49 protein-coding genes, 2 pseudogenes and 2 other annotated features (1 of these 53 running past the window's edge) are annotated in these 57,671 nt (G+C 56.0%); of the genes and pseudogenes, 12 read left to right on the top strand and 39 right to left on the bottom strand.

All coding sequences use genetic code 11. The features are described 5' to 3' along the window. Nucleotides 1–154, bottom strand: partial view of a hypothetical protein gene (locus A4E19_12710; protein ID OQW37536.1) — the start only. It extends 752 nt beyond the left edge of the window; only the first 154 of its 906 coding nucleotides appear in the window; the start codon lies at nucleotides 152–154; the stop codon falls past the left edge of the window. Between the two features lie 113 nt (nucleotides 155–267). Here A4E19_12710 and A4E19_12705 point away from each other — a divergent pair, with 113 nt between their 5' ends. From A4E19_12705 to A4E19_12695, 3 genes are all read left to right on the top strand, one after another. Next, complete coding sequence (locus tag A4E19_12705; protein ID OQW37535.1) at nucleotides 268–483, top strand: hypothetical protein; 216 nt, start codon at nucleotides 268–270, stop codon at nucleotides 481–483. A gap of 742 nt (nucleotides 484–1,225) precedes the next feature. After that, entirely contained in the window at nucleotides 1,226–1,624 is a 399-nt protein-coding gene (locus A4E19_12700; protein OQW37660.1) for a transposase, read from the top strand. Nucleotides 1,625–1,672: 48 nt separating this feature from the next. Further along, entirely contained in the window at nucleotides 1,673–1,978 is a 306-nt protein-coding gene (locus tag A4E19_12695) for a hypothetical protein (GenBank protein OQW37534.1), read from the top strand. A gap of 198 nt (nucleotides 1,979–2,176) precedes the next feature. Here A4E19_12695 and A4E19_12690 read toward each other — a convergent pair whose 3' ends face one another. After that, on the bottom strand, nucleotides 2,177–3,490 hold the full coding sequence (locus A4E19_12690) for a C4-dicarboxylate ABC transporter (GenBank protein OQW37533.1): 1,314 nt from the start codon (nucleotides 3,488–3,490) through the stop codon (nucleotides 2,177–2,179). A 171-nt stretch (nucleotides 3,491–3,661) separates the two neighbouring features. On the opposite strand from A4E19_12690, the gene A4E19_12685 reads away from it, so the two are divergent. Beyond that, complete coding sequence (locus A4E19_12685; protein OQW37532.1) at nucleotides 3,662–4,837, top strand: hypothetical protein; 1,176 nt, start codon at nucleotides 3,662–3,664, stop codon at nucleotides 4,835–4,837. Nucleotides 4,838–4,910: 73 nt separating this feature from the next. Here the strand turns inward: A4E19_12685 and A4E19_12680 are convergent, their stop codons facing one another. The 4 genes from A4E19_12680 to A4E19_12665 form a co-directional block, all read right to left on the bottom strand. Then, a complete protein-coding gene (locus tag A4E19_12680; GenBank protein OQW37531.1) occupies nucleotides 4,911–5,720 on the bottom strand; it encodes a hypothetical protein in 810 nt (269 codons plus the stop codon). 171 nt (nucleotides 5,721–5,891) lie between these two features. Beyond that, nucleotides 5,892–6,950, bottom strand: a complete 1,059-nt coding sequence (locus tag A4E19_12675; GenBank protein ID OQW37530.1) for a hypothetical protein — start codon at nucleotides 6,948–6,950, stop codon at nucleotides 5,892–5,894. A 108-nt stretch (nucleotides 6,951–7,058) separates the two neighbouring features. Beyond that, nucleotides 7,059–7,337 (bottom strand): hypothetical protein, encoded by a 279-nt coding sequence (locus tag A4E19_12670; GenBank protein ID OQW37529.1) that lies wholly within the window; start codon nucleotides 7,335–7,337, stop codon nucleotides 7,059–7,061. A gap of 74 nt (nucleotides 7,338–7,411) precedes the next feature. Further along, entirely contained in the window at nucleotides 7,412–10,249 is a 2,838-nt protein-coding gene (locus A4E19_12665) for a hypothetical protein (GenBank protein OQW37528.1), read from the bottom strand. A 74-nt stretch (nucleotides 10,250–10,323) separates the two neighbouring features. On the opposite strand from A4E19_12665, the gene A4E19_12660 reads away from it, so the two are divergent. Then, nucleotides 10,324–11,292 (top strand): D-glycerate dehydrogenase, encoded by a 969-nt coding sequence (locus tag A4E19_12660; GenBank protein OQW37527.1) that lies wholly within the window; start codon nucleotides 10,324–10,326, stop codon nucleotides 11,290–11,292. Nucleotides 11,293–11,329: 37 nt separating this feature from the next. Here the strand turns inward: A4E19_12660 and A4E19_12655 are convergent, their stop codons facing one another. Both A4E19_12655 and A4E19_12650 read right to left on the bottom strand, forming a co-directional pair. Next, nucleotides 11,330–13,396, bottom strand: a complete 2,067-nt coding sequence (locus A4E19_12655) for a hypothetical protein (protein OQW37526.1) — start codon at nucleotides 13,394–13,396, stop codon at nucleotides 11,330–11,332. 154 nt (nucleotides 13,397–13,550) lie between these two features. Further along, nucleotides 13,551–13,769, bottom strand: a complete 219-nt coding sequence (locus A4E19_12650; protein ID OQW37525.1) for a cold-shock protein — start codon at nucleotides 13,767–13,769, stop codon at nucleotides 13,551–13,553. Between the two features lie 291 nt (nucleotides 13,770–14,060). On the opposite strand from A4E19_12650, the gene A4E19_12645 reads away from it, so the two are divergent. The 5 genes from A4E19_12645 to A4E19_12625 all read left to right on the top strand — a co-directional run bounded on the left by A4E19_12645 (nucleotide 14,061) and on the right by A4E19_12625 (nucleotide 19,224). Further along, nucleotides 14,061–15,158, top strand: coding sequence for a hypothetical protein (locus tag A4E19_12645; GenBank protein ID OQW37524.1), 1,098 nt, complete (start codon nucleotides 14,061–14,063; stop codon nucleotides 15,156–15,158). A 4-nt stretch (nucleotides 15,159–15,162) separates the two neighbouring features. Further along, nucleotides 15,163–16,254 (top strand): hypothetical protein, encoded by a 1,092-nt coding sequence (locus A4E19_12640; protein OQW37523.1) that lies wholly within the window; start codon nucleotides 15,163–15,165, stop codon nucleotides 16,252–16,254. 85 nt (nucleotides 16,255–16,339) lie between these two features. Next, complete coding sequence (locus A4E19_12635; protein OQW37522.1) at nucleotides 16,340–17,596, top strand: hypothetical protein; 1,257 nt, start codon at nucleotides 16,340–16,342, stop codon at nucleotides 17,594–17,596. A 78-nt stretch (nucleotides 17,597–17,674) separates the two neighbouring features. Continuing rightward, nucleotides 17,675–18,127, top strand: a complete 453-nt coding sequence (locus A4E19_12630; protein OQW37521.1) for a hypothetical protein — start codon at nucleotides 17,675–17,677, stop codon at nucleotides 18,125–18,127. Continuing rightward, nucleotides 18,124–19,224: a hypothetical protein gene (locus A4E19_12625; GenBank protein OQW37520.1), complete on the top strand. Its 1,101-nt coding sequence runs from the start codon at nucleotides 18,124–18,126 to the stop codon at nucleotides 19,222–19,224. Before A4E19_12630 ends, A4E19_12625 begins: the two co-directional genes overlap by 4 nt. A gap of 4 nt (nucleotides 19,225–19,228) precedes the next feature. On the opposite strand, the gene A4E19_12620 is transcribed toward A4E19_12625, so the two are convergent. The 30 genes and pseudogenes from A4E19_12620 to A4E19_12475 all read right to left on the bottom strand — a co-directional run bounded on the left by A4E19_12620 (nucleotide 19,229) and on the right by A4E19_12475 (nucleotide 53,255). Continuing rightward, nucleotides 19,229–19,768, bottom strand: a complete 540-nt coding sequence (locus A4E19_12620) for a hypothetical protein (protein OQW37519.1) — start codon at nucleotides 19,766–19,768, stop codon at nucleotides 19,229–19,231. 431 nt (nucleotides 19,769–20,199) lie between these two features. Beyond that, complete coding sequence (locus A4E19_12615) at nucleotides 20,200–21,294, bottom strand: hypothetical protein (GenBank protein OQW37518.1); 1,095 nt, start codon at nucleotides 21,292–21,294, stop codon at nucleotides 20,200–20,202. Next, nucleotides 21,291–22,169, bottom strand: a complete 879-nt coding sequence (locus A4E19_12610; GenBank protein ID OQW37517.1) for a hypothetical protein — start codon at nucleotides 22,167–22,169, stop codon at nucleotides 21,291–21,293. The genes A4E19_12615 and A4E19_12610 overlap by 4 nt, the downstream gene beginning before the upstream one ends. A gap of 62 nt (nucleotides 22,170–22,231) precedes the next feature. Continuing rightward, the gene (locus tag A4E19_12605; GenBank protein OQW37516.1) at nucleotides 22,232–23,170 is read right to left on the bottom strand and encodes a hypothetical protein; all 939 of its coding nucleotides are present in this window, start codon (nucleotides 23,168–23,170) and stop codon (nucleotides 22,232–22,234) included. Between the two features lie 48 nt (nucleotides 23,171–23,218). Further along, nucleotides 23,219–24,415, bottom strand: coding sequence for a hypothetical protein (locus A4E19_12600; protein OQW37515.1), 1,197 nt, complete (start codon nucleotides 24,413–24,415; stop codon nucleotides 23,219–23,221). Between the two features lie 36 nt (nucleotides 24,416–24,451). Further along, the gene (locus A4E19_12595) at nucleotides 24,452–24,637 is read right to left on the bottom strand and encodes a hypothetical protein (GenBank protein ID OQW37514.1); all 186 of its coding nucleotides are present in this window, start codon (nucleotides 24,635–24,637) and stop codon (nucleotides 24,452–24,454) included. A gap of 289 nt (nucleotides 24,638–24,926) precedes the next feature. Next, nucleotides 24,927–25,526 carry a hypothetical protein gene (locus A4E19_12590; protein OQW37513.1) on the bottom strand — a complete coding sequence of 200 codons (600 nt, stop codon included), beginning with the start codon at nucleotides 25,524–25,526 and terminating at the stop codon, nucleotides 24,927–24,929. After that, nucleotides 25,493–28,810, bottom strand: coding sequence for a hypothetical protein (locus A4E19_12585; protein OQW37512.1), 3,318 nt, complete (start codon nucleotides 28,808–28,810; stop codon nucleotides 25,493–25,495). Before A4E19_12585 ends, A4E19_12590 begins: the two co-directional genes overlap by 34 nt. A 53-nt stretch (nucleotides 28,811–28,863) precedes the next feature. After that, a complete protein-coding gene (locus tag A4E19_12580) occupies nucleotides 28,864–30,753 on the bottom strand; it encodes a hypothetical protein (protein OQW37511.1) in 1,890 nt (629 codons plus the stop codon). Nucleotides 30,754–30,821: 68 nt separating this feature from the next. Continuing rightward, on the bottom strand, nucleotides 30,822–31,331 hold the full coding sequence (locus A4E19_12575; protein OQW37510.1) for a hypothetical protein: 510 nt from the start codon (nucleotides 31,329–31,331) through the stop codon (nucleotides 30,822–30,824). 29 nt (nucleotides 31,332–31,360) lie between these two features. Further along, complete coding sequence (locus A4E19_12570; GenBank protein OQW37509.1) at nucleotides 31,361–31,723, bottom strand: two-component system response regulator; 363 nt, start codon at nucleotides 31,721–31,723, stop codon at nucleotides 31,361–31,363. Between the two features lie 176 nt (nucleotides 31,724–31,899). Beyond that, the gene (locus tag A4E19_12565; protein OQW37508.1) at nucleotides 31,900–33,429 is read right to left on the bottom strand and encodes a cobalamin biosynthesis protein CobQ; all 1,530 of its coding nucleotides are present in this window, start codon (nucleotides 33,427–33,429) and stop codon (nucleotides 31,900–31,902) included. Next, complete coding sequence (locus A4E19_12560; protein ID OQW37507.1) at nucleotides 33,426–34,112, bottom strand: hypothetical protein; 687 nt, start codon at nucleotides 34,110–34,112, stop codon at nucleotides 33,426–33,428. The genes A4E19_12565 and A4E19_12560 overlap by 4 nt, the downstream gene beginning before the upstream one ends. Before the next feature lie 51 nt (nucleotides 34,113–34,163). Beyond that, the gene (locus A4E19_12555) at nucleotides 34,164–35,264 is read right to left on the bottom strand and encodes a hypothetical protein (GenBank protein ID OQW37506.1); all 1,101 of its coding nucleotides are present in this window, start codon (nucleotides 35,262–35,264) and stop codon (nucleotides 34,164–34,166) included. Further along, the gene (locus tag A4E19_12550) at nucleotides 35,252–36,208 is read right to left on the bottom strand and encodes a hypothetical protein (GenBank protein ID OQW37505.1); all 957 of its coding nucleotides are present in this window, start codon (nucleotides 36,206–36,208) and stop codon (nucleotides 35,252–35,254) included. Before A4E19_12550 ends, A4E19_12555 begins: the two co-directional genes overlap by 13 nt. Continuing rightward, the gene (locus A4E19_12545; GenBank protein OQW37504.1) at nucleotides 36,205–36,969 is read right to left on the bottom strand and encodes a hypothetical protein; all 765 of its coding nucleotides are present in this window, start codon (nucleotides 36,967–36,969) and stop codon (nucleotides 36,205–36,207) included. The genes A4E19_12550 and A4E19_12545 overlap by 4 nt, the downstream gene beginning before the upstream one ends. A 2-nt stretch (nucleotides 36,970–36,971) precedes the next feature. Next, entirely contained in the window at nucleotides 36,972–38,024 is a 1,053-nt protein-coding gene (locus A4E19_12540; protein OQW37503.1) for a nicotinate-nucleotide--dimethylbenzimidazole phosphoribosyltransferase, read from the bottom strand. A 14-nt stretch (nucleotides 38,025–38,038) separates the two neighbouring features. Then, nucleotides 38,039–38,599 (bottom strand): hypothetical protein, encoded by a 561-nt coding sequence (locus A4E19_12535; GenBank protein OQW37502.1) that lies wholly within the window; start codon nucleotides 38,597–38,599, stop codon nucleotides 38,039–38,041. Beyond that, nucleotides 38,577–39,173 (bottom strand): cobalamin adenosyltransferase, encoded by a 597-nt coding sequence (locus A4E19_12530; GenBank protein ID OQW37501.1) that lies wholly within the window; start codon nucleotides 39,171–39,173, stop codon nucleotides 38,577–38,579. Before A4E19_12530 ends, A4E19_12535 begins: the two co-directional genes overlap by 23 nt. Before the next feature lie 31 nt (nucleotides 39,174–39,204). Next, nucleotides 39,205–39,858, bottom strand: a pseudogene (locus A4E19_12525) (5,6-dimethylbenzimidazole synthase). Between the two features lie 292 nt (nucleotides 39,859–40,150). Next, nucleotides 40,151–41,497, bottom strand: a pseudogene (locus A4E19_12520) (hypothetical protein). A 3-nt stretch (nucleotides 41,498–41,500) separates the two neighbouring features. Beyond that, nucleotides 41,501–43,528 carry a Vitamin B12 transporter BtuB gene (locus A4E19_12515; GenBank protein OQW37500.1) on the bottom strand — a complete coding sequence of 676 codons (2,028 nt, stop codon included), beginning with the start codon at nucleotides 43,526–43,528 and terminating at the stop codon, nucleotides 41,501–41,503. A 45-nt stretch (nucleotides 43,529–43,573) separates the two neighbouring features. Then, nucleotides 43,574–43,702: a binding site (cobalamin riboswitch), on the bottom strand. Between the two features lie 174 nt (nucleotides 43,703–43,876). After that, nucleotides 43,877–44,647: a hypothetical protein gene (locus A4E19_12510; protein OQW37499.1), complete on the bottom strand. Its 771-nt coding sequence runs from the start codon at nucleotides 44,645–44,647 to the stop codon at nucleotides 43,877–43,879. Nucleotide 44,648: 1 nt separating this feature from the next. Further along, nucleotides 44,649–45,491 carry an iron ABC transporter ATP-binding protein gene (locus A4E19_12505; GenBank protein ID OQW37659.1) on the bottom strand — a complete coding sequence of 281 codons (843 nt, stop codon included), beginning with the start codon at nucleotides 45,489–45,491 and terminating at the stop codon, nucleotides 44,649–44,651. A 56-nt stretch (nucleotides 45,492–45,547) separates the two neighbouring features. Further along, nucleotides 45,548–46,702 (bottom strand): heme ABC transporter permease, encoded by a 1,155-nt coding sequence (locus A4E19_12500; GenBank protein OQW37498.1) that lies wholly within the window; start codon nucleotides 46,700–46,702, stop codon nucleotides 45,548–45,550. Then, a complete protein-coding gene (locus A4E19_12495; protein ID OQW37497.1) occupies nucleotides 46,699–47,754 on the bottom strand; it encodes a cobalamin-binding protein in 1,056 nt (351 codons plus the stop codon). Before A4E19_12495 ends, A4E19_12500 begins: the two co-directional genes overlap by 4 nt. A gap of 28 nt (nucleotides 47,755–47,782) precedes the next feature. Beyond that, nucleotides 47,783–48,028, bottom strand: a binding site (cobalamin riboswitch). A gap of 434 nt (nucleotides 48,029–48,462) precedes the next feature. Beyond that, a complete protein-coding gene (locus tag A4E19_12490) occupies nucleotides 48,463–48,774 on the bottom strand; it encodes a hypothetical protein (protein ID OQW37496.1) in 312 nt (103 codons plus the stop codon). Nucleotides 48,775–48,986: 212 nt separating this feature from the next. After that, nucleotides 48,987–49,751: a hypothetical protein gene (locus A4E19_12485; protein ID OQW37495.1), complete on the bottom strand. Its 765-nt coding sequence runs from the start codon at nucleotides 49,749–49,751 to the stop codon at nucleotides 48,987–48,989. Nucleotides 49,752–50,236: 485 nt separating this feature from the next. Next, entirely contained in the window at nucleotides 50,237–51,748 is a 1,512-nt protein-coding gene (locus A4E19_12480) for a hypothetical protein (protein OQW37494.1), read from the bottom strand. Nucleotides 51,749–51,782: 34 nt separating this feature from the next. Beyond that, nucleotides 51,783–53,255, bottom strand: coding sequence for a hypothetical protein (locus A4E19_12475; protein ID OQW37493.1), 1,473 nt, complete (start codon nucleotides 53,253–53,255; stop codon nucleotides 51,783–51,785). 475 nt (nucleotides 53,256–53,730) lie between these two features. Between A4E19_12475 and A4E19_12470 the strand changes: the two genes are divergently transcribed. Next, nucleotides 53,731–54,162, top strand: coding sequence for a hypothetical protein (locus A4E19_12470; GenBank protein ID OQW37492.1), 432 nt, complete (start codon nucleotides 53,731–53,733; stop codon nucleotides 54,160–54,162). Nucleotides 54,163–54,363: 201 nt separating this feature from the next. On the opposite strand, the gene A4E19_12465 is transcribed toward A4E19_12470, so the two are convergent. Continuing rightward, complete coding sequence (locus A4E19_12465; GenBank protein OQW37491.1) at nucleotides 54,364–55,815, bottom strand: hypothetical protein; 1,452 nt, start codon at nucleotides 55,813–55,815, stop codon at nucleotides 54,364–54,366. A gap of 223 nt (nucleotides 55,816–56,038) precedes the next feature. Here A4E19_12465 and A4E19_12460 point away from each other — a divergent pair, with 223 nt between their 5' ends. Next, nucleotides 56,039–56,269 (top strand): hypothetical protein, encoded by a 231-nt coding sequence (locus tag A4E19_12460; GenBank protein OQW37490.1) that lies wholly within the window; start codon nucleotides 56,039–56,041, stop codon nucleotides 56,267–56,269. Nucleotides 56,270–57,671 lie beyond the last annotated feature (1,402 nt).

The following is a 57,671-nucleotide window of genomic DNA, read 5'->3' as shown; positions in this document are numbered from 1 at the left end:
TGCCGGCAGAATCCTGTCGCGCATCCAGCTTGCCGGTTATTCTAGCTTTATGCATGTTGGCCGCGCGACCCACATTCGCTTCCCGTTGTTTTTCACGGCGAAGCTGGCGGCGGGCACGACGTGCCGTAGCAGTGAGGACAGGCTCATCAGGCATATATCACCGGCTCCAATTGCAAAGGATGGTTTCCGTTCCAGCGGCTTAATAGATCGATCGCGAAGGCATGCGCTTCGTTAGACGAACTGCACAAGGCATCCTGAGCCAAGAACATGAAGAATAGTGGCAAGCACACAAACCTCCGTTTCCCATATGTTATCAGATGCATTGACCCTCTGTTTCTGCAGACGCTGATGAAAATCATTTCAATCGGGGGCGACCGATTGCTGAATCAATATATTCACTATCTCCAGACGTTCTTGCCTTCCCTCATTGTGTGGAGTGAAGGAATAGAATTGCAGCCTTCCATGGAAGAGCCTAATTTATAAAAGGTCAAATACACCTCATAGAACTTCTCGTCCGCCATCACGAGAACTCCGATCCCTGCTGCCCCGCCTCGGGACTCAGGCGCTTGCGGGGATAACCCGCTTGCGCATCTCCATTTGCATCGGAGCGACAGGTTCCTACGTTCCTCATCCTGCCTGAACCAAGATCACGTCGCCTTGCATTCGTCTACTTGATTCCCACCTGCCAGAGTCCTGCTCCGTCTATTCCAGCAATGCTCACGACGACGACTCTTGATCGACGCCGCTTGCCACGGTTTGAAGTCTGCGCATGTACGATTCAAGATCGGAGCCCACCATAGAACCTATCTCAAAATAGTTGACGGCATGAATTCCCACCCGTATAAGTCCGGGCATGCTGCGGCTGCGAGACGATCAATGGGAGCGGATTCGGGAGCATTTTCCTGAAGAGCACATTCCCGATAATCGGCCTGGACGGAAACCCATTCCCACACGGGCGGTCTTGGAAGCTGTACTCTGGATTCTGAACACGGGAGCCCAGTGGCATTTCCTGCCGCAGTGCTATCCCAACTACAAGACGGTCCATCGCCGGTTCCAGCAGTGGTGTCAACGGGAGGTCCTGCGCGAGGTGCTCACCCAGCTGGCCAATATGCTGCGTGATGAAGGCGCGATCGACGAACGCGAGAGTTTCATCGATGCCACCTTTGCAGCCGCGAAGGGCGGCGGAGACAACGTCGGCCTCACGAAACGTGGGAAAGGCGTGAAGATTCTTGCGATTGTGGATCGACACGGACTCCCCCTCTCGGTCAGAACGCACGCGGCGAATCATCATGAAGTCACGTTGGTGCAACTCAGTTTCGACTTCTACATGCTGGAGGCCAAGCCAGAGCATCTCATTGGGGATCGGGCGTATGACAGCGACGGCCTCGATGACGAGCTCAAACAAGACGGCGTCAACCTGATCGCCCCCCATCGCTCCACCCGGAAGCTCAAGACTCAGGATGGACGGCACTTACGCCGCTATGAACGTCGCTGGCTCGTCGAACGCTTCTTTGCCTGGCTCCAGTGGAAACGGCGCTTACTGATCCGCTGGGAGTACTACGCCACCAATTTCCTCGGATTTGTGCAGCTCGCCTGCATCACCATGCTCCTCAAACAATTTTGAGATAGGTTCTAGTCTTGTTTCGTGATGAACTCTTCAAAGGACTACACGATGGTGTGGACGCAAGCCAGGGCCTCGGTGCTGAAGCCCCGCTTCGATGACCTGGTCCTAGCTCACGTGGTCAATGACCAGTTCGTTCTTCTTTTTAATCTCGATGAGCAGTTCACGCCACTTCGGATCTTGGAACGGCTTAGCAGCTTCTTGCATGAGAACCGCCGCTGCCTGCTGAATCTGCTGCTCGGTTGGCTTGTCTGTCCCGAACTGTTTCCTTGCCCGCTCTTCCTGCCGATCCGGATTGACCGCCTCCTGCTCAGATCTTTGAGCGAATGGCCGCCGCTGGCCTTCGCGATGGCATGAAGATGTGCGCTCTTGTAGTCCTGTACTTTCCAGCACGCTTTCTCCAGCGTCGCATCGATGTGTTCGCGGGCTTTGGTCGGCATGCCCAGGCTTCATCCAAGACGTGGATTCTTGGCGGAGAGGCATACGTTGTTTCGCTCAGGAATGCATCATTCCTAAGTGGTGGGTTGGTATAGGGAGTGCTCCCGGAGTGCCCCTCTATCTCTCTGCCTCTGCATGAGCCTTTGCCACTGGTGCCGTCTTGCCGGCGTCCAGCAGGATGGCGACGAGCATGTCGCTCATGACGTTCACGCCGGAGCGGGCGCGGGCGATGATCCAGTCCACGGTCATGATGAGGGGAATCGCCGCGAGGATGACCGGATCCGGCAACCCGGCGGCCGCAAGGACGAGCGGCAACACGATCATGCCCGCTTCGGGAATGCCGGCGACGCCGGCCCCGGCGATGATGGAGGCCGCGACGATCACGATCTGTTTCGACAGCGGGAGGTCGTAGCCGAGGGCATGGGCGAGGAACAACGCGGCCATCGCTTCATAGAGCGTGATGCCGTCGTTATTCAGATTCGTCCCGACACAGGCGGCGAGGCGTGCCGATTGCGGCGAGATCTGCATCCGTTCGAGACAACGGAGCGTCACGGGAACGGTCGCCAGGCTGCTGTTACAGGACATGCCCGTCATGATGGCATCGGCGCCCTGTCCGAGGTAGATCGTCGGTGGTTTCTTCCCCACCCACCAGGCGACGAGGGGATAGTAACACAACGCATGCACCGCCAGGCCAAGGAGCATGGCTGCGAGGAAGATCCAGAGCGCGGAGAAGATCCCGACGCCGGATTTGCCCACGATGTTTGCGACGACGCCGAAGACGGCGAACGGGATGACCAGGATGATCCACCAGAGAATGGTCAGCAGCCAGCCATAGACCGACTCAATGACCCGGGCGGCGGCATCGATCACGATGTGAGTGCGGCTTGTTTTCGCCCGTACCCACCGCAACGTGATCCCCAATGCGAGTGCCATCAGCACGACGCCGATGATATTATTGCTTCCGAACGGATCGGCGACCGTCCGGGGAACGTAGGCCATCAGGTCTTCGAACGGATGCTCCGACGGTGCAAATGTTGTCGTGAGGCTCGTTCCCGGCACCACAGGCAGCAAATCTTCGACGTGACCTTGCCACGATTTCCCCGGTTGCCAGAGATTCATGATGGCGAGACCGATCAGCATGGCGACGGACACGTTGACCAGGCAAATCGCGATGAGCTTCGCTCCCTGGCGTAACGGCAAACTGGCGCGGATAAGCGAATCCATGATCGCGAAGAAAATGAGCGGAACGGCGAGTGTCTTCAGCAGCCAGACCACCCAGAGTCCGAGTGTTCCCAGTTGTTCGTTGCCCAGACCGTTCAGATAGGGTTCTTTGCCGAATGTCGCGCCAAGCGCCGCGCCGCAGATCACCGCGACGAGAACTTGCGCATAGAGTGGAAACGGATTGCGGGATGACGTCTTTTCTATGGTCATATCGTGAGCCGCGGCAGCTTACCCGGTTTCACTCAAAGAAACTACGTCTTTACCGGGTATGACCATCCCGCCTCACCGTCCCTACGGATTTCGTCTAGTTGCTTCTCGCTTTCAGGGAGCGTAGCTTCGTTACGTATCATCACCGGATGGTGTATGCCAAAGGAGTTTCTTATGAGCCGGATTGGATTGGTTGTTTCAATCGTGGCGCTGTTGCTTTCAATGACATCACTGGCGTCGGCAGAATTGCTGGCCTTGCTCAACTATGAAAGCAAGCCCGGTCAACCGGTCAGACGGGAGGGCATTGCGATCATGGAGATCGACCCGGCATCGGTCGATTTCGGGAAGATCTTGATGGACGTTCCCTTGTCCGCCGATCTCGTCGCACACCATATTTTTTTCAACCGAGACCGGACCAAGGCCTATGTCACGTCGTTGGGCAAGAGCGAGTTGCACGTGATCGACCTCACGCGCTTCCCATATCGTCCGCGCGCCATTGCGGTTTCGGACTGCAAGGTGGGCGAAGATCTGGTGGTGTCGGAAGACAACAAGACGTGGTTTCTCACCTGCATGGGGTCCAGCAACCTGATCATGGGAGATGCGGTCAACGACCGTCCGACCAAGACCATCAGTGCATCGGACCCGTCGGCGCACATTCGCTATCCGCACGGGATCGCCATTCATAACGGCGTCGATCGCGTCGTGGTCACGAGCACGGTGAAACCGGGCGACATGAACGAGGCCGGGGAATCCGTGACGGTCATCGAAGCCAGCACCGGCAGGGTGTTGTCGTCGCACAAGGTGTCCACGAAACCCTCGCCGTCCAAGGCGGCGCCGGTCGAAGTGATGTTCGCTCCGAACGCCGATCCGCCGGTGGTGCACATCACCAACATGCTGGAAGGGACCTTGTGGGCGGGCCTGTGGGATCCGACCACGAAATCGTTTTCGTTCAAACAAATCGACGACTTTGGTCCACGGCAACAAGCCGTGCCGCTGGAAATGTTGTACAACGCGAAAGGCGACCGCCTCTACGTCACCACCGCCAAGCCGGGGTTCGTGAACCTCTACGACAACAGCGATCCGCGGCAACCGAAATTCCTCAAGGCCCTTCCCGCCGCGGAGGGCGCCCACCACACGGTATTGTCGCCCGATGAGCGGTACCTGTTCGTCCAGAACAGCCTGCTCAACCTGGAAGGCATGAGCGACGGTTCCATCACGGTGATCGATTTGCACCGAGACAAGGTGCTGGGGAGCATCGATACCTTGAAGGCCGCCGGCTTCAACCCGAACTGCATCATGCTGCTTCCCAACCATTTCTCGAAAGTCGGGTTACGCGCAACCGCACAGTGAGTCGCTCTGCGAGCGAGGACCTCTCTATGCGGGACCATTGACTTGACGATCTCGAGGGTATCCCGCACGAAAATCATCCGGTCTGGAGGTCGTGGATCTGATCAATGAGCCGTTGGAGTTTGGTAACGGCGTGACGGCGCTGATCGAGGGTCACATGTTGATCAATGGCTAATGCCATGGACTTGGCATTGTCGCGCATCTGACGGACTGCGTTTTGGTAGGACTGGGGAGCAGTCTGATCGTGGTACACGAACATGGAGCGGAGTTCTCGGGCGATCTGCTCGGGAGTTCGGGGCTGATGGAGAAGGATCACGAGTTCCCGCCGGCGTTGCTGTTGGTAGGCGACCCACATCGGTTCCACATCGGGAAGCATGAGGCTCCACTGGCGGATTTGTTCCCGCTGTTCTTTGGTCAGTGGTCCCAGCCAGTCTTTCACAAAATCCAGGGTGGTCTGGGCCCGCTCCTTGAGGCGCTCCGGCGCAGGAGTCTCAACGAGGCGCGCGGCTTTGGCCTGGTCCTTCTGCACAACCGACTCGAAGGTGCGCACCTGCCGGTCATCGACTGAGGCAAGAAAGGCCGTGGTATCGGCCACGAGACGTTCAAAGAGGTCGGTGCGCAAGCGATCGTAGGTGGCATAGGCCCAATCGATATCCGAACCGGTCAGTCCCCGCTCGACTCGCTGACGGATCTCTCGAAGAAACGTTTCATACTGGGGTAAGGCCTCGTGTCGATGTCTGTCGAGTAAGGGGCTGAGGCGTTGCGTCACATCATGACGCTGATCACGGTTGAGGTCGAAATAGCGGTCGAGTTGCCACAGGATGATTCGATCAGCGTAGCGATAGGTGGTGGTGAGCGAGCAGCCGGAAATGAAGATCAGGAGCAAAGCAAGGCACCACTGCCATGGGCGCCGGCGTAATACATTGCTCCTCCCTGTCATCCGATGGTCCATACCGTGCGCTTACATGTTCCCAAGCTTTACGGATTGATGCAAGGGGCTAGGGAGGGATGCCATTGCGCCCGTTGGGCTGAACGGCTCCTTCATGGAACTCGACGTTTAAGCGACCTGCGTGCCGGAAGCCGTAGCACCAGGCAGCGATTTTAGAATCAGCAGGACATCCCCTGCCTCGATCTTGTGCCCTTCTTGCAGATCCCAATAGTTGAGTACCGTCCCACGACGGTACAGGCGCAGGAGGATGTCCGGCTTCAGGGCCGTGGCGGTGCGTCCGATTTCATGCGGCTCGACGGGACGCTCGATGAGATTGACCCGGCCGCCGGCCGTCAGCAGATCCTGAACATAGTCCATGAAATGCGGATGTCCCACCGCGGCGGCGAGCAGATACCCGCCGAAGGTCGAGGGGGAAATGATTCCGGTTGCGCCGCCCTGCCGGAACAACTTCACATTTTCTTCTTCCACCGCGCTCACGAGAATTTCCACGGTCGGATGTAAGTGGCGGGCGGTCAAGAGAATCAACGCGTTGGTGTCGTCTCGACCGGCCGTGATGATCACGGCCTTCGCGCGCTGCACGACGGCATGGCGCAGCATCGTTTCCTGAGTGGCATCACCATGGAAGGCGACGAGACCGAGCTCGATCGCGGCCTTGATTCGCTCCTCCCGGGGTTCGATGACGACGAGGCGATCGGGATCCATCCCCTTCGCCAGCAACTCCTTGGCCGTCGACCAGCCGGTATAACCAAACCCGCACACAATGATGTGGTCGCGTAGTGTCGCCTGGACCTTCGCCATACGATAGCCCTCCCTATACCGGCTCACGACGAGTTGATAGGCGGTGCCGAGAAAGAGAAACCAGATAAACAACCGGATCGGCGTGATAAACAAGGCATCCACCAGCCGCGCTTGCTGTGAGACCGGCACGATATCTCCGTATCCGACCGTCGTAATTGTGACCATCGCGAAATAGAGCACGTCGATCGCGGTCATGTGTTGATCGTGATGGTCCTTCAGCTCGTCGCGCTCGAGCCACAACACGAGGAACACGAAGGTGAAGAGGGCCAGCACGAGCCCGATGCGGACCAGCAACGTCCGTCCCGGTCGAAGATCGTCGCTGGTAAAGAGGATCTGGCTGAACAGGCGGCGTGATGGGACGGTATTCATGGTCAGGGCGCGTCGACTGTCGGACTGATTTTATGATACCGACTTTGGCGGTCTGGTTCCTAGTGCCGCGCTGCGTTCTGTCGAATCGTCGATAAGCATCCCGTTCGGTCAGGTGGGAATGTCGCGGGTGCCGTCGTAGGAGGCGCGGGATTGGAATGCGAGCTTCACGACGTCGCCGTCGCGAACCGGTGAATCTTCGGACCCGATCTTCTTATTGATCGTAATCAGTGCTTCGCGGCTTTTGACGTACTGAAGCAGTGGGCCCAGCCGTTCCGGGTGTGCTTCGATCAGTTGCTTCACGGTGGTCGGACCTGTCACGGGAACCTCGAGTTCGCTTTCTTCGATGACCGCGCGCAAGGTCTGACCGAATATCTGCACCGATACCATGGATTCCTCGATCAAATAATATCCCGCTTTTCCTCTGAACCAGTGTCGCACTCTACATGAACGGCAAGACGGATTCAGCGCTTCTCGCGTTCAGCGGCCCGATAGGCATCTTGAAGCAGCTGCGCGACGTGTTTTACTTGGACCGAATCCCCCACTCCGTTCTTGAGCTGAATCATGCAGGCAGGACAACTGGTGGCGACCACGTTCGCGCCGGTATGTGTAATGGCACGGGCTTTCCGGGCGAAGATCTTCTGCGACGTATCATAGTCCTTGACGACATAGGTGCCGGCCCCGCCGGCACAGCGATCGGCATCCTGCATTTCGACGAAATTGACCCCCGGCAAAGCGGACAACACCTGTCGCGGCTCTTTCGTCACGCCGGCAGCCCGGAGATGGCAGGAAGAATGATAGGTGACACGTTTCATCGTCCCATCGGATGCGGCCATGGGAGGCCGCTGCGGCGAGCGGGCGACGAACTCGGAAATATGCACCACTTTCTTGGCCAGCGCTTCGGCTTGCTGCCGCTCGGCGCTTTCCGGAAAGAGCGAGGGATAGTCTTTCAGCATGAGCGTGCAAGAGGCACAGCCGGTCACAATGGTTTCATAGGGAGCGAAGGATCGAAGGTTGAATCGGGCCCCGTCGCGCGCCAGCTCGACGTGTCCGTACGTCTGCACCGGAGTCCCGGAACAACGCTGCGGCGGCAATGCCGGTTCGACTCCGTGCTTGTTCAGCACTTCAATCACGGCATCTCCCACTCCATCATCGAAATAGTTCGCGGCGCAGCCGTGGAAATAGGCCACGGTCCGAGTCGGCGATGAATCTGTTCCATTGGGAATCAACCGAGCATATCGCTCGCGCAAGTGTCGTGGAGCCAATCTTGGTAAAATCAGATCGTGGGGTAAGCGGGCCGTCGGGGCCAAAGCTTTCATAATCGGTGCCGTCAGCCGTTCGAGCAGTCGTCTGATGAAAGGGCGATCCCAGACGGATTGCGTGCCGGCGAGAAACCGCAACAGAGAATCAAAGGGGGCTCCTTTCGCCTGGAGCTTGAAGATCCACCCGGCCAACGGGTTGGGATGTTCTGCCCGCTTCTGCAGAATCAAGTCCGACACGTCCACACCGGCCGGGCAGATCGTTCGGCAAGATTTGCAGTTCAGACAGGCCTCCACCACGCGTTTGGAGTTGAGATAACTGTAATCCTTGGCGGTGACGATCTCGAACCACCCGCGAGAGCTCATGTCTTCCGATTGAAAGACATCGTAGACGGGGCACACCGCATTGCACTTCGCGCAGGTGGCGCAGGATTTGGAGAGTCTCGTGTAGTCGATATGTTCGGTAAAGGAGGCTTCGCTCAGCTTGATGCCGGGATTGAGGACATTCCCGGGGTCGAACGATCGCTTGACCTGAACGAAGAGCTCGTACAGATCGTCACCGAACATGGTCTTGACGAATTCGGCACGGATACGGCCGTCGCCATGCTCCCCACAGATCGACCCGCCGAACCGATTCAGGACCGCTGCATGGATGTCCCGATAGGCGCTCACCATTTTTTCGAAATCGCCGCGATCGTTCAGGTCCAACAACGGAACGATGTGCGCGTTTCCGTTTCCGATATGGCCGAAGATCGCGACCGGGACGCGTTGCCCTTCGAAAAAGTCTTCCAGATACCGGATCAACTCGCTGATCCGTTCGGCCGGCACGACGACGTCGTCGACGAAATTGATGGGCTTCTTCTTCGGGTCAAACCGATAGAGCGTCGGATAGAGCGCCTTCCTCGCTTTCCACAGTTGCTCCCGCCGTTCGGGGTCGAACGCGAGCGTGAGTTCCGAGGCCAGTTTGTAGGGCCGACAGATGGCGGTCATGGCCTCGGCTCGTGCTCGGAGATCGGCCTCGAGCGAATCCGCATCCAGCTCGATCAACAGGGTAGCCGCGGCCTCAGCCGGAATGCCGTGCTTTCCTCGGCCGATCAAGTTGAGCGTATTGGCGTCCATCACCTCCAAGGCGCTTGGGTGCAATGCGAGCAGCCGCGGTACCGCCTCGCCGACCTCTTCCAAGTGTTGGAAGTGAACGAGCGCGGTCAAGGTCGCCTTGGGCTTGTCGACCAGCGCGAGCGTGCCTTCACTCACGACGCCCAAAGTTCCTTCGCTGCCGACGAACAATTTCGGAAGGTCGAAATGTCCCCGTGCGAGCCCATCAGCGACGCCGAAGAGGTTGTACCCACAACTGTTCTTACTGACGGTCGGCCGTTTGGCGGCGATGAGGTCCGCGTGGGCCTGCGTCAGTACCATGATGTCGCGTAGAGCCGGCACCGTCGTGAGCAGGCGTTCCAGGGCCGGATCGTCGAGGGCATAGGAACGCGCGTCGATCCAAGACGATGAGGTGAGGCATAGCCTGAGGCTTCGAACATTGTCCTTCACGGACCCATAGCGAAGCGTATGCGGCCCGGAGGAATTGTTGGCGATCATGCCGCCGAGTTTGCACATGTCTCCACTCGAAGGATCGGGTCCGAACAGCAACTCCTGTGAACTGAGCCGTTTGTTCAGTTCCGCCAGCACGATGCCGGGTTGGACTCTGGCCCATCGCTCTTCTCGATTCACTTCAAGGATCCGATTCATCCGTGAGACGTCCAGAATGATCCCCGGCCCGATGGCGGAACCGGTGAGATTGGTGCCCGCTGCGCGGGGTGTAAGCGGAATGCCTCGCGACACGGCATAGCCGATGGTGGCGGCGATATCATCTTCCGATTCCACGAGCACGACGGCCTGCGGCGGGATACGGTAGATGCTGGCGTCCACGGCATAGGCCGTAATCGTGGGCACATCGTCCAAGACTTTCCCGGAACCCAAGAGGGCGCGGAGATCCTTCGCAATCGCGAGGGTTTTCGTGGGTTGGATCAATGGAGATGACACGGTCATAAGTCGTCGCGCATCCTCAGCCGGTCACGATCTCGATCACCGAACCATTGTCCGTGGCCTTCGATTTTCCTACAATGGAGATCACCGTGGATCGCCCTGCCTTATTTATCACTCGACGACTCCCGCAGCCGGTGATGGATGCCATCCCTCGGCACTATCACATGGTGGCTGAACCGGCGGATCGGCCGCCGACGGCTCAGGAACTCCGTCACGGCTTCGCTCAGGCCGACGCGGTCATCAGCACGCTGACGGATCGCATCGACGTCTCGGTGCTGGCCCAGGCTACAAAACTGAAAATCATCGCCAACTACGCCGTCGGCTACAACAACATCGATCTGCCGGCTGCGACCCAGCGCGGCATCATCATCACCAATACACCAGATGTGTTGACCGATGCCACTGCCGATTTGACCTGGGCGCTGTTATTGGCCTTGGCCCGGCGTGTTACGGCGGGAGATGCCTGGGTCCGAACCGGCAACTGGCCGGGCTGGGCACCGACCCAGTTGTTGGGTGCGGAGGTCTCCGGGAACACGCTGGGCATCATCGGCATGGGGCGCATCGGGCAGGCCGTCGCCCAACGAGCGTCTGGGTTTCGGATGCCGGTGGTCTACGCGGGTCGTCGTCATGTCCCGGTTCCATCGGGGTTGGCGTGGGAATGGCAACCCCTCGATGCCGTCCTCGCGCGATCGGATTTTATTTCGCTCCATGTTCCGCTGACCGATACCACCCATCATCTCATCGGTCAACGGGAGCTGGGGCTGATGAAGCCGACCTCATACCTCATCAACACGTCGCGAGGTCCGGTGATCGATGAAGCGGCGTTGGAATCGGCGCTTGAGGCACGAACCATTGCGGGGGCCGGACTGGATGTTTACGAGAAAGAACCGCTCGTCTCTGTTGGCTTGAGATCTCTGTCGAACGTGGTTCTTCTTCCTCATGTGGGATCGGCGACGCTCGAAACTCGCGTTCGTATGGGACTCATCTGTTTGGAAAATATCGCTGCCGCGCTGGAAGGACGCCAGGCCCCGAATCGGGTGGCCTAACCACGCTATAGTGAGGAATCGAGAAATCAACCGAACGTTACAAAGCGTAGCGAAAACCGAGATCCCCTCCCCCATGTTTCCCCTTCAGGGCTGCCAGTCGCTGGGGGACATCATGGAACGACGGAATAGACTGAAAGGCATGAGCGGCCTTTTCCCACTGTTTTTCCGCCTCATAGAGTAGGCCCAACTCATAACGAATGGCTTGACCCTTAGCCCCTTGGCAACGCGGATCAGCCAAGACGGTTTCCAATCCCTGGATGGCCAGAGCGAGCTGCCGTTCTTCTTTGAGACAGACCGCGGTCATCAGTGCCGAATCCAAATAGAACGAGTCGCTGCTCATCGACACCTGAAATTCTTCCCTGGCTTCCCCATATAATCCCATGTTTTTGTATGCCACGCCGAGGGCATAATGCGTCTCATAGTCTGGTGATGCCACTGCATTTTGTTTCTCTTCGGGTGAAGCAGCGGCGGGTTTGCCGAGCGCACCCGACCCGTCTGATATAGGATCTCCGGCCCTCTGTACTGTTTGTGTAGAGACTGGTGGTCCGGCCGGCGGCTCATCTTGAAGCGGCTGTGCGGAGGCCGGTAACACCGTCGTGACTTCGAGATCCGCTGAGGGCGTTGCTATGGGTACCTGTGGGACCGTGACGGTTCGGTCCTGTGCGCGATGGCTGCTTGAAGCCTCATTCAATTCAGCTCCGGCGGGTTGTGGGCCACTTTCTTTTGCGAAAGGGTTGCCGTCGTCCGGTGCCGCACCGACGAGCGAAAACTCGCGATCATCCTTCAGGTGACCGTTTGGATTGACAGCTTGACTCTCGTCCGAATCAGCCTCCAGTGATCCACCCTGCATCAAGGGGGACTCGATGTGGGATAATGAGGTTTCTGGTTCGGCCACGTTCTGATCGGATCCGTTCAGTTCCGTCGGAACGCTTCTCTTCATCTTTGCCATCAACCGATTCACGAGCGCGTCATCGTTGGACAGCGAACGTACCTTTTCGAAGAGCTCTTCATGCAAACTTTCCATGCCGGGCTCCGGGTGCTCCAACAGGAGCTCGATAGCCCTCGCATATTGCAATGCGGCTCCTGCGCTATCGCCTTTTTCTTCGTGCAGTTCTCCGTTCAGCTCCAGCATGGGGACCGAGTTCCGGTCTGCGGATAGGAATTCCTGAATCAGCGATTCCGCCAGAACCAAATCGTGCGCCCGCAACGCCGCTCCCGCCAAGAAGCGATATTCGCCCAATGCGACTTGTACATCCCCCCGTTGCAAATGTAACCGGGCCAGGAGTTGACAGACCTGGGGATTCCCCGGTTCTCGCGTCAACATTTGGTTCAGAATTGCTTCCGCGCCGGCGTACTGTCTCTCGTCGATGCGACGAACGGCTTCGGCCAACAGGTCGACCGGTTCGGACGATTTCTGCACCGGAGCGGTGGACCCCGGTTTCATCGCTTTGATCGATGCGGTTCCGGTTTTCTTTATGCTTTCGACGAATTGGGCCGCTTCGTTGTTCGCGGGATCGATCCTCAGGACGGCGAGATATGCATCTTTTGCTTCATCGTAGCGTCCCTGGGCCGATCGTTCGCGGCCCAACTGGAGGTAGACCTTGGTCGCTTCGTCTTGCTGGTTTTCCTGGATGCAAAGTTCGGCCACGCGTTGTTGCGCACCGAGGTTCGATGGGTCGTGGAGGACGATCTTCTTGTAAATGTCGAGTGCGTCTTTGCCTCGACGCTCTTTGAGGTAGTATTTCCCGAGGGTGAGATAATCCTGGACCGCACTGCTGATGAGTCCGCGTTCCACGTTCAGATCCCCAAGATGGCGATAGACTTCGTATCGAGAAGGATCGCATTTAAGGACTTTCTTAAAGGCGGCAATGGCCTTGAGTGTGGCGCCTTCGGCCCGAAAAGCCGAGGCTGCCTGGAAGAATGCCGAAGCGGCTTCCCCCGGAACGTTCCGCTTTAACTGCAAATCACCGATCGTATTGTGAATAGTGCCGTCGGCGGGGGTTTCGGCGGCCAACTTCTTCCATTCGGCTATGGCCGCTTCGTACTGTCCGCGGGAAGCGAAAAGTTGGGCTTGTTGAAGAACTCGGCTTCTATCCGGGGGCACAATGAAACCTCCACGACCAGAACAACCGAACGCTAACAGTCACCAGGGTTTTTGTCTAGAAAATGGAAGAATCAGACAGGAAAGCATTCCTATCGAGGAGCCGTCCCCTTGTCGGGAGCGGCTCTTCGACGGAACCACATGGAAGAGAAGAGGCTTACGGTGCGGCGATCGCCGACTTGAGCACATTGGCCGCTTGAGGACCCTTGGCCCCCTGCACGATGTCAAACTCGACGTTTTCCCCTTCCTTGAGGGTCTTGAAACCTTCTCCCTGTAATGCAGAGTAGTGGACGAAGACATCTTCTCCGCTATCCAACCGGATGAATCCAAAGCCTTTTCGATCGTTGAACCACTTGACCGTTCCTTTTGTCTTCACAGAATCCTCCTTTTTTCAACAACTACGATTGGTTACGTAGAGGCCCACTCAATCGCCCTGATATCAATATGAAAAATGGATTGGGCACGAACCCGGCTGGCGGAAGGGACGGGCACCTGAAGGAGTGATGCATCGCTCACGGAACCCATCAGTTGAGTGGAAAGTCGCGCTGCATGTAACATAGGCTTCATACTCTGTCAAGCGAATCTTTGGGGCGTGGATGTTCCCTCGTGTTTACAGGTGAGAAGGACTTCCCTATAGTACTCACAATTTCTTCGTTCCAGCCATTCTGTGATCTTACGAACACTGCTCGACCGCTACATTTTCACGGAACTCCTCTCTCCGTTTGGGCTCAGCCTCGGCGCGCTGTGTTTTGTCATGTTGACCAGGGAACTCTTGCGTTTGGTCGAATTGCTGGTGTCCAAAGGCGTCGGTTTCTGGGCGATCGTCAAAGTGATCGCGATGCTGCTTCCTTCCGGCCTCGTTCTCACGCTCCCCATCGCGGGCTTGATCGCGTCGGTCACGGCATTCGGCCGGTTGTCCTATGACAAGGAACTGGTCGCCATGCGTGCAACCGGACTCAGCCTGTATCGTCTTTCGCAGCCGGTGCTTCTCTTCTCAGTAGGTGTCTTTACACTGACCTTGGTCTTGTCTCAATGGGGACAGCCATGGAGCTCCTTGAATCTCAAGAAGGTGGCGCTCAACCTACTTAAAGATCAGCTGGTTTTGGCTTTGGAGCGAGGCACCTTCAATGAGCCGATTCCGCACATGATGATCTATGTTCCGGAGGGTGAGCCGGACCGTCCGGCCGAAGGCATTTTCATCTCCGATGAACGGTTGCCGGATGAGCCTCGCGTGATCGTGGCGGAGCAATATCGCGTCTTTATGGACACCGCCCATGCGCAGGTGGCGCTTCAGTTGGTCAACGGCGTCATTCATAGCCGACCGCGTGAGCGTGAGGTCGATCAGTATCGGCAGATTTCGTTCGCCAGTTACGATCTCAAGATCGACCTGAATCTCAGCAGCTATTCGGTCACCGAAGAACGCCCGTCGTATGAGCAGATCATGGCTCGGCTGGCCGAATCCGGCGGCAAGGATGCCGGCTCTCTTCGACGTCTGATGGAATATTATAAAGATTTGGCCTTTCCCACCGCTTCGCTGATATTCTGTCTGCTCGGTGTGCCGGTCGGCATCGTCTCGAAGCGGTCTGGACGGATCGGCGGATTTGCCGTCGGCATCGGCATCATCATCGCGTTCTATATCCTGAATGTCGGGTGCGATTTCCTCGTCACGGCTTTGGTCCTCCATCCCTTTATGGGCGCATGGCTGCCGAACATCATTTTTGTCATCATCACCGTCGTCCTTTTCTTCAGGATGAGCAGACAATAGCGGTATGACGATTCTCTTCCGATATATCCTGCGTGAATACGCCAAAATTTTTGGCATGTGCTTTTCCGGTTTGGTGACCATCTACCTGGTGATCGACTTTTTTGAGAAAGTTCGTCGGTTCTTGCGTTACGAATCGGGGATCGTCCCCATTCTCACGTATTTCGCGCTGAAAATTCCCTCGATTTCGTTCCAGGTCGCTCCGTTCGCGATCTTGGTCGCGACCTTGCTCACGCTTGGCCTGTTTGCGCGCAGCAACGAAATCACCGCCATGCGGAGCTGTGGAATCAGCTTGTTGTGGATGACCTCGCCGTTTCTCCTGTTCGCCTCCGGCGTATCCATGATTCTCTTCTTTTTCAGCTCGACCGTCATTCCGCTCGCGTCGGAGAAGGCCGACGAAGTACGCGTGATCCAGATCGAACAACGACCGGCTCCCGTCACCGTGAAAGCCGCTCAACCCTGGGCCCGTATCGGCGCCGACAGTCTGATGGAAGTCAGCGAGATCGACAGTGCAGGCAAGACTCTTCGCGATGTGCGGATTTTTTATTTTCGCCCGCCGTTTACACTCGACCGGGTTACCGAAGCGGCTGAAGCCCGCTATACGCCCCACGGCTGGACCCTATCGAACGGCCATCATCGCCGGTTCCAATCGGACGACACCGTGGAGGTCGTGTCCTTCACGGAACAGACGATGAATATTCCCTTGATTCCCGAGGATTTTTCCTCTTCCCTGGTGGGGAACTCGGAAACCATGACGTTTCGCGAAATCCAGAATTATCTCGGACGGTTTCGGCACGAGGGGTTCTCGTTCGCTCGTCTCCTGACTGACTATTACGGTCGGATCGCGTTCCCCTTGGTGGCCATTGTGATGGTGCTGGTCGGGATCGCGTTGAGTTTGCGCCGAAGCGGGGTCCGTGGAGGTAACATGGCTGCGGGTATCGGACAGGCGTTCGTCGTCGGATTCTGCTACTGGACCACACACTCTGTCGCGATCGCACTGGGACGAGGGGGAGCGTTGGCTCCCATGATGGCCGGATGGATGGCTAATGCGTTGTTTCTCAGCTTTGGCCTCTATCTATTATTGAAAGTTCGGCATTGAAGAATTGAAGAGAGGTTTCCTAGTTGACTGTCTATCGGTCTTCCGGTAAGAAAGGCGCCGTGAGCGCCCAGAAGGAGGGACAAGCATGGCCTCGCGTGTAGTCATTACTGGTCTCGGGGTAGTGTCTCCCATCGGGATCGGCGTCAGTGAGTTCTGGAAGGCGGCTCTCACAGGTCGTTCGGGGGTGACCGCGATCCCGTCCCTTGGATGGTTTCCCATGTCCGGCTATCGTTCGCGCGTGGCGGGGCAGGTCCACAACTTTTCTCCGGAGCAGTATTTGTCGGCCACACAGGCGAGTCGCGTGGACCGTTATGCGCAATTCGCCTTGGTCTCCACGAAGGAAGCACTCGCCGATGCCGATCTGAACATGGCCAAGGAGGCGCCGCATCGTGTCGGAGTCATCGTCGGAGCCGGAATGGGAGGAATGGTGATGGGCGAGCGTGAGATCACGCAGCTCTTCAAGACGCAACGTCCGCATCGCGTCCATCCCAACTTCATTCCGACGATCACACTGAACTCAGCGTCCGGCATCGTGGCGATGGCGCACGGCGCCAAAGGCCCGAACCTCACGATCTCGACCGCCTGTTCCTCCAGTGCCCATGCCCTCGGACAAGCTTTGCAAAGTATTCGCAGCGGACAAGCCGACGTCGTTATCGCCGTCGGAGCGGACGCGAGCATCACGCCGTTGGTCTTTGCCGGGTTCTGTTCCTTGCGTGCGCTTTCCAGCGAGTTCAACGAGTCTCCGGAACGTGCCTCACGTCCCTTTGATCGGCGCCGCGATGGGTTCGTCATGGGAGAAGGCGCTGCCGCATTGATCGTGGAATCCTTGGCGCATGCCAAGAAGCGGAAAGCTCGAGTCTATGCGGAACTTGCCGGATATGCCGCCACCAGCGAGGCCTATCACATGGTCATTCCCCAGGAAGACGGGCAGGAAATTTCGACGACCATGAAGATCGGCCTGGATTCCGCCGGCATCGGGCCGGATCAGGTCGACTACATCAACGCCCATGCAACGTCCACGACGATCGGCGATGCCGTCGAGACCAAAGCGATCAGGAGTCTGTTCAAGAATCGCGCGGACAAGATCGCCGTCAACGCCACGAAGTCGCTCATCGGCCATACCTTGGGAGCCGCCGGCGCGATCGGTGCCGTCGCCACCACCTTGTCGATCCACACCGGACAAATCCATCCTACGGCCAACTACGAGGAGCCGGATCCGGCGTGCCGCATGGATGGCATTCGGCGTGCCGTCCAAGAGCGAAAGGTCCGGTACGCCCTCTTGAACGCATTCGGATTCGGCAGCAACAATGCCACGGTGGTCTTTAAAAAGTTTGTGGCGTAAGAATCAGTTGAACGATATCGAGGGGCCCCTTGCCGAATTCACAGGCGACGAGCCTCATACCACTGAAGGAGCTTCATAATGACTGAATCGATCGATCCTGCGGTCACCTCCAAAATCATTCAGGCCTTGGCCAGCTATCTCAAACGCGATCCGGCGTCGATCACCGAGTCTCATCATCTCCGCGATGATCTCGGGCTCGATTCGGTTGCCATCATCGAACTGCTTTTCGAGATCGAGGAACGATTCAAGCTTCAAATCCCGGATCAGGATCTGCCGGGATTGAGTACGGTGGGTACCGTGGCGGCCTATGTCCATCGACGGCTCGTCGAATCGAAGACCGAATCCAAGCCTGAATCGGCGAAACCCGCCACCGCGGCAGGTAAATCGAAATCAGCCAAGGCCGCCCCGGCCAAGACCACCGCCGGCAAATCCATTCCCAAGAAGACAGCGTCAGCCAAGCCCACTTCCGTCGGCAAACCAAAGAAGACATCCTCCGTGACTTCCGGTAAGAAGAAAGTCGCGGCCCGATGAGTAAGCCTCAACTGCCCACACCCATCACGTTAGCTCAAATCCAAGAGGTGGTCGGGGGGACCATTCACGGCGACAGCCAGACACCGATCTCCGGTTTGACGAGTCTCGGTCAAGCCGATCCCCAGGCATTGTCCTTCATCACCAACGATAAAATGTCCAAGGCCGCGGCCAATCTTCCCGTAGCGGCGCTCCTGGTCCATCGGCATTTGTCCGACCTCGCCGTGCCGCAAATCGTCGTGGATAATCCGATGTTGGCATTCGCGCGCGTCGCTCAGACGTTTTTTGTCCGTCCGCAAGCTCCTCGAGGCGTTGCCGAACAGGTGACACAGGGCGCCGATGTGCGGATCGGGGCCGATCCTTCCATCTGGCCGTTCGTCACGTTGGGCGACCGCGTGACGATCGGTAATCGGGTCACGCTCTATCCGGGAGTCTTCGTCGGATCGGATTCAACGATCGGGGACGATTCCGTGCTCTATCCAAATGTCGTCGTGCGTGAAGGCTGTACCTTGGGTGCGCGGGTGATCATACATAGTGGAACCGTGATCGGAGCCGATGGGTTCGGATACGTGCAGCATCAGGGCCGTCACCATAAGATCCCGCAACTCGGCGGCGTCGTCATCGAAGATGACGTTGAATTGGGAGCCAACGTAACGGTGGACCGCGCGACATTCGGGCGGACCATGGTCAAGCGGGGTACGAAGGTCGACAATCTCGTCCAGATTGCCCACAATGTCACGGTGGGGGAGCACTGCATTCTCGTTGCACAGGTTGGCATCGCGGGTAGCACGACCATCGGTCATCACGTGATGATCGGCGGTCAGGCGGGGCTTTCGGATCATTTGACCATCGGTGATCAAGTGATGATCGCGGCCAAATCCGGAGTCAATCGTAGTGTGGAGTCGAACCAGATCGTCGGAGGCATTCCCGCGATGCCGCGTGAAAAGGCCCTGAGGGTTCAGGGAGTGATCTTCCAGTTGCCCGAGTTGAAGCAGCTTGTACGGGACTTGGAACAGCGTGTGGCGACCCTCGAAACTCGCATGAAAAAAACGCCCGGCCGGATTGCTCGAACCCAAGCCGCTCGCTCCAACAAGCGCTGAGGCCTTACTTCGCCGCTGGCTCTACTTTGATTACTCGCCGCCATAAGAACAGCCTGGCCCAATAGAATCCGGCCCACGGCATCAGGAGCGCTGGAAACGTACTCACACGGCCATAGACGGACGCCGCAACGGTGCCGCCGACCAGGATCATCACGCCGAACAGATAGGCGAGCGGGACGAACTGGCGCCCCGGGTGCTCGATGGTCGTCGCGTCGGACCTCTTTTTGAGCTTTCCTTTTTGACGATTCAGCCCTTCTTTCATGCGGGCCGCGAGAACTTCCGGAAACGCGCGCAGGAGGTACCGCTGATAGAGCGTCTGGGCCGCGCCCAACCCGACACCGGACATGAATAATCCGGAACTCTGATAGAAGGTATCCCACGTATAGCTGTCGGTGGCGAGCCACTGATATCCTAGACCTCCCACAGCCCCGATCACACAGATGAGTCCGAGAAGGCCGGACGGCAGGAGGATGTACGTCTTGACGTACTCCTGGGCTTGCTGGACGGTCTGTTGCGGATGATGAACATTGACGAGCTTTGGCACGTGTTTCCCTTTGCAATGGTCAAGATACTCGGAGTGGCCGAGCCCATTATAACCATCTCGATCTCCACAGCAAAGGGTAGAACAAGAGGACAAAACTCGTTGATTTCGATCTGATGGGTGACTCGCAGGACCAGTTCCATGTAGCACGGTATGGGCTGGACCCCATGATATCGTCTTGAACTGAACAGACAGAATCTGTCATCAGATGATCCAGAACAGAGCGATTGACGTTCAGCTGCGGATTACACTGTAGCGAGGGATGCAGCGATTCACCAAAGTATTCGATGAAGACCGAACGATGCGCCTGCGAGAGATTCAGAACTGAATCGAAGATCGGAAACTCATCGTGATTCGTTTTGGTCGCCTATTCCGAGGGACGTGCGTTCGTTCTCTTCAACCGTGCAATTGCATGATCTGAGGGTACCGCATACTTATTGGGGGTGGTGAATCGGCCTGTGACTGTCGATAATCATGTCGGGATCAGCACTGACGTCTGAAGATTCTAACGACGTCTTTCTGGTTTCCACCACGCCTTGCAGTGTCAACGCAATCGCATCCAGACTTTCGAGCAACAAAGCGAAGGAATCAGACACCGCGGTCGGCACCACGGAGGTTGTCGGCTGGGAAGAGGTATCTGCGAATGTGACACGTCCCGGTACCGGAGGATTGAGAGTTTCGGCGATAGATAACAGTGGGGTATGGCTCAAATCAACTTGACAAGAACGAGGCCCCTCATATGCTTGTTCCTGCGGATCGTCGAGCCGTACCACCGGACGAAGGGGATAACCGGTATTCACCTTGGTTACTGTTCCAATGTCCCCGGTTGTCAATCGTACCCTAGTCCCAAGGGGGAACAGCGAGAATTGCTGGACAAGCGCCTTCAAGATTTCTCGAGGAAAGGCCCGCCGTTCAGTGACCAGGAGTTCCTTGACTGCTTCGTGCGGGAGCAAGCGACGGCGGTAGGGACGCTCGCTCACCAATGCATCGAATATGTCAACAGCGCCCAAGATCTGAGCCATTTCGCTGATCTCTCTTCCCGTGAGCCGATTGGGATATCCTTGTCCATCGAAACGTTCGTGTGCCTGTAAGGTTAACTGAGCCAACCAACGATACGCCGGCCCGCATTTCTCAAGAATCTGATGGCCCAGATCAGGATGCCGTTCGATCAGCCTCCGCTCCTCCTGGTTCAATCGGCCTGCCTTGGTGATCAAGGATTTTGGTACGGCAAATAATCCGATATCATGGACAAATCCACCGAGGGCCAACTGGTATAGTTCGTCTCCATAGTACCCAAGGCCGATCCCCACCTTGGTTCCGAGTATCGCCACATTGATTAGGTTGGTAATGAGTGGTGACCCGTCAGGACCCGCGAGTGCTTCCACCACCAGCTCATCGTTGTGTTGCAAAGATGAAACGACATCTCTTGCCAGAGCTTCAAGCCGTTCGAGCGATACAGAATGCTGGTTCTGAACTGCGGTCGCGATCTCGCCCACCACATGCTCGGCTTCATTGTACCAGGTCGTCAAGGCATCACCCCCAGACCGATGGAGGCCCGCCGCTGCAGCAGGTCATTCGCGACTTTTTCCACCAATGAGCGTCTGATCTGATGCGCTCCCGAAATTCGACCGTAGTGAAGACACAGGTCACACAGCGAATTGATCAAGCGGCATACACCGCCGGTGAAATGATAAATGGAAGAAATCGCGCGAGCCGAGAATATCGGCAGCGCGACTCCCGCGGCGGCAAGCCGAGCCAAGACATAGGATTTTGTCTCGGCACGATCCAAATACCCGATGTGGTGTTGAACGGCTACTCGCTGGGCGAGCTGCGGAATACGATCGATGCGTTCCCGTAGTTCCGGTTGCCCGATGAGGACGAGTGTGATGAGAAATCGGTCATTGAGCTGGAAATTACTGAGAAGGCGCAGCTCTTCAAACACGCGGTCGTGCTCGATGGCCTGGGCTTCATCCACCACGACAACGGTGTCGACTCCCTTATGGTAGTTAGCAAGCAGCTGATCGTTCAGGCGACGTAATTGTTCCGCGCGTGTTCCGTGGGGATCCAATCCCAGTTGGAAGAGGAGCTCACCGAGAAATTCGTTCCCCGGAATAGTCGGGTTTGATACGAGAGCGATTTCATACCGTGATCGAGAAAGTTTGAGAATCACAGTACGACTGAGGAGAGTCTTCCCACTGCCGATTTCGCCGGTCAGCAGCACCATTCCTTTGCGGGCATGGATCCCGTACAGCAGTCGCTCTATCGCCATGTCATGTTGGATTGAGGGTACATAGAACTTGGGGTCCGGCACATTTTCAAATGGGTGAAGGTGTAGTCCCCAATGCGCCACATAGGACGAATCCTGACTCAGATTATGATGGGATATCGTATCGACAAGTGGCATGAGTGGATCCGTTTCGTTCCAGCTCCCCGTCCGGGGGCGGGTGCTTCTGGTATGAAGCTCGCTTAATGAGGTAATACGTTTTGTATCGCCACGCGCTCCATCCGCCCGCTTTCCGCCCATTCCTCGATCTCCTCCATGTTCTGTCCCAGCCGTGATTGGATTGCGTCGAAGTGTGTGGCGTTCACCATCGCATGGTGCTGGGTCACGATTACGAGGAAACTGTGTAATCCCATAAAAAACACCATCGCATTGGAAGCATTGACCTGTTGCGCGGCGGACCACAGCTGTGCGACGTGCTCAATAGGATTCTGTAAGTCGAGGGACGGTGAATTCTGGACGACGCGATCATTCTTGAGTGTCTGAAGGATAGTCCTTAACTGTGGAACAGCTTGTCGAACGACATTGAGAAAGCCTTGATCTCCTTCGGCTGACCGATCGAGAAACTCGTGGATGGAAGCCACATCGCATTGTTCCACTTTACGATCCAACAACCCCTCCGCCTGGGCCACCATCGTTTGAATCAAGTTGCGTTGGAATCTGTTGGCTGTCTGACGTTGAGTGTGAAGATCTCGCAGCAATATCAAAAAGTCTTTCGTCGGAATCTTCGTGGACGAATCTTGGGCAAAAGCTGGTACATGTTTCTCCTCAAAACTCACACCTGTCGATCTGGTCAGTGCGCCGTGAATGTGTCCCAGGTGTTTGCAGAGTGCGATGAAGTCGTCGACGGAGATTTGCGTGGAAGGATTTTGAACGGCTTCAACAAATGGAAGGGTGGAGAAACTCGCTCGTTCGACGTCGCTCAGGTTGAGTGTAGCCGCAGATCCGCCAAGGTTCGTAATCCCTACTTTGATCGTCTGCGCCAAGGCCCGATGGCGTTCCAAAGGGGGAGATTGTTGCAGTTCATCGAGCGCGACGTGAATTTGTTGAAGCCATTCCTGTGCCTCTTGAACAAAAAGCTCAACGAGCTCTTTCTGGAATGCATCCTCGGTTTCAACGGACATCGTCTTCGGCCCTTCAACACACCCGCGAGCATCTGACTGTCGGTGGAATTAGGATTGCCCCTTCCCGTTTCCAAGTTGGGAGGCCAATCCTGCAATCTCGCTTAACTTGCGGGCCATTTCCTCAAGTCGTTTTGTGGCGTTTTCGGCGGCTTGTTCAGCCTCCACCACTCGCCGCGCGAGCATGCCGTTGCGATCTCGTTCAACGGCGAGGAGTCCTTCCAATTCCGGAACTCTCAACGCCACGCTCTCCGACTCTTGACGTTGTCTTATTGCTTCTGTAAGCCTCTCTCTTTCGGTCGAAAGTTCCGACTCGAGACCCTGCATTTTTTGGTGTAGTTCAGCTTCCCGCTGTTCCGTACGCGCGAGTCTGGCGTCCAGGTCTTTGGCCTTAGTTGATATCTGCTCAAAATCCTCCAACTGTTGCACGAGTTCCTCCGCCGACGCCCGTTCGGTGTGTAGAGCAGACTCCAGTTCTGCGATTCGGTCAGATGCCTTGCGCCAGTTCTGGGCGTCTTGTTTGAATGCACAGACTGCCTCTTGTTCTGTCTTCAGGGCAGATTCCAGCTCGGGGATTCGTGATACTTGTCGCTCCAGTTTCGAGAGAGTTTCCTGAAGATCGCTGACCCGTTTTCGTTCGGCCGCCAACAGCGTTTCGTGATCCTTGGCTCTCGCGAGTTGCTCAGTGAACTCAGAGAGCCGTTTGGTCAGTTCTTCCGAACGAAGTTGTTCCGCCTGTAACTGTTCTTCAGTGTTTTTGAGTTTGCCGAGGTCCTCGCGCAGACTCTGTTGCGGTTGGCTCGACATCTGTATCGCCTTCTCAACCGAGGAGCTTGTCGGAGCGTTAACAGAGCCGGTGACTGCGGCTTGTGCGGGCTCCTGCTGCTTGGCAATCAGTTCGAGGACACGATCCTTCAAAGACGTACCTTGAAATGGTTTTTTCAACACGCCATCTGCGCGGCAGGACACGGCCTGCTTGGTCACTTCATCGTTCACGATTCCGGAGATGAGCAGCACGGGTGTTGTGGAGAGGGTTGCATGTCCACGAACAAAGGCACACACTTCATATCCACTCTTATCCGGCATGATGACGTCGGACACAACGACATCCGGCCGTTCCTTCGCAAGATAGGCCAAGGCTTCCTCTCCGTTTGCCGCGAGCGTGACGCCGAGGCCGGCCTCGGTCAACAGTCGCTCTGCGACTTTGCGAACCGCGATGCTGTCATCGGCGATCAAGATCTTCGGCATGCATGCACCTTTCGTCCCACCCCGGTACTAGGGAGATCATGACATCGTCGACCCAAGTCGTGATACAGAAAGGATAGGAATTTCATCCAGGCCGTTGGTATAACTGCCTTCGGCCGGCAAATCTTTGCCTCGGTATATCTGGAGCGTGGCCGGATCAACGGTATGGAGAACCGGAATCTCTTCATCGATGCACACAGCCATCTCTCCGAGAGGATGTTTCATCCTCAGGCACAACGGACTACTCCCTTGCACAGCAAGATGAAGGGATGCGGCCAGATCGAATACCGGTAACACGACTTGTCCATGACGAACCACCGCAGTAATAAAAGGAGTTTGGCCAGCGACAGGAATAGAACCGTTCCACTGGGAAACACTCGAGACGTTCGATGTGTTGACCGCCAGTCGCCTTCCACCCACAGAAAAGACCAACAGTTGCCATGATGGACATCCTGTTTCCCGCCGAGGCTTTTGACCGCTTCTTAGCATATGCGCTGTCGCGTGCCGGAGTCGTTTAAGCCGCTAATCCGGGCGTGGATCTCTGTCCCCCGCCACCGTTTATGCCGGGCACCCGTCCCTCAAGAACCCAGGCGATATTGAGCACCAATGCAACACTTCGCTGGAATAGGATCATGCCTCGATACCAGTGCTGTTCCGGTCCCTGGAATTGTGTCGGTAGCGGCAGAATTTGAGACGACTGGAGTTCAAGAAATCCCTCCACCGTGGAGACTCGAATACTGCCACGCCCTCCATGCTCAGAAAGCAGTACGATACGTGTATTGGCTCCATTCTGATCATGCGACACGCTCAGTCGATCGGCTAGATCAATGATCCCGTACTCCATGCCGTGCAGTGTGGGATTTGTGACGCCTCCAATCTCATCAAGCGTCAACAGCCCGGCAATCGATTCGACATCCAACGCCAGATACCGTCGGCCCAATGTCACGATGAGAAATCGTGATGGAGATGCTGGCGACGGAGTTCCCGTCATCGGTTTCCGTATGCCTATCCCTACGATCGTTTCACCCATTGTCTGTAACAAGTCCGATTCCGTCAAATGATACGAGTATTTCCACAGGGTTACTTGTGCAAAGCCGGCGCCTTGCCAAGCCACCGTTCAACCTCCTGAAGCAACGTCCGTTCTTCCACCGGTTTGGAAATATAAGAATTGGCGCCGAGGTTCAGTGCCATCTGCCGATGCTTGTCTCGGGCTCTCGTCGTCATGACTACTACCGGTGTATGTCGTGTTTCCGGACGACTTCTGAGCGCTTGAATGACTTCGAATCCGTTGAGTTTCGGCATTTCGAGATCGGTGAGAATCATACGGTAACTCGTCGTCGAGGTCTTTCGCAATCCATCTTCGCCATCGACCGCTGTATCGAACGGATATCCTGCAGACTCCAACATTCTCCCGACGAATTTGCGGATGCTCAACGAATCGTCTATCAAGAGCAGTCGAGCCTCGTTCGGGTCATTCACCGCCGCAGTTTGCGCGGGCTCTTTGGGCAGAGATTGGGACTTGACCAGGCGTGTTCGTGCAACCGAGTCCTTCGTATGTCTAGGCGTCAAACGGCTTGGATCGATCACAAGGACAACATGCCCTTCTGAATCAATGGTCGCGCCTCCGAAAAACGATCGGTCCAGAGGTTTCAGTGATCCAAGTGGCTTAATGACGATTTCTTGGCGACCCAACAGTTCGTCAACCGCTAATCCCAGAGGAGATCCGGCCGTCCGAACGATCACAGCCGGCATGGTCCAATCGATGGTTCCTGATTCTCGACGGAGAATGTGATGGAGCGATTGCAATTCAATCAGCTTGTCGTCGACCTGCAAGAATTTACGCTCACCTTCCTCTCGCATCGAAGAAGGAGTCGGCATGGTGACTTCTTGAATGCTTACCAATGGAATTGCATATCGTTCGGTACCCACTCGCACGAGTAGTGCAGTGGCAATAAGGAGGGTGAGAGGGAGATTCAGGGTGAATTTGGTCCCAATACCAGACTCAGACTCCACGTCGATATTCCCGTTCATGCCTTCAATGACTCGTTTGACCACGTCCAGCCCTACGCCTCGACCTGCTTGGTCTCCTATCTCGTCGGCCGTGGAAAAACCGGGCATGAAAATCAACTGAAGGATGTCCATGTCCGACATGGCTTGGATCTGCTGTGATGACACGAGTTCCATCGAGACGGCTTTGGTGCGTATTTTGTCCAAATCCAATCCCGCTCCATCGTCCTCGACTTCGATGATGACCGAATTGCCCCGATGAGCTGCGTGGAGATAGACGGTTCCAACGGCTGGTTTGCCCTTTGCAATTCGATCAGCTGCCGGTTCGATGCCGTGGTACACGGCGTTCCTGACCAAATGCACCAATGGATCCACCAATCGCTCCACGATTCCGGTATCAACTTCCGTCTGCTCGCCCGAGGTGACGAGGGACACTTCCTTGTTCGAGGTTCGGGCGATGTCTCTGACCGCTCGACGGAACCTGGTGAACGGTGTGCCGATTGGAACCATGCGGGCTCGCGCGATTTCGTCCCGCATCAACAAGGTCAAATGTTGAAGTTGAGTCATCTCGCCCTGGGCGTTTGAAATGGATTCATCCAACTGCGCCATCGACTCACTGATATCGGCGGTGACTTCTCCGATGCGCCGAGCCAAGATATTGAAATCGTCGTACTTGTCCAACTCGAGGTTGCCAAAATCACCGATCAGGGGAAGCTCTTGCCCTGCAGACGTCATCGGACTAGTCGGAGCTTCTAGATACGTGAAGGTATGTTTGTCGGCAAATGATTGGACGGAATCCACTAAGCGACGTTTGAATGCCAAAACTTGTTGTGACAGTTGATCCAAAACTCGCAGCCGTTGCTCCAACCGGCCTCGTCCAATGACGAGCTCTCCGACGAGGTTCATCAGCCGTTCGAGCCGTCCATGACTGACACGGATAACCTCTCGTTCCTCCCTTGACGTCTCGCTCGTGGCCCGATCCCCTCCTCCTCCAGACGCGCTGCCTCCGAACTGGTCCGCGATCCTGGAAGCGAAGGTTTTCTCATCTCGAGGCTCTGATCTCGTCGCGCGCGTGGTAAGCTGATCCAATTGTCGGAGTTCGGTTCGTGCTCTATCGAATTGTTGCCTCGTGTCCTCCACCGTATTGAGTTCTCTCCGCATGAGCACTCGCACAACATCGATGGCCCGAAGCATAAGGTCCGTATGACCCGGCAACACGCGGAGGGTACCGTCCCGTACCGCATCCATGAAATCTTCGACATGGTGGACAAGGTCGCCGATCGATTGAAATCCGACCGTATAGGCGGATCCTTTCAAGGTGTGCGCGCTGCGGAATAACTGATTGATCAGGTCCTTATTGTGCGGGTCTTTGTCCAACCGTAGGAGGTTGGCTTCCAACACTTCCAAATACTCCTGCGCTTCTGGGATAAAATAGGAGAGCACTTCCGGCTCCAAATTTGGAATCAAGTACCTGTCAGATAAATCCCCTGGTTGAGCTCTCGGGTTAACAACAGGCTCATGCCGGACAGAATTCGAGCCAGACGTTTCGGTCCCATCTGATGGAAAGGCGAGTAAAGGTGATGTGGCGGTATCTACAGACGCCTGGGCGAGACGATTTATAAGATCTGGAATGTCCCGTTGGAGCTGGCTTCTGCTGGAGGAGTCACGCAGAAGAATGAGTCGGATCAATTCTGCGGCATTCGCCAGCAGGTCAAGGAGACCATCGCTGAGAGGAAGGCGTTTTTCATGAACCGCGACCATGCAATCCTCCATCGGATGGGCAACGTCGCCGATGACCTGGAAGCCTACGGTGTACGCCGAGCCTTTTAGCGTGTGTGACGTACGAAAAAGCCGGTATATTGAGTCCTCATCATCTCTCTTATCTCTCAGAAGACGGATCAACTCCTCGATAGTGTCGAGATACTCCTTCGCTTCAGGAACGAAATACGACAAGATTTCGGCATCCAGTCCGGGATACATATATTCCTCGGTGACAACGGACGGTTCATGTTGTTTTATCGAAGCCCAACAGCGTTCTATGGTCTCCGCATCCTCAGCGCCGCCCTGCCCAATGGCGCGGACGACGACCTGAAGGCTTTGTGTAATGTTCCGCATTATATCGACCACTCCATTCCACTGAGCGGCAGGAGTCGGTGAGGTGCGTTCAAGTAACGTTTCCAGGTGTTCGGCGAGCTGGGCGACTCCGTTGAAACCATAGAGGGCGGCGGCGCCGCAAATACGATGGGCGACAATGTATTGATCCGTCAGTTCCAGAGGAGTGGGGATTCGTCCGTTGGGAGGATGCAATGCCTTGGTCAGGGCATCCAATCCATCCGATGCTTCGAGGACGAAAATGCTGATGAGGTTTTGCCTGTCGAACTCGGAGCTCATCGGTCCCTCTTGGCGCCAGAAGGTTCTTCTCGCTCACCGGATGAGGGAGATTCTCAGACCAGCTTGAACTGTGACACCGAAGTGGTCAAGCCTTCAGCCAACGTCGCCATGTCTTCGACCGTCGCACGCGCCGAATCGGTGGCCTTTTGCGTTGCCACGGCGCCTCCGGTAAAGTCTTTGATCGAACGTCCGACCTGATCGGTGGAGACGGTCTGATCCGCAGCCGCAGCCGCAATGCTTTGCGCAAGTTCGGCAGACCGTTGAGCGATGGTCGAAATCTCTTTGAACACATCGCCTGTACGCAAGGCCGAAGCCGATCCGTCCTCGACCGCCTGAGTTTCATGTTCCATGGCTACGACCGCATGTTGAGTTTCGCTTTGGATGACCTTCACCAGATCCGCGATCTCACGCGTGGCCTGTGTGGAGCTCTCGGCGAGCTTCCGCACTTGATCGGCTACCACGGCAAAACGTGCGCCGGCTTCACCGGCTCCGGCGGCTTCGATCGCAGCGTTGAGCGCCAAAAGATTGGTTTGATTGGCGATATCCCGAATCGTCGAGACGATTTGTGAAATCTCCAATGAACGGTCACCGAGCCCCTTGACTTGTTTCGACATCCGTTGAACCGCCAATTGAATGCGCTGCATATCTTGGACGGTTTGTTGCACCGCGAGTCGACCGTCTTCAGTGGCCTTCAAAACCTGGCGGGCCGCATCGGACGATGCTCCTGCGGTGTCCGTCACTTGACGCATCGATGATGCCAACTGTTCTACCGCGCCGAGAGCCTTGATGGATTCTTCAGCTTGATGCTTGGCGGTTCCCGCCATTTGTCCGGCATTGTCTTTCAATTTGGTCGCCGCGGTATTGACACGTTCAGCAGCCTGGCGCACTTGCTTCATCAACTGGGAAAAGCGCTGGATCATGAGGTTGAATCCGTCCGCCAGGTTTCCGAACATGTCAGCTGTCACTTCGCCGCGTTTGGTCAAATCGCCTTTCCCGACATCGGACACCAACACCAGGAACTGCACGAGTTGTTTTTGCATCTTGTCCCGTTCTTCTTCTGTCGAGACGAGAGCCGTGATCCGATCCAACATGATGTTGAACGCCTTGGCCATATGACCGACTTCATCGTCGCTTTCTAGACTCGCCCGCGCCTGTAGATTGCCTGCCGCGGCCTGTGTCGCGACATCTGCCACATGGATGATGTCTTTCACAATGCTGCGCGCGAGGAAGTATCCGATCGCGATGGCCAAGAGGAGAGCCACAACTGCTCCGCCAAGCATGAACTTCGTGAGGTAAACGGCCATCTGCTGTCCGCTCTCGTTCAATTCACTGGCCAGGTCTCGAATAAGTTGCGCCACCCATTGGAACCGCCATGTCGATCTGCCGTGCCACAATGCCACCTCCGTTGACAGCACCATGGTTCCTAGCTCTCTCATCGACTGCCGTTGCTCGTCCGAGAGCGAGGGGTCAAAGCTATCGTTCAACGCTCCCACGGCGCTTTCAGCGGAGGCAAAATACTCCCTTAATGTAAAAAGAAGGACGTCCAGTTCTTGTCCGTCGCGACGGCCGTCCGTCGTTTCGTGGGTCGCGAACGGTCGATACGTCTCAATCGGCGTCATGGTCCGCCGCTTCAATTCGGCAAGGGGAATGATGGCCTCATCAAACGCTTCTTTGTGTTTTTGGTCAGCCACACTCAACAGCGCATTGTGATAGAGACTGAGATAGGTGCTGCTGACCGCGACCTGCGAGACGCCTACGGTGGATTCATCGTAAATGGAACGCAGCTGGCTCTTCAGTGTCGTCAGCCCCGTCAAACCGATGAATCCGATTGCCATCATGCCGACCACGATGGCGGAAAACCCGAGCAGGATCTTGTGCAGAGCTTTCAGATTCTTAAACCAAGCACGAGGCGACCGTTTTAACGTTTTCCTAAGCTCCGCCATGGTTGTCCTCCTGCGCACGACTCGCGATCGGGCTTATTTGTGCCGACATCAACACTTCCTGGGGTGGGTTATGAACTCTGGCCAGTGGCCGTCTCTTCCATGGATGACAACAGTCGAGACATTTCCAGTATGGCGCTCGGTTTGTTCTCGGTTTTGAAGAATAGAGAAACCATGGGGTGGCGCTTGGCTGTGGGATGAGCCGAGGGCGTGATCAGATCGTCTGAATGGATGGTACGGATTTCCGGCACATCTTCTACAAGAATACCGACTTGGTGTGTGCCATGACGGACGACCACCGCATATTTCGGCATGACGGAGGCGGACACGCCCAACGCTCCTCTCAAATCTGCCAGTGGAATGATGGTTCCCCGTAGATTCGTGACACCGACCAGCGAGTCAGGCATTCCCGGTACGGGCGTGACAGACTCGGGCTCAAAGACTTCGCGGACTTGACGCAAGTCTATGGCGAACCGTTCTTGGCCCAGCTCGATCAGACACACGCGCAGGGAATCGGCGGCGCTGGGCTGCTCCGGAACCGAATCTGAATGAAGCTGAGGTAACTCACCTATGGAAATCATCGATCGTTGTCCAAGCAAGATCGGCGCTCTCAGCTCAATGCGAGCTTCACCGCTTGCAAAAGATCCTCCGACTTGAACGGTTTCACGACGTGTCCGTTGGCTCCCTGTTGCTGCCCCCAAAACTTATCGCTTTCCTGTCCCTTCGAGGTGCAGAGTACAATCGGAATGCCCTTGAAGCGGGCATCAGTTTTCAGATCCCGGCACGCCTGAAATCCATTCCGGCCGGGCATTACCACATCCAAAACGATAAGATCTGGTTTTTCCGCGACGACCTTGTCCTCCAACCCATCTGCAGTCGAGAACGATACAACGGTGTGTTGGGCGGCCTTCAAATATGACTCGATCAGTTGCAGTTCTGCGTACGAGTCATCAACAACCATGATTTTGCTCATACACCCCTTCCTCTCTCTTCCATAAAGGCGCTTCTCTCTACCCTCAGGCAGTGTAGCGACTTGTTGATGATTGGCAAGAAAAGGGTGAATATCGACATTTTCTTCGAATCTGGTTGGTGTGGATACCAGTCCGAGAATCGATAGGGACACCGCATGATGGATGCTGCAAACCGACTTTATCGGATGAGACGAAAGAGGTCGACGTTCTCGGACAGATGATCAGCCCACCGGTCAAGTTCGCTGTTTAACCGAGCGGTGACCGACTTTGAAACATGAGTATCAAGCGGTCGAAGCCCTTTCTTTACGCGAGCACGATTGAGCCACGCACGACGAAAACCCGGTTCATCGAACATCCCATGGATGTATGTGCCCCACACCAGTCCGTCTTTTCGAATAGCTCCATCAAACCCATCTTCATCCTCGGCGATCGGCTGGTACGCGTTCTCACCTGATATGGAATGATGATAAACTCGAAAACAGGGAAGTTCGTTGACTCGCCGCGTGACACCCATATGAATCTGATATCCACGGACCAAGTTATGGCCGACCGAGAAGAAGTCCGTTGGGTAGGCGTCGGTCTGTAGGGTGTATTTCGTCTGCTTGAGTTCTGTCTCCGTGCTCAAGTACCCCAGTCCGGTGCTCATCCCTCCCTGTTCGACCTGGTAGGGGTCCGTGATCGTTCGGCCAAGCATTTGATAGCCACCGCAGATACCGATAAGCTCTTGACCATTGTCGATATGGCATTGCAACGTACCTAGATAACCTCGTTCCTTCAGGTAGGAGAGATCGGCCAGCGTATTTTTGCTCCCGGGAATAATGACGATATCGGCGCCGTTGAGGGCCGGAGGAGAGGTGATATATTGCAAGGACACATCATTTTCAGCCGCCAATGCATTAAAATCGGTAAAGTTACTCATGTGGGGCAACAGAATGACGGCAATATTGATTCGGTCAGATACAAAACTTGTCTGATGATGCCCGGTCAGATCCAGACTATCTTCTTGGTCCAGTATCAGATCACGAAGAAATGGCACGACGCCCAACACTGGAACCTGGCTGCGAGATTCCAGGAATCGCATCCCATCGGCAAACAGTTTGGCATCGCCTCTGAACTTATTGATGATGACCCCGCAGACCCTGGCCCGTTCGTCCGGCTCCAGCAAGTCTAATGTCCCTATCACTTGAGCAAAGACTCCACCTCGGTCGATATCCGCCACCAACAACACCTTGGCATCAGCTAGCTTGACGACGGGCCAATTGACCAGATCCCATTTTCTGAGATTGACCTCGGCTGCGCTCCCCGCCCCCTCGATCACCATCACGTCATATTGCCTCGATAGCCGTGCATAGCTGTCTTGTATGACCGACCAGAGCCATGGTCGTCCATCAAAGTATGCCGAAGCCTCTTGCTTCGCGAGTACCTTACCGAGAACCACGACCTGAGAACACTTATCCGATTCCGGTTTGAGAAGGATCGGATTCATATCAACATGTGGGGAAAGTCCGCAGGCTTTGGCTTGCAGCGCTTGCGCCCGTCCGATCTCATGCCCATCCGGCGTGACGAATGAATTTAGGGACATGTTTTGAGCTTTGAACGGGGCGACGCGAACACCTGTGCGGTAAAGGAGTCGGCAGATCCCAGCCGTGATCAAACTTTTGCCGACGTCCGACCCGGTTCCAAGGATCGCCAGTGCCCGTGTCGTCATCGGTGCGGCGCCTGCCAAGCCTTTGCCTTTGCTAAGCCGCGAGTGACACAGTCGACAACGACTCGTCCCACCAACGCTCCGATAATAGTGTGCGTCCCGCTATAGATGTGCGACGGACCCTGTCCCCGTAGCTGACAAGCGATCACGACTGCATCCGTCCCGGTGCCGGTGGCCGTCGTGCCGCTATGGCAACTCGGCACTTTATGATCGTACAGCACACCGGTCTTCGCCTCGGTAGCTACTTGCACGACACCGACCATCGCGGGGTGAGAGAGACTCCCATTCGTGACGAGAATGAGGTTGATCGTGCCCGGCTTGCCGGGTTTGCTGCGATGAAAACGTTGTGGTGGCCATTCTCCGGCCCGAACGGCATTCGTTACACCGACGGTCGCAAAACACTCCACCCAGAGCCCGTCGGAAGCAGCTCGTGCCGTAACCAGCTGTGCCATCGGCACCGCCGTCATGAGTCCGACAGTCCGCGCGTGGATCCCGAGTCGGGAAGCCACTGTTCGCAAGGAATGAGCGGGATCGAAGACGGTCTTTGTACGGTCCCCGCTTGCCGAGGGATGTGCCTCGACCTGGTGATTGAGGACACACGAAGCCAGCGTGAGCCCCCCTCCTTGTGGCGCGGATGAAAGCACGCGTTTCATGCCTTCAAGGTCGATGATCAGCGTCTGCTCCATAATTCGGTAGCGGGTATGGACTCGTGGGGAAGTGCCTTTCATCGCGATGCCTTATGTGAGCAATTGAGCGAAGGAGCGAACGAGCCGGTTGTTTTCTTGAACGGTTCGCACTGCGAGTCGGATAGATCGAGGGTTCATGCCGGGTACGGCCGAACAGTCACGGATCAACAGACCCCGCTTTCGCAACTGTTCGGTGATGTCGCGCGCATGGCGGCCACGAGGCAACTCAACCAGGAAGTAATTCGCGTATGTCGGCATCACAACACAGCCGGGGAATGCAGCCAGCATTGTTCTCATCCGTTCACGCTCGCGGACCATGAACCGTAAACTCTTTCGCGCATGTGCCGTTTCGTTCAATGCAGCCAGTGCAGCGACCTGCCCCATCATGCTGACGGACCAAGGAGGCAACTGCCGTCGCAATTGTCGGATAGTCGCTTGTGTTGCGACCGCATATCCTACCCGCAGTCCGGGTAAGGCATAGAATTTCGTCAGGCTGCGTAAGACCACCACATGCGACCAGGATGACGCCCGAGACAGGACAGATCGTTCCGGACAATAGTCGGCAAACGCTTCGTCGATGATGAGCCAGAGACCTCGCCGGCGAGCGATACCTGCCAATCGCGCGACATCGTCGGCAGTGCAGGCTTGCCCCGTCGGGCTATTGGGATTGCAGATGATCACACCATCGATGGAGCATCCATCGCCCAGTCCTGTTTCCATCACCTGGGACAGGCGGTCAATCGGGATGGCATACTCGTCCCGTCGGTCTGCGTAGAGCGCGGTGGCCTGACCTCCGGCTCGCACCATTGCGGCAGCATATTCTGAAAAGGTGGGCTGAACGACGAGGAGTCGATGAATTCCCAATGCGCGAGGGAGTGCATCGATCAACTCAGTGGAACCATTGCCTACCACGATCTGTTCCGGTTCAATAGACCAGAAGGTAGCCAGCGCCTGCCGCAGATCCCAGCAATCAGGGTCAGGATAGTGAACCAATACATATCTGGACTTCGCGATGGCTTTCCAGACATCAGGAGAGGGTCCCAGCGGGTTGATGCTGGCGCTGAAATCAAGAATCTCGGCGGGATCACAGCCCAGTTCCCGTGCCGCGGTATAGACATCCCCACCATGCGCTCTTACGCTCACACGAGCCATCGACTCCCCACCGCGAGAACTATCCCCAGCACCGAAGCTGCCGCCATGATCTTTGCTGCCAACCTGATATCTGGTGTTTCAGCGCTCCGTCCTTCCGCACCAAGAATAGGCCGGTCTTGCGCGATTCCATCATAGAAGTTTGTGCCGCCTAATCTCACTCCAAGGATTCCTGCCAGAGCCGCCTCAGGCCTGCCGCTGTTGGGACTCGGATGTTTCTTCCCATCCCGCCGAAGCACTCGCCATCCGTTGTGAATCGGTTCCAGTCGTTGGGTGACGAGACCCGAACCAAGGATAAGCAGTACTGCCGACAACCGGGCAGGAATCCAGTTGGCCAGATCATCGAGCCGAGCCGACGCCCAGCCAAGATCCGCATAGCGCTCATCACGGTGGCCGATCATGGAGTCCAGTGTGTTGACGGCCTTATAGGCCAGGGCCAAGGGGGCACCGCCGATCGCAAGATACAACAACGGGGCGATCACACCGTCCGCCGCGCTTTCCGCGACCGTTTCCACCGTCGCGCGGGCCACCTCCGATTCGGACAGTTCCGCTGTGTCCCGCCCCACGATCATGGCCACAGCGCCACGGGCGGCAGGAAGATCGCCGGCTTGGAGCGGATCATCCACCGCACGGACATGATCCCACAGGTCCCGTGCCGCAAGAGTTGTTGAAGCCAAGACGATCGACAGTGCCGATCCCATCCACCAGGCAAAACGTTCGACCTCTTCGATCACGACAACGCCGAGACAGTACGTCAGCATCGGCAATCCTCCGGCCAGACAGATCCCCGCCGTGCGAAGGCTGGTGCGACTTCGGCAGACCTTGCGGACCCGGTGATCGACCCACGCAATGCACCGGCCCATCACGCGGACAGGATGCGGCAGCCAGCGGGGGTCGCCAAACATCCTATCAAGCGCAGAAGCGAGAAGGAGTTCGCCGCCGGTCATGGTAACCGAAGCAGGAGTGGAACGAGCAGCAGGAAGAGGATTTCGATCACTTCATTCATGGCCCCAAGCGTATCCCCGGTGATTCCTCCGAACCATCTACGGCAAGCTGACCAGCCGACGAGAAGGATCAGAGCCCCAGCGAGGAGGATCAGAGATGCACCGATTGCCCCAAAACCTCCTGTCAGGGCAATCGTCAAGACCGCCGTGGATATGGCCACATGTCGCCAGGACAAATGGGCAAGGAACGGCGCCGCCAATCCCCCTTCCGATCTGGCATAGGGGGACATCCAAGCCAGCGTAACCATCGCCCAACGTCCCATCGCCGGCATGCAAAACACAGCGGGAAGCCGTAACTCCGGCGGCAGTGCCATCAGTCCGGCGTATCGGAGAATCAGCGACAGAAAAAGCCCTGTGGCACCGATCGCCCCGATACGAGGATCGCGCATGATTGAAAGCCGTTCAGTCGGCGTCCGACCTCCGGCCAATCCATCCAAGGTATCGGCAAATCCGTCCTGATGAAGCCCGCGCGTGAACAGTACTAACAGAACGATCAGGAGCACATTCCCGACCACCGGCGAGAAGACCGCAGCCAATCCAAAATCAGCCGCGATAAGTCCACCACCGATCAGCAAGCCGATGACCGGGTACCAGGCCATCGATGCGGCCAGCTCCGGCGCGGTCGGCTCATGATGAGCCCGGCTCAAGGGTATCGTCGTCAGAAAATGCCAGGCGAAGATAAATGGACGGGCCATGGTTCCCATCGTCAGACCTTGTCGGACACGCCGGCTTCGTCGAAGGTCGCCATCTCTGTGTAGATCTTGATCGCGCCACAGACCAGATCCATTCCTAGACATGCCCCCGTGCCCTCGCCAAGGCGCAAGTCGAGATCCAAGAGCGGTTTCAGTCTCAGATGGTCCAAAACCACGCGATGTCCCTGCTCGACCGATCGATGGGATGCGATGAGATACTCGCGGCACAAGGGCTGAAGACCGACAGCGATCAGCGCTGCGGCTCCCGTAATGAATCCATCCAGCACGACTGGGACCCGAGCCGCAACCGCTCCAAGGATCAAGCCGGCCAATCCAGCGATTTCCAGTCCCCCAACCTTCGCCAACACATCGAGCGAGTCAGCCGGATTGGGTTGATGCCGGTCCAGCGCCTGTTGAATCACCGCCACCTTGCGCGTACGGACAGACTCATCGATGCCGGTCCCACATCCAGTCACTTCAGCTACAGGCCGACCGGTCATCACCGCGCTAATGGCGGCGCTCGGCGTGGTATTACCGATCCCCATCTCACCGGTGCCAATTAAATTAATACCCTCCCGCACAGCTTCCGTCGCCAGGTCAATGCCGACCATCACCGCCTGCTCTGCTTGGCTGCGCGTCATCGCTGGCTCAACCGCTAGATTGCGTGTGCCCTTCATGACCTTTCGATCGAACAAGCCGGGTACCGGTCCAAACTCATAATCAACGCCGATATCCACCACCCGCACATCCACGCCGGCATGCCGCGCCAGCACATTCACGCCGGCACCACCGCGCAGAAAATTCAATACCATCTGAGGGGTCACTTCACGTGGGTAGGCGCTCACCCCTTCCTGCGCGACGCCATGATCAGCCGCAAAGGTGAAGACCGTACCTTGAGGGACACTCGGCTTCAGTTCACCAGTCATCGTGACGTAGGACGAAGCCAATTCCTCCAACCGCCCGAGGCTGCCCAGCGGCTTAGTCAGACGATCCAACCTATCCTGCGCTTTCGCGCGCAGACTTGCATGGACAGGCTGAATTCGACGACAGGTGTCCTGTATCGACATGGCAGCTCCTCTATTCACTTCAAGCGAAGCGATATTCCACTGACGACCAGATACACTTCATCCGCTCCCGCGGCGATGTGCTGATTCACCCGTCCGGCAAGATCGCGAAACGCTCGTGTCGATGGTTCCGCCGGGACCAGACCGAAACCTAACTCATTGCTGACGATGACCACCCTGGCTGATGCAGTCCGCATCCCTTGTACAAGCGCTCCGGCTCGGGCGAGAACGACGGATTCTTTGTGGCCGGTTCCAACGAGGTTACTCAACCACAGGGTCACGCAATCGAAGAGAATGGTACGGTACTGAGGCCCCTGCTTGGCGAACCACGCCTCCACTTCGAGCGGCTCTTCAACTGTCTTCCAATCCGCTGAACGTGTGGCCTGGTGCCGAGCGATTCGTGCCGCCATTTCATCATCCAATCCTTGTCCGGTGGCGACGAATGCACGCGGTCCTCGCAAACCGGCTAGCCGGAGAGCGGCCTCGCTTTTTCCGGACGATGCCCCGCCAAGAACGAGAATGACTCGGCCTGTTGTTCGTCGCGCTGCGCGACGTTTACTCGGCTTTCTTGGCGACATCGCGTTCCCATAAAAATTCCGGCTCGCCCTGTGTCTTGGCGACCCATCGGGCCAACACAAACAGCGCATCGCTCAGCCGATTGACGAATTTGATGATCGTCGGATCGACCGGTTCAGCTTTGGAAAGAGCCACGCACAACCGCTCGGCCCGGCGGCAGACCGTCCGGGCTTGGTGCAGAAACGCGGATACTTTTCCACCCCCCGGAAGAATGAATTCCTTCAATGGGTCCAGGTCTTTCTGGCACCGATCGATCAATTTCTCAAGACGCGAGATGTCTCTCGCTGTCACCTGTGGCATATTCTTGAACGTTTGTCCCGGAGCCGTCGCCAGAATGCTGCCCACATCGAACAACTTGTTTTGTACCCATCGCAGCTCGTCCTCAAGTTGGGCGGCTGCTGTATGCTCGTCTACGACATCGGCATTCATCACCCGGACAACGCCGACCGATGCATTCAACTCATCGATCGTGCCGTAGGCTTCGACCCGCAGACTGTCTTTCCACACCTGTTGTCCGCCGGCCAGCCTGGTTTTTCCCGCGTCGCCCGTTCTTGTATAGACCTTGGTGATGCGCATCCCCATCCCCTCTTTTGTCGTGGATCCGATTGCCCCAGGACTCATCGTGGATCAACTGGCCGACTGGAATCCGACTTCTCCATCCGGCTGTTTGCAAATCAGGCTGCTCTTCAAACTTCGACACATAGCCAAGGCATAGATAGGCGAGGACCGACACCGATTTGGGCACGCCGATCACGCGCTTGAGCTTCTCGTGATCTAAAATACTGACCCAGCCGACACCGATGCCCTCGGCTCTGGCGGCCAACCAGAGATTCTGCACAGCACAGCAGGTGCTGTATAAGTCTGTTGCCCGGACTGTAGACCGACCGAGCACGTTCACCCCGCCGCGCCGCCGGCTGCACGTAATGCACAGGTTGATCGGCGCTTCTTCGATGCCTTCCAGCTTCAACCGCCGGTACAGCTCTCCTTTGGCCCCTGCATACCGGGCGGACGCATTGGTATTCGCGTCCATGAAGAGATCCTTCACGGCGCGTTTCGTCACACGATTGCGAATGACTATAAAATCCCATGGTTGCATGAATCCCACCGATCCCGCGTGATGTGCCGCCGTCAGCAACCGCATCATCACCTCATCGGGAATCGGCGTCCGCAGAAAATTACGCCGAACATCCCGACGTTCAAAAATAGCCCGGTAAACGGCCGCCCGTTCAGCGTCGGAGAATCGGCCGTTGGCCTGTCTCATTGTGGTCCTTCTTGTCTTTGCCTGCCATCTATGGGAACAGACCGAGGCCCACACTCACCAGTTGCGACGTTTCCCAAACAGTTGGAACAGAGACAATCCTGATATCGCGCCGCGATCCAATCCATCTGTGACTCAGTAATGCCGAGCTTGCCACACCAGCACTGGTATCCGCCACACTGGAAGACTTGGCCGCAACTCTCGCAGGTCTTCTGAACCGGCCCTTTCAATGTTCGGCTCTCAGTGGATCCCAAGCGGATCCCGTTGGACGTGCGGCCGCATGACGTGCCGTTTCGAGCAGCGAGGTGACAATCGTCGGCTGGCTGGCAAAATGCAGATGGGTATAGAGCGCCAGCACGTTGCCCTTCATAAGTCCATCCTGTCCCTTCAGGAGTCCTCCGGCATCACGCAGGACGCAAGCATACTGCAACGATCCCTTTGCAACCAGCGTGGAATAATGGAACTCATGGCCTCGTGCCGTGACACCAACATCACCGAGGATGCTGCGGTGTGAACATTCCACTGTTCTGTATCCCAACGTGAGGCCGGATTTTTGCATGATGGTTTCTGCTGGAAAGATTCCGACCATGTCATGCGAGCACCCGTCGAAATCAAGAATCGACTCCGAGAGATACATCAACCCGCCACACTCCGCATAGATCACGCCACCTCGCTCGGCAAACCGCTTGACGGCCGCTCGCATGGCAACGTTCTCGGTCAATGCCGCACCATGCAATTCCGGATATCCACCGCCGAGATAGAGCATGTCGACGTCCGGCAGTGCGTCGTCATGTAACGGCGAAAACGTGACGAGTTCAGCGCCGGCCGCTTCCAATCGTTCAAGGTTATCGGGATAGTAAAAACAAAATGCCCGATCCTGTGCCACGCCGATTCGAACGGTGCGTCCCTGGCTCTTGATCACAGGCGGCCGCACGGTTTCCGGTAGCGGGCTGGCCAAATGGGCAAGGACTTCAATACGATCCAGATCGATCGTCTCCAGTGCGGCCTTCGCCAACCGTCGGTAGAGTTGATCATCGCCCTGGTCCACGGCCATGACCAGCCCAAGATGCCGATCAGAAATGGTCAGAGCGACATCCGGACGCAAGTACCCGACAGGAATCACATCGGTCTCTTGTTCCACTGCCGCTTTCAATAGCAGATAATGACCGGCACTTCCCACGCGATTGAACAGGACACCTGCGACACGCAACAGAGGGTCGAATCGCGCATAGCCCGTCACCATGGCTGCGGCAGAACGGGCCATGGCGCTTCCATCGATCACGAGAATTACCCGCGCCGCCAGCTGCTTGGCCAATTCCGCCGTGCTGCCGATATCATTCACGGGAGAACTGCCGTCGAAGAGCCCCATCATACCTTCGATGATGGAGAAATCCGCATCGGCTGCGGCATGAGCAAAGATTTCACGGTTGTAGCCAGCCTCAAGCATCCACCCATCGAGATTTCGAGATAGGCGGCCGGTGGCCGCCCGATGATGACTGGGATCGATAAAATCCGGTCCAGCCTTGAACGGCTGGACCCGGCGGCCCCGTTCCCGCAAGGCCGCGAGGATCGCCAGGGTTGCCGTCGTCTTGCCCACACCGCTGTGTGTCCCGGCTATGACCAATCGTGGATACTGTTTCATACGCTACGAGAGGGGCAAATCATAATTGATCCGTACGCCGCCAAAAATCGATCGAATCGGCGTGCCGAAAAACAAGGTCTCTTCGTATTCCTCGTTGAAGATGTTGTCCAACCGGAGATAGGCTTGCATGGACTTCGTCACGTCATAGCTGGCGGACAGATTCCACACGACAAACGACGGGGTCGCGTTACTATTCCCCACATTGCCGAACCGTTCCCCGACATAGCGTCCCTCCAGATAGGCCTGCAAACGTTCTACGGGCTGATAGCTGATGACGGTCGAAATCTGATGGAGCGGCCACTTCGGAAGACGTGAGTCTGATCCACTACTGATATCCCGCGTCGCTGCGTAGGTATACTGGATCTGCAAGTCCAAATTCTTCACCCATCGTCCGTCGCGATAAAGTTTTACCTTTGTGCTGACTTCCACACCTTCCGCCCTGGCCAACCCGACGTTCTGCGCACAAAACCCAAACGACCCAGGAGCCGTGCAGACGGCGGGATCGAACACCGACAAGATCAAGTTGCGGTAACGGGTCCAAAAATACCCGACGCTGATGCTGCCTCGATCATTCGGCAATGCTTGTTCAATCGCCACATCGAATGCTTGACTTTTCTCAGGCTGCAGATTCGGGTTGCCGAATCCTGGGAAAAACAACTGATTGATCGTGGGAGCGCGAAAACCGGTGGCATAGCTGCCTCGCAACTTCGTGCCGGTTTCCTTGACCAGATACCCTCCCGTCACTCGATAGGTCGTCGCGCTTCCGAATACATTGTATTCATCCTGCCGAACCCCCGCAGTTCCAAACACTCGGTCCCAAAGATTCAACTGGGCCTCTCCAAACCCGGCATGGCTGCTGACGGATTTGTTTTCGAACACGGTCGTGTTTGTCAGGAGATCGCGATTGTCGCCCCTCTGTTCGCGAAACTGATAACCTGCCGTCAGCGTGAGTGGTTTGCCGACTTGAATATTGTGCTGCCATTCGATTCGATTGCTGGTGGTTCCGATTTGAGACTTGAACGGAAACCCAATTAATCCCGTAGTTCCGGTCACAAGATTACGTTCCACCGTACCAGCATCACTCAGGAGATTCTCAGTGGCCCGTGACAAGGTCAGTTTGTGCGACCACCAGGCGGTGATCGGTTGTGCATAGTTTCCTGCAAAGATGTATTGAGTACTTTTTGATCGGGCACCAAATACGTCAGCCGGATCCGAGGCGAAGGTGACGGGATTAAAGGCAAATCCGTCGAAATTCACAATGCCTTCCAGCCATCGAAAGCTGAAGTCCAGCCGCCCGTCCTTGGGCAAATCCGCGCCGAGCCGGACAGATCCTTGCCAATTGTGAAATCCGTCGCGCTCGGCCGCACCGCGCCGATAGCTGATGGCTGAGAAGCCGGCCGTATCCAATCGCGTAATCGATCCCGAGAAATCGATCGGTCCTTTCTTGCCGGCCAGACCGCCTCCTTCTCGAATGGTATTGAACGATCCATACTCCACGAATGCAGACACATTGGGTGTCTCTCGTCCACGCTTGGTCGTGATATTGATCACGCCGCCCATCGCGTCCGATCCCCAGAGCATGCTCTGGCTTCCACGTAAGATTTCGATCCGCTCGATGTTGTCGGATGTGAGGTTGGCAAAATTATAACTGCCGAGCGTGGCACTATTGACGATCGCGCCATCGATCAGGACGAGCGTCTGTTCCGGTGTGCCTCCACGCATTCGCACATCGACCGTCGTGCCCAGTCCACCGCTTTGAAAGACGGCCAGACCCTGTGCCCAGCGAAGCGCTTCCGCAACTGTTCTAATCTTCCGCTGCTGCATCTCTTCGCCGGTGATCACTTCCACGGCGCTGGTGACTTGCTTGGCGGGCATTTCCGTCTTGGTGGCGCTGACGATGACATCGGGAACTTCGACGTCCGGCTTGTCGGCCATCGCAATGTCCTGAGCCGAGGCGGAAGAGACGCATGCGATGATCCAGGGCACGAGGGCACAGACACCAACAACACAACAGACAAAGAACCGTAACATGCAAACCTCCCTTTGACTCGAAGGGTGTCTATCGTCCCGGCAGTTGGGTCTCCTGACTTACGGATCATCGCTTCTCTGCGCCTTCCCATGTGCCGAGGCACACAGTGGCATGCTGCAGAGTCACTCCCCGCTTACAGTGGCGGCACCGTGATGGATTTGCACCATCTTCCCCGTCGCTGACGGTATGACCTCACGAATCCCTCCCGACTGATGGTTCTGCACCAAACGGATGTCTGCAGGAGCGTGGTGCAGACTCGTCCTGCTCACGTCAGATGATCTTGGCGGTCTTCCTTGTTGTTCATCACACACTCGTCGCACGTCTCAGCATCATCATAATCAAACAGTCTATTAACTTCGGATGTAATCGATGGCGTATCGTGAAGAACGCGGCATCATGTGGTCAAAATCCCAGTCGAACGTCAAGACCGCGGATCGGTTAGACGTATGACTCAGCAGCCGCACCCCCTCCTTCACCACCAGACTCGGCGCTTCCCGGAAGTCCATCGTCTTTTCTGCACCGCTTCGGTTGCAGACAATCAAGGGGAGTCCTGTTTCGTGAGTCCGTTGCTCCCACTCCCCATTCGGACCATGTGGACCAGGACCCCATGATGCCGGTGAGACCAAGATCTGCGCGCCTTCAAACTTCATGGCCCGGGCGATATTCGGCGTATAGACATCGGCGCACACCAGCACACCGACCTTGATTCCACTGCATTCGATCGGCGCGGCCACGTCGCCGGGACTCGACCATGACAAGGAGTCGCTCAGCACGTTGATCTTGCGATGTCTGCCGATGATGTCCCCGGATGCATCGATGACAAACACGGTATTGTAGAATCGAGAGCCATCCCGCTCGGGACACGAAAGAAAGACGGTCCTCTTTAGCTTCTTCACCAACCGACAGACCTGTTGCATCCATGGATCAGGCTGCGGCTGAATCCAATCCGTACCGATGAGCTGCACGAACTGTAGTCCGCAGACCGCAAGCTCCGATGTCACAATCCACTCCGCTCCCACCGAGGCGGCATGTTTCAAAGCTTCGACGACGACATATCGGTTGCGCTCGACGGCACCGGGGACCGTCTCAAGATGCAGCAACGCGACTTTGCTCACGCTCATCTTAATCGCCACCAGACATGTGGCGGCCGGGCAACGTCACCCGAGGCAATCCGGAACTCGGATGCCGATCGACGAGCACCCGGCACCGGTACACGGATTCCAATACGTCCGGCTCGATGACCTCATGTGGGCTTCCAAGTCGTAGAATCTGCCCGCGATCAAGTAAGAGGATTCTGTCACAATACTGGCTCACCAAATTCAAATCATGGGACACGAAGACAACGGTTAAACCACGCTCATCTCTTAACCGGCGCAACACCGAACAGATCTCAATCTGATGGTGTAGATCGAGAAACGCAGTCGGTTCGTCGAGCAGTAAAACTTTTGGGGTTTGGGCAAGTGCTCGAGCAATCACGGTCCGCTGCCGCTCGCCACCGGAAAGGTCAGTTATGGCCCGACGGGCCAGATGGACAACGTCCATCGTCATCATCGCCTGTTCCGCGATGGCCACGTCTTCACGGCTTTCCCATCCCAGGCCACCAGCCCATCGGCCGCGAGGCTGATGGGGGAAACGACCCATCAGCACGGTTTCAGCCACGGTAAAGGGAAAGAGTTGCTGCGTATCTTGCGGCACGACTCCAACCAGGCAGGCGACCTCTCGTTGCGGCATCGAGACCAAATCTCGCCCGAACAAGTCGATGCGGCCTTCCACTGGATTCAGCAGTCTCGCCAGTACTTTCAGCAAGGAAGTTTTTCCTGACCCGTTCGGACCGACGACCCCCAGCACTTCGCCGTAGCGCACAGGAAAGGATAGATCCTCAAGCGTCCACTGGACGGCATCCGAATCGTTGGACTGGTAATGGAACCGAACAGCCTGGAGGTCGTACGCATGACGTCGTGACAGATGATCTGTCGAGTCCACCAGTACCGCTTCCGCCGTTCGGTTGTCCCCCATGGCACTCATGTCACACGATCTCTTCGCCACAGCAAGAGATATACAAAGCAGGGTCCTCCGACCAGGGCGGTGATGATGCCGACTGGAATCTCGACCGGCGAGAGGAGGGTGCGTGCCACCGTATCGGCTCCCATGAGGAAGGTGCCGCCGACCAGGGCTGAGGCTGGAAGGAGCAAGCGATGATCGGCACCGGTCATCAGGCGCACGGCATGGGGAACGACCATTCCCACGAATCCGATCATCCCACTGACCGACACGATCGCCCCGGTGATCAGTGCCGTCAATACGAAGAGAAACCGCTTCGTCTGTTCCGTATCGACACCCAGCGTGCGAGCGGATTCTTCCCCCAGGGCCAAGATGTTTAAAATGCGCATGTGCCTGAAGAGTAACAAGAGACCAATGAACAGATAGACCGCGAGTCCGACGAGACCACCGTAGGCCGGAGCGGTCAGCGTCCCCATCAACCACGTCGTCATGCCATACGAACGATTCGGCTCCATGATGGAGGTGATGAACATGATCAAGGCTGAAAAGATGGCGTTCAGAATCACGCCGGCCAGCAACAAGCTGTGGATCGACAACCGCTCCTCGCGGGCAGCCATCCGATACACGACGACTAACGCCACCAAGCCTCCAGCAAATCCACAGGCCGGCAAAGCCACATCGGCAAGAATGGTGGCGCCAACCCCGAACAATATCCCCGTCGCCGCTCCCAATGCGGCTCCGCTCGAAACCCCAAGCACATAGGGATCAGCCAGCGGATTTCTGAGTAATGCCTGTAAGGCCACGCCCACGGATGCCAGGGAGCAACCGACCAAGAATCCCAATAGCATGCGCGGCAATCGAACCTGCAGCATGATGGTTCTGGTGACATCAGGTGCCTCTGCATCCGCTGTCTCAGGACCAAGGGGATGGGCGAGCACGCGAAGCATATCGCCATACGCGATCGGTTGCGCACCGACATGAAGGCCAATGAGACCGACCATCATCGCCGCACACCCAAGGCCTCCCAAGGTCATCACCCATCGTGATCGCGTGAGAATCGCACCAGGAGAGACCGCACCGATTTCCAATCCCGCATGCCCCGAGTCAGGAGATAACACTCCCGTTCCTGAATCTGACTGCATCCCGGAAGAAGGCCGTGACATCGGAACCGTCATGGACGAAGCTTCCCTGCGCCGAAGACATCCGGATGAATGGATTGGGCGAGTTGTTCCAGGCCATCGACGATGCGAGGTCCCGGGCGGTTCAAGAGACTCGATGATACTTCGTGGAAACGGTGTTGCTTGACGGCCGAGAGTGAGTCCCAGCGCCGCCACTGCTGCTGCTCGCTGCGCGGCACCGTTTCGACATCGCCGCTCGGAAAGATCAGCACCTCCGGATCCTCCTTCAGCACCGTCTCCATGCTCAAGCGGGGATAAGCGACGTTTGCCTGGGACGCGATGTTGATGCCCCCCGCGAGGCCGATCATCTGATGAATAAAACTGCCTGGGCCCACGGTAATCAAGGGGTGACTATTGAGAACATAGAGCACGCGCTTTCTGGGAAGTGGCTCAGCCTTGTGCCGAATATCGGCGATGCGTTGACGCATGGCTTGCGTCACTTCGTTCGCGGCCGGGCCTCGCTCAAACAGCTTTCCCAGGGTTTGAATCTGGAGCGGGATATCCTCCAGTGTGTGTGCCTCCAGAACAAACAGAGGAATTTTCAATTGTTCAAGCGTCGTCTGTAGATCGGGACGGAGAAAATCCGTGGGCGCGAGCACCAAATCCGGCTGCAGCGCGACCAATGCTTCAACACTGGGGTTCGAGTAGCCGACCTTGGCCTTGGATTTCGCGGCGGCTGGATAGTCACAAAACTCCGTGACCCCGACCACCTGTTCATCCAGCCCGAGCGCAAACAACATCTCCGTGATGCTCGGAGCCAGCGAGACGATGCGGGCCGGCGGCTTGGAAAGGTAGATTCTATGCCCGGCGTCATCGACAACGGATCGTGATGAGACATGCGCCATGAACGGCATGCCGGTGAGGATGCCCTGGTGCCGCCGTTTCATCTCACTACACTCCCCTCCGGTGCATCCGTGCGCCGGTACAAGAGACATGAAGAGCGCAACTAAAAGCCACGCCGTCCCGAGCGAATAATATCGTTTCCATGATTTCAAAAGAAAAATCCCCAAGGCCTGAACAGACCCTGAGGATTGTACCCGCTTCTTCATCCTCACCTGCTCCCCAGCCCTCGAGGGAACGACGGTCAATGCTCCGAGCAGGTCTTCTGGCTCATGGTTCACCCTACTCCCCGTGCCTTCCCATCTTGTGAGAAGCTTCTAGCGCCTCGCCTACAAATCAAATACTGACGGCGGGCACTCGCACTTCTCAGACAGTGGCCGTTCCGGGTTTCGTCCCCATTTACAGCGGCGGGACCGCGAGGGCCTTGCACCCTCTTCCCTTACTCCGGAGTTATAATGGCCAGCACAATAGGAGAGAACAGCAAAACTTGTCAAGTTCGCTCATTGTCGTAGGGATCGTTCCGTCGCTCATCACTGCTCACGTTTCACCAAGGTCGGCATCGTCGATCGTCCCCGCTGCATCCTTCCCCAAGACGCCGGAAGCAGTTCCATCAAGTACAACTCGTGCTTGTGGCGATCTATTCAGCTGTGATACTATCACCCGATTTCAATCAGGTTCATTCAGGTAAGAAGGAGAACGACCGTGGCATGGATGTGTGAGATTTGCCAAAAGAAACCGGTATCGGGTAACAACGTCAGTCACGCGAACAATAAAACCAGGCGAGTATTCAATCCCAATCTCCAAACTGTTCGCGCCGTGGTGGAAGGAAGCCATAAACGTATCCGCGTCTGTACGCGCTGCCTGCGTTCAGGTTTAGTCCAAAAAGCTGTCTGACGGTTTCCTTCTTCGCGCGCACATTAGGGTGCCCCCCAGAGAATCCGACCTCCTCGCTCGACCAACTTGATGACCAATGGATCATCAGGGGAGAGCGTCAGAGTCCGGTTGCCGTCTTTACTCCTGAGCACGAGCCCGACTTCGCCATTCGCGTCCAACCCGAGGCCGGCTCGTGCCTTCCCCTTGGCGTCCAACAGCAAAAACTCCTCGGCATTCACCCCGTTTGGCTTTTGCGCCCCGACGGATGTTGGTGCGAGGACCTGGATACTGAGTATCCCACCGACTATTCCGCCAAGAAATGCCGCTGTGCACAGCACGAGCATCTGTTTATCCATCAGGACTGGTCCTTTCGCAAAATGAGGATGGAACCCAAGATTGACAGGAAGAATCCTATGCGAGATAGCAGGGAACGGCAACTAGCACATGCACCATCAAACTGTTGGTTCCATAAAGGCAAAATGTGAAGGAGGGAACTGGTTACCTCGCAACGGCTCGGCAATTGGTAAGATGTCTACAGAACCTTTGTAACGTATGTTTCCGCGCACTCTTACGGCTTCGTACCAATAAAGATAAATCCGTTCGTTCTATTGCCGTTCAAGGCGGCGCTGTAAAGTGTCTTGGTGTCAGCATCATACGTTCCAACCCCGTTTACCGTATCATTTCTGTTGCGGCAGGCAGGATCATCCTCGAATGTAACGGTCACATTGAACACGTTACCATGAGTTCGTGGTGAAAATGATCCAGTGAAAGTACATCCGGTAGTGGAACTGCCAGAAAGATTTCCGGTAGATAAAACTTGGACGGTCACGTTTTCGGTTGCGGTAACCGGGCCGTTATAAGTCCCTGCAACAGCATTCATATCCGGGACCAGATCATAATCACTATCGTATGTCGTCGTAAAGGAAGTACTCGGCCCGCCAATCGAATAGACGAGTGTGCCATTCAGACTTTGCTTCATCGTATAGTTGCCGGTGATCGTGGCATCGAGTATTTCCTCCGTCTCAAAATTGAAGTCCTTAGCATTTGACGAGGTGATGACACCATTTTGTGAAGTACTGTCGCCTTGTATGAGTCCAGAGACGGTCGAGGGAGCATTCTGAGCAGAATAGAGAACCCAGTAGGCTCCGTCATCGAGTACAAGTCCCGCGATGGTACGGTTCGTATTGGTGGTACCAGCCCAAAACCCCTGGGCGGAGCTTGCGGCCACAGTTGCGGGAGGTGGTGTTGACGTATTACCGTCGCCACTACAAGCAGAAAGAAAAGCAAGGAACAACAGTCCAAAAATTGGAATCACTATCCGGTTCCTATGCATGACCGATCTCCTTATGAAGCAAGGTCGCACCCTTTGCCAAATGGCGCAGTATTCCTAACAGTCTCGGCAGGAAGACTCCAACCCCTCTCAAGGTGGGTGGCGCAGGGCTGATCTCTAGAGGCCCGATGTCCCTCGTCTTGAGTAGTAGCCATGTTTAGAGTCCAAGGACTCCTGGGGCTGACTTGCTAGCCAATTGCCGCGCATAGGCAGCGGGCGTCAGTCCACCTAACCTTTTTCTTCGGGCGCTCCCCCTGATGACGAAATACCACCTCACGCTGGCCACCCAAACGCTGATTAGTCCAAGGTTGACGGCAACTACGATAAAACGCCAATCTGATTTGCAGCACGTTATCAAGCATCACCAAGATCAATCTTGGATAATAGTAACCACATCAAGAGGCCGGTGATCGTAACCTTGATCGCAAACGTCATTGCTATCTCGCTCACCCGAGATAAACTATGGTGTGTGTTGCCCTGATGCATCGCTAGGCATCAACCGCAAGAGGGCCTAGATATTGATGTAGGAGTTGCGGAGCCAGATTGACGATGTGCTTCACTGAGGCCCAACCCTCATGCTGTTGACCGGGTCCGCATAGCAGCAGAAAGCCTTCGTGGCGGTGATTACCGCTGCGTCCGGTGTCGAGTCGACTGGTGATGCGCCCCAATGCCTTGGACTCGACAACAGCTGCTGGAGGATGTTTGTTCCAGGTCACGATCACATCGGGAAGGTAATCGGCTCGCCGGCCGGGAAAGGCTTCGGCGCCCCAAACCAGTTCGTTCACCAAAGGTGTATGGTCTGTGACTATACGCAACCCCCTAAAACCTGATTCCAGCCATTCCCGATATCTTGAAAAACTATCCTCGTCCGCGCGTAAGCAGCCCCGGGTCTCGCGTCCTTTGAGGTTGAAACGCAAGTAGCCGTTATGGTCCGCCAAAAGCGCGAGGGCTGGGGTGCGTTTCCAATCGTATCCTGCTGATGTCACGCGGCTGATCACCCAATCTCGTACGCTGACAGGGACAGCTCGTGCAATGGCGTTCTGTATTCTCGCAGGTAGCCGATTGCGCAGTTGGCGTAACAGGCTACGCTGTGTCGTAGGCGGATCCCCATCTAAGTGTACTTCCCCTTCGAAAAGAGAGTTGATGAGCTGCATAACCGGCGGGACGAAATGTTCCTGAGACGAGTTCTTCTCCATACCATGCAGAGAGAATAGCATTACGGTAGTGGCAGAGAGATCGACGCATTCGAGAATTCTTCCGACGGCCGCATCCACAGCACGGTATACATCCAACAGAGCGTGTTCCCCGATCAGTGAATGAGGCGCGTCTTCTGGCCAGAGGATGTGCCCCCCGCGGTGGCACTCGCCGAACACAGCAAGAAAACAATCCCACTCCGTATTCGACAATAGGTGCCGGATCAAGCCCCCCTTGAGTTTTGCTCCATCGATTAAATGCCTGCGTATGTTTTCGAGCTGGGCCCGAGTCTTATTGACTGGTATTTCCGCCCCCATCGGGTGGGCACCAAAGCGCCGGCGGATATCCCTCTCCAAGTCCGGCAGGTTGCAATGAAAGCGGCTCAGTTGGTCGTGAGCGCCCCAATTCACCACTTCGACTCCCCTCTGCAAGCGGCTGGGAAAGGTCATGGGTACGTCCGCGACAGTCACCTTCACACCATTGCGGGACAGTTCGTACCAGAAGGGCTCGCAGTAAAGCCAATCAGCGCTGATGCGCCGGATTCTCATAGTGGTAGGATCCCATTGAAGGTGGTGATAGATCCCATGCTCTCCCGGCATCGTACCTGTATAGAAAGTCGGCCATACCGAGCCAGTAAGCAGGCGAGAGGTTGTCTCTAGACTGCGCAGAACACCCTCCCGCATCAGCCGATCGATGACCGGTAAGTTGTCCCTGTGCTTCTGTATGAATATTAGATCTGCAGCGTCGATGCCCAGCATCAATACTCTTGCCGTCATATCATGCCTGGTCTTGGCGGTTGGCTTCATCGTTGGTCCGTAATCCCTCCAACCTTCCGCGTTCTCATTTCCGCGATGCGCCAGAGGTCCGTGACGTGAAAATCTGTTCATGGTATTCCTGCTCGGCGTTAATGCTCCAAAGGTTATGCTGCTCGCCGAATAGGAGCATGCGCGTCGCATACATGGCGCTCAGCATGGAATGATCCATGTTGTTATACCGGTGCAGACCGTTGCGCCCTACCGTGCGCAGGTTTTCGATCCCATCGCAGAAGTTTTTCACAGTCTCCAGATTTACAGCATATGTCGAGTCGTAAACTGGATAGGCATTAGGGATGCGATACACGCAACCATCCACCACTTTGCCGGCGGGCGCCAGGCCGATGGCCTCTATCTCGCCGGAGGCCAGCGCGATCAATTCAGCGTCACTGGTGCGCCAGAGGTCGTCACCCTGGTTGCAGAAATACTCCAGCCCAAGGCTGGTCTTGGTTCGATCGACCGTCATCGCATCGCTCCAGTTGTTGTAATTTTGTATACGGGCGACTCGAACATCTGGTTCATGGATATAAATCCAGTTGTCTGGAAATAAATTGTTCGCATCCACAATCAGGCATACGGTTAAAAAGGCCCTGTGCTCGAGATCCCCGGCCGCTGCCAGAACATTCGGGGGCGGGGACGGATCGAGCTTCCGAATCAACTCGGGTAGGGGCATACTGGAAATGAAATGCTTGCCGTTGATCTCCGTTTCCAAACTGCCCTCCCGCACGACCACACTGTTGACGCGATTCCCATTCCTGCGTACGCACACCACATCTGCGTTCATACGCACTTCCCCACCACCGAGGCGAATCTTATGTCCGGCCGCCTCCCACATCATGCCTGGACCGCGGCGAGGATAGTGGAAATGGTCGATGAGAGTGGTGAACCGAGTGCCGGTTTTGTGTATAAAGTTCCTCAACACTACGGCCAGGGACAGGTTCTTGATGCGCTGGGCAGCCCATTCGGCACGTAGTTCCGTGCAGGAAATACCCCAAACCTTCTCGGTGTAGGTCTTGAAGAAGACTTCAAACAGGCGTTTGCCGAATGCATTGGTGACCCAGTGCTCGAAGGTTTTAACCGATCGGTATGGCAGCACCTGCCAACGCACGTAGCTGACCAGAACTTTGATGCTTTCCCACAGCCCCAAGCCCTTCAGGGTGTTACACAGCTGCGGCGGGTAGACGAAGAATCTGTGCTTGTAATAGATGCGCGAAAGCCTGGGCCGAAGCAGGAGGTCCTCACGCAGCAGATCATGCCAGATGGTGTTGGCGTAGTCGGACTTGCTGAAAAAGCGATGCCCGCCCATGTCGAAATGAAAGCCGTTATATGACTCGGTGCGAGCGATTCCCCCGACGATGTGATCTTTTTCCAGCACCAGGGGGATGACGCCATGTTTGAGGAATTCCAAGGCCGCAGTCAATCCCGCCGGTCCGGCTCCGATGATGATGCAATCGGCTTCTCTGTTGCCGCTACGATTAGACCTTTTCGTCCCCTTCAGCATGGTACCCACCTGGGATGCGGCCGGCGTTCCCTGCGCCGGGACTTGACCACAGCAGCGGCTTCAAGCTGGGCCGCAGATGGCTGATGACACCGAGAACGAAGCCTAAACCGCTGTTGAAGTGGTAAAGCCAGTGTAACGGGACGGCAGCCAGCGCCAGCGCCCAACCCTCCCGTTCCCGTAAAAAACGGAAAAAACCGGCATTGATCCAGACGAACTCAATTAGTAGCAACAGCGTCGCGACCAGTGCATGCGACTGACCGGACACCCCGAGTAGCAATAGAAGCGGCAACAGCCAGGCCACGATCACCGATGCACGCTGCCCCCAGCCCAAGCTGAAATCCCGCGGTGCCTCTCTGCGAGTTAACAATAGATGGGTCCAGGGAATGGCGCGCACGAACAAGTCGGTCCGTAACATCTCGAGACACGACCAGCGCTTCAGGTGTTTACCCTGGATCGATGGATCGAGCCGTATACAATGACCCATGTCGCGCAATCGGTAACCCAGTTCGACATCCTCGCAGGCCCGACTGAACTCCCCCTCGTCAAATCCTCCTGCCGTGGCGAAGGCCTTTTTCCTGATCGCACCGATTCCCGCCCAGAAATGGGATGCCCGCTTCGGGCTGTTCTGATGGACATAACAGTGCAGCAAGTTGCGATATTTGCTGGTGAGGCAATGGCCCTCCGGGTCGCTATCGTAGGAGCCAATGACGGCGACACATGGAGAGTTGCTCATGAAATGCGCCGCCACCCGTTCCAGAGCATCAGGGGCGACGGCCACATCGGCATCGACAAAAACAAAGATGTCGCCGTGTGCCCTTGCAGCCCCCAAGTTGCGCGCTGCGCCGGGTCCCACATTGGACCCGACTACGATCACCTCAACACCCTGTCGCGTTGCAGCCATAACTGACTGATCTGTTGAGCCATCATCGACGACGATCACCTCACTCGCTCGATACCGGCTGTGCACCAATAGCGCGTCCAAGCAGCGGTCAAGGAAAGACGCCGCGTTGTAGGAGGGCACGATAATCGAGAGATCAGGATTTCTTTGGATATCGCAATTAGTCACTTTCATCACACCGTTTAAAGATGTTGTTTCGTGCGTGCTCCACTATTCCGTCCTTCCCTCATGGGCATTTCCGTTGTCTCTACGAATATAGAGAGAGGGGAAATTTAGATCTTTCCGATAATGGTCGCGAATCACGGGACGACTCATGTCATCGATTGCGTAATCGCTAATGATCTTCGGTTGGTACTTTTCGATTAACCCGTAGATGTTGTAGTTATAATTCTTGAGCTTCTTGTATTTGTCCAGGCTTTGACCTGGGCCCACGCTGTACCAAAAGTAATCTAAATCTCGACGAAACAGATTGTACTGTATGTCTCCATCGTAAATTATGTCAGTGGGAATGGTGTTTTTAAGCACATAGTTAATGCGGTGGATTTGTGCCCGGTTGTTGTGAAAAAAAATATCCCCAACATATGAGGCCGTCGCACCTACTAGAACGACCACAAGACAGATAGGTCCTGCGATGCCACATCTGCGCCAAAGGACTTCCCAGCCGCCAGCAGCGATGATGGCTACCAGTGGCAACGCCATCATGTAATATTGTGCAAACTGGGTTCGATACGCCATCGAGAAACTAATGAGCGCAACCACAATTACTGCCAATTCTCGTTGCTCCTGCGTTTTGGCGCAAAACAGACCTAAGATAAAGCAAAGCAGGACGATGCCATTAAAGTGTTTGAAATGATCTAGCAGCAATTGTGTCCGTAGCCAGTTGCCACCCAGGTTCGCAGTATTAAGTTCGAAATTGAGGAACCAGTACTGAGTGAATTGTCCTGATTGGGCCATGTACATACAGTAGCCGCCCCACACTGCCAGCAGCACCACAGTGAATTGGATCAGCACGAACAAATGCAATTGTTTTCGTAAGACCCTGTAGATGAGCACGGCAAGAACCATAACCATTAGGATCATCAGTTTCTGGAGGAACAAATACCCCATAGACATGGAGAGCGCTGATAAAACGAGGAGAGCCGTATGCCCTGACTCGAAGTAACGATACAAGAATAAAAGTGATAATAGTCCAAGAAATGTCTGTGGCACATCGGGACGCACTTCGATGGACGCACCGACGAACAGTGTGATGCACAACAGGAACAAAACACCCGTCACTGCCGCCTGGTGGGTGTAAAGGCGACTAGTCAATGCATACACGACAGCCACACTGGCAAGGGTAAAGCCCAGCATCAGGATGCGGGCGGCAAACACTGTGGACATATTGTCGCCAAATATAGAGATCAGTGGCGTCATCGTGTAATACAGAAGCGGGTGGTGATGCTGGAAGAAATCCGTATAGATACGCTCACCGTGGTAGATCTTCCAGGCAGTTTTGATGGCCTCAAACTCATCATGGTCAAACGAGCGTTCAAGAGAAAGCACCATAACCAGGGCGGTTGCCAAAGCGATCAGTAGCCAAGCCAGATTACGGGTCATCTGCTCGGATGATAAGTGGGTCAAAATATTCTTAGGGTAATCGGGCATATTCTCTTTTCGCATGAGGTTGGGCTCAGCTATTATATGGAGCGGCTAAATTCTCTCGCCCGACTCTACGACTTAGCATCCATAAACATAGGTCTACTCGCACAATTCAGTGTGGGACCGCAGTACTTGCTAAGTGCCGCGCCAGCCGAACTGCCAGCGCGACAATCGTTAGCGTCGGATTAGCATGACCGGAGGTTGGGAATACTGAACTACTGCATACATAAAGATTCCGTACCCCATGCACACGACACTGGCCATCCACTACGCCTTGACGATCACTTGCAGCCATGCGGGTGGTCCCGAGCTGGTGATAGCCGTCGGCGGCCTGGTCAAAGATATGACCGCGGACGTCCTCGTGTTTATACTTGATGGTGGCGACACCCTGTTTGCCCAACTGCCCAGCCAAAATCTCATGGGCGCGTACGACACTGTCTATATCTTGGGCACTGTAGCGCAGATTGACACGTAACCTCGGCATGCCGAACCGATCTTTCTTTTCTGACAAAGTCACCCGACTTTCCGGGTTGGGAGACTGCTCAGCATGATAGTAAAGGTCATAGCAATTTGTGGCACTGGGTATGAAGAGCGCAGGGATACGTCGTTTAGTGAAAAAACGCCGATATAGATAGTTCACGCAGAAAGCTGTTGTCTGTGGTATGTCCTTCAAGATGTTGTACAAATGTGGCCAGTAGCGTATATGACCCAACTCGCCACGGAACATTCTTTGAATCGCCGCAGGTGCCAGTCGATCGCGCAGGACAGGCAACAAAATTGCGAGATAAGCAGCTGATAGGACACCATTGCCATGAGTAGGGTCAGCTGCAGGAGGGGGGATGGTCCAAAAGGACGTATTAAGTAATCCTTCCGCACGCTGAGCTTCTGGCGAAATACAGATCCTTCGACGGCAGTATACACCTTCGACATCTCGCTCAAATCCGGTAATCGCCAGCCCCGGATCGCCAACGAACTGAACCCGCGCCACCGAACCGAAAACGTGGCCCATGTAATAGCGGCCCAATAGGTCATAGCGATTACCTATGCCCTCGGTGTCAACGTCGTTCGACGCCAATAGAAGCCGCGTTGATTCCAAGCCGCCGCCAGCAATAACGTAAGAACGTGCCTGTACACGAAAGCTGCGCCCAGGCTCGCTGGCTACATTAACAGTCTTAACCCGCCTGCTTTCAGGGTCCAAATCGATCCCGGTGCAAACTGCGTTCAGCAATACATGGATTGTTTTGGAAGCTGCTAAGACACGTCGATAATGCTTTCCAAAATGTGTAGGAGGGCTCCAGCGTTCAATGCGGTCGGTGATGAGGAGTCCATCATTGCATCCGTGGATAGATAACCCCTCTCTATCGCCAAGTGCTGCACGGGATTGGTATATGTAAGATCCTACGTGGCAATATTCATTAGCACGCGGGTAGTAGGGATCAAGCACTTCCCAGCCTATCGGCCAGCCGCTGTTAGGTACATAATCACGTCGCTCCAGGTCAATGGGATCCAAGGGTAAGCATCGCCCAGCCCATATGGCTGTCGTTCCTCCCAACTGACGCGATCGGCATTCATGCAGTGGGGCATGATGCTCTTGGGAATGCATCTCACCAGACAAATCGTCGAAGGCATACTTGTCCGCAGTCCATCCTCCAGCCTCCAACAGAATTACCTCCACACCATTCTCAGCTAACTCGAGGGCTAACGTAACACCAGCGGCCCCAGCCCCAACAATGCATAACTGAGTCTGCAGGATGTGTTGTGGTGGAATTTTCTGAGCATGGTTAATCACACTTAGTGCTCTAATAGAAAAATTGCGCTTGGGGAGGTATCAATATAGAAGGTCTCTGAGCTACCCCCGATTCCGTGGACACTGAGTT

It is taken from the genome of Nitrospira sp. SG-bin1 (assembly GCA_002083365.1).
Lineage (GTDB): Bacteria > Nitrospirota > Nitrospiria > Nitrospirales > Nitrospiraceae > Nitrospira_D.
The sequence above is the reverse complement of the archived record's forward strand: the minus strand, read 5'-3'. Positions and strand labels throughout refer to the sequence as shown.

Excerpts from the sequence above, each read along its gene's own strand:
- A4E19_12705 (OQW37535.1), top strand. The coding sequence starts at position 268 with ATGAAGAATAGTGGCAAGCACACAAACCTCCGTTTCCCATATGTTATC.
- A4E19_12695 (OQW37534.1), top strand. The coding sequence starts at position 1,673 with ATGGTGTGGACGCAAGCCAGGGCCTCGGTGCTGAAGCCCCGCTTCGAT.
- A4E19_12690 (OQW37533.1), bottom strand. The coding sequence starts at position 3,490 with ATGACCATAGAAAAGACGTCATCCCGCAATCCGTTTCCACTCTATGCG.
- A4E19_12685 (OQW37532.1), top strand. The coding sequence starts at position 3,662 with ATGAGCCGGATTGGATTGGTTGTTTCAATCGTGGCGCTGTTGCTTTCA.
- A4E19_12675 (OQW37530.1), bottom strand. The coding sequence starts at position 6,950 with ATGAATACCGTCCCATCACGCCGCCTGTTCAGCCAGATCCTCTTTACC.
- A4E19_12670 (OQW37529.1), bottom strand. The coding sequence starts at position 7,337 with ATGGTATCGGTGCAGATATTCGGTCAGACCTTGCGCGCGGTCATCGAA.
- A4E19_12665 (OQW37528.1), bottom strand. The coding sequence starts at position 10,249 with ATGACCGTGTCATCTCCATTGATCCAACCCACGAAAACCCTCGCGATT.
- A4E19_12660 (OQW37527.1), top strand. The coding sequence starts at position 10,324 with ATGGAGATCACCGTGGATCGCCCTGCCTTATTTATCACTCGACGACTC.
- A4E19_12640 (OQW37523.1), top strand. The coding sequence starts at position 15,163 with ATGACGATTCTCTTCCGATATATCCTGCGTGAATACGCCAAAATTTTT.
- A4E19_12635 (OQW37522.1), top strand. The coding sequence starts at position 16,340 with ATGGCCTCGCGTGTAGTCATTACTGGTCTCGGGGTAGTGTCTCCCATC.
- A4E19_12630 (OQW37521.1), top strand. The coding sequence starts at position 17,675 with ATGACTGAATCGATCGATCCTGCGGTCACCTCCAAAATCATTCAGGCC.
- A4E19_12625 (OQW37520.1), top strand. The coding sequence starts at position 18,124 with ATGAGTAAGCCTCAACTGCCCACACCCATCACGTTAGCTCAAATCCAA.
- A4E19_12610 (OQW37517.1), bottom strand. The coding sequence starts at position 22,169 with ATGCCACTTGTCGATACGATATCCCATCATAATCTGAGTCAGGATTCG.
- A4E19_12605 (OQW37516.1), bottom strand. The coding sequence starts at position 23,170 with ATGTCCGTTGAAACCGAGGATGCATTCCAGAAAGAGCTCGTTGAGCTT.
- A4E19_12600 (OQW37515.1), bottom strand. The coding sequence starts at position 24,415 with ATGCCGAAGATCTTGATCGCCGATGACAGCATCGCGGTTCGCAAAGTC.
- A4E19_12595 (OQW37514.1), bottom strand. The coding sequence starts at position 24,637 with ATGAAACATCCTCTCGGAGAGATGGCTGTGTGCATCGATGAAGAGATT.
- A4E19_12585 (OQW37512.1), bottom strand. The coding sequence starts at position 28,810 with ATGAGCTCCGAGTTCGACAGGCAAAACCTCATCAGCATTTTCGTCCTC.
- A4E19_12580 (OQW37511.1), bottom strand. The coding sequence starts at position 30,753 with ATGGCGGAGCTTAGGAAAACGTTAAAACGGTCGCCTCGTGCTTGGTTT.
- A4E19_12575 (OQW37510.1), bottom strand. The coding sequence starts at position 31,331 with ATGATTTCCATAGGTGAGTTACCTCAGCTTCATTCAGATTCGGTTCCG.
- A4E19_12570 (OQW37509.1), bottom strand. The coding sequence starts at position 31,723 with ATGAGCAAAATCATGGTTGTTGATGACTCGTACGCAGAACTGCAACTG.
- A4E19_12565 (OQW37508.1), bottom strand. The coding sequence starts at position 33,429 with ATGACGACACGGGCACTGGCGATCCTTGGAACCGGGTCGGACGTCGGC.
- A4E19_12560 (OQW37507.1), bottom strand. The coding sequence starts at position 34,112 with ATGGAGCAGACGCTGATCATCGACCTTGAAGGCATGAAACGCGTGCTT.
- A4E19_12555 (OQW37506.1), bottom strand. The coding sequence starts at position 35,264 with ATGGCTCGTGTGAGCGTAAGAGCGCATGGTGGGGATGTCTATACCGCG.
- A4E19_12550 (OQW37505.1), bottom strand. The coding sequence starts at position 36,208 with ATGACCGGCGGCGAACTCCTTCTCGCTTCTGCGCTTGATAGGATGTTT.
- A4E19_12545 (OQW37504.1), bottom strand. The coding sequence starts at position 36,969 with ATGGGAACCATGGCCCGTCCATTTATCTTCGCCTGGCATTTTCTGACG.
- A4E19_12540 (OQW37503.1), bottom strand. The coding sequence starts at position 38,024 with ATGTCGATACAGGACACCTGTCGTCGAATTCAGCCTGTCCATGCAAGT.
- A4E19_12535 (OQW37502.1), bottom strand. The coding sequence starts at position 38,599 with ATGTCGCCAAGAAAGCCGAGTAAACGTCGCGCAGCGCGACGAACAACA.
- A4E19_12530 (OQW37501.1), bottom strand. The coding sequence starts at position 39,173 with ATGCGCATCACCAAGGTCTATACAAGAACGGGCGACGCGGGAAAAACC.
- A4E19_12515 (OQW37500.1), bottom strand. The coding sequence starts at position 43,528 with ATGTTACGGTTCTTTGTCTGTTGTGTTGTTGGTGTCTGTGCCCTCGTG.
- A4E19_12510 (OQW37499.1), bottom strand. The coding sequence starts at position 44,647 with ATGAGCGTGAGCAAAGTCGCGTTGCTGCATCTTGAGACGGTCCCCGGT.
- A4E19_12500 (OQW37498.1), bottom strand. The coding sequence starts at position 46,702 with ATGACGGTTCCGATGTCACGGCCTTCTTCCGGGATGCAGTCAGATTCA.
- A4E19_12495 (OQW37497.1), bottom strand. The coding sequence starts at position 47,754 with ATGAAGAAGCGGGTACAATCCTCAGGGTCTGTTCAGGCCTTGGGGATT.
- A4E19_12490 (OQW37496.1), bottom strand. The coding sequence starts at position 48,774 with ATGGATAAACAGATGCTCGTGCTGTGCACAGCGGCATTTCTTGGCGGA.
- A4E19_12485 (OQW37495.1), bottom strand. The coding sequence starts at position 49,751 with ATGCATAGGAACCGGATAGTGATTCCAATTTTTGGACTGTTGTTCCTT.
- A4E19_12480 (OQW37494.1), bottom strand. The coding sequence starts at position 51,748 with ATGAAGCCAACCGCCAAGACCAGGCATGATATGACGGCAAGAGTATTG.
- A4E19_12475 (OQW37493.1), bottom strand. The coding sequence starts at position 53,255 with ATGCTGAAGGGGACGAAAAGGTCTAATCGTAGCGGCAACAGAGAAGCC.
- A4E19_12470 (OQW37492.1), top strand. The coding sequence starts at position 53,731 with ATGACCCATGTCGCGCAATCGGTAACCCAGTTCGACATCCTCGCAGGC.
- A4E19_12465 (OQW37491.1), bottom strand. The coding sequence starts at position 55,815 with ATGCGAAAAGAGAATATGCCCGATTACCCTAAGAATATTTTGACCCAC.
- A4E19_12460 (OQW37490.1), top strand. The coding sequence starts at position 56,039 with ATGCACACGACACTGGCCATCCACTACGCCTTGACGATCACTTGCAGC.